Here is a 57671-nt window from a genome sequence, read left to right as displayed (position 1 = left end):
CATGCAAACCAGTAGTCAGAGGAGGTAAATCAGGTACAGTATTTAAAGTCCTAAATTTGCTAAAAACCTTCTCCCTTAAAGTCCAAAATACATCAAATCTGAATCTAAAACGCTCAAAGAAACTTATCTCAAAGCCACATCCCACTCTAGGCGACATAGTTGTTCCTTTGTCTGAGCTGTAAGCCAGCCTTTCAGAATCAACAAAACCATGAGGTGGCAGCACTCCTAAGCCAGTAAATTCAAATCTACCCGGCTCTCTAAAATGTGGGTTTACACCGCGCTCTTTAAGGGTATTGAATTCATATCCGGCCAGTACATAAGGTGTGAAATAGTTTCCTAACCTAACCCCAAGTCTATACGAAAAACCAAAAGAGCAATTTTCAAACAAATGATCCTTTTGCTTATTACCTTTGTGATCCAACATAGAACAATCGGCTTCTAAAGACATACGCAGTCTGAAAACTTTTATCTCTAGGCCGATAATCGCACCAAAGCCAACTCCGGAATTTTTAGTCAGCAGATCCTTGTCTGTATCATACAACACGTATCTGTTTGCATTATAAGCACCACCCGGCACGCCTACCACAGCCATCACGCCGCCACGACCTACGACCCATCCAGCATCAACTACGCCACCTACTCCCGCAGGATGGTCGGACACGAAATATAACGGTTCTAAAGTAGCTTTAGATCCAGCGTAATTACTTGTTACGCCCAGATATAAGTGTGGACGAAAAGAATCTTTGTCCCGACTTGAACAACCGGACAGTAGCAAGCTATTAAAAGTAATACCCTAAGCGCAATCAAGAATGCATCTCCCTAGATTTTTCGACTTTAACATCGACTTTTTTGTAAATATGATAAGTAATATAATATTTCTTGTCTTTATAATGGTAAATTCTAAGTTGCGTAGGCTAAATGACGGTGGCAAAAATAACACATTATTATACCTCACCTTAATAGCGAGTCAATTAATATGACGATGTTTTTTGCCATTTAATCATTGCTTAAAATTTTTGGTCGATCATGTATAAGGCTGTAAGGAATAAAATTAGATATGTTTGACAAAACAGTCAATTGGGCATCGCTGGCAATGTGCTTGGTAATCGTTACCAAACTCAATGCAACATTAAGATATTCTGCGGAAGACAGTTATCATGGAAGCAGCGTCATGCAACAGCGTACTTTTATCCCAGATATTGCCGAGCGGACTGCGGCGCCTAAGCAGCAAATTGCGGATCTTTCAAATTTCTCAAATATATTAAAGCCACAAAGCAGTTCAAAACTACAATATGATGGCGGTATATCAAGGCAATCTTCTCGCAGGCAGTATTCAAGCATAAAAGATACAAATTACTACAGCCCCATAGAAATCCCAGATCACCTTCCTAATATTATAAAAAACGATCTGTCCGACGAAATATCTTCAATAGATCAGCCCATCCCAGATGAGTTTTTACCAATCAGAAGGTATACATCAAGCTCAGAAATAATCATTTCTACGGCTAAAAAAGAGGAAAGCAATACTGCTAGTGATGATGATCAGCTGCTGGACGAGCAGGAAGGGAAGAAATCTAAGAAACGTAAGGCAGGCCAAAAATCGTCAAAAAAAGAGGACCGTGAGATTAAAAAAGTAGAAATTACAATAACAAAAACCAAATGGCCTGCTAAAGCGATAGGAAAGCCAGAACACGTGACCAAAACGTCAATACCTATGCAATAGTCTTCGGTGATGGTGCAGGTATTTATATTATGCTGTGAACTATGTGCTGACGCCCATTGAGGAAAGCGTTACCGGACATCTTTTTTCCTCCACTAGGGCAAAGGGCCTTTATAACTATCGCCCCATCTTTGCATTTAACGGTGAAGTCACAGTCAACAACCGTACCAGGAGGACAAGCATCTGGTGACGGAGGGCAATTGATCGCTTCGGCTTCGATAAGTTTAACATATACGTCGTCAACATAAATCCAAGCGCAAGGCCAAGGATTAAGGCCTCTGATCTTATTAATAAGCGCCTCAGCAGGCTTGTCCCAAGTAATTTGACCATCTAATTTTGTCAATTTCCTAGTGTAAATAGCCGAAAAATGATCTTGTGGCTTGGCCTTGCCAAGATATTCTTCAGGCGATTGCATAAATGCCTTAACCATATCTGCACCCAAGTTGGACAGCGCATCACTTAGCGTGCCAGCTGTCATACCCGGCGTTATGGTGGTACTTTTTTGCATTATTATATCCCCTGCATCTAGCTCTTCGGACATTTTCATGATGGTAACGCCAGTTGCCTTGTCGCCGGCCATAATCGCCTGTTGTATGGGCGAGGCCCCCCTCCATCGCGGCAATAAAGACGCATGTACGTTGATGCAGCCTAGCCTGGGAATGGATAAAACCTCGCGCGGAAGCATAAGGCCATAGGCCGCTACGACTATTATATCGGGATTAAGCCGTTTGAGGATATCCAATTGATCTGGCTGTTTAAGACTGAGCGGAGTAAATACGTCGATACCGAGGGAATCTGCGCACTGATGTACAGCAGATTTGGTCAATTTTTTTCCGCGACCAGCCAAAGCCGGCGGCTGAGAATATACTCCAACTACTTTACTAACGCCAAGCAAGGCTTGCAACGTCGTTACGGCAAACTGCGGAGTGCCCATAAATACAACAGATCTTTTTGACCCTGCTTCCACAAGCTTAAGAGTTTATTGCCAAATCAACGCCCCTAAGGAGCCGTAGGCTTGTTAGCTGTAGGATTATTATACTCAGCTAAAGCCTGTTTGCGCTCTGAATCTTCAAGTCGATCTATAAACAGCTTGCCGCCAAGATGATCTATTTCGTGCTGGAAACAAAAGGCCAAAAGCCCTGTAGCCTCCACGGTTTGCTTCTTGCCTTGCTCGTCTAAAAACTCAACTGAAACAGAAGTAAATCTTTTTACTTCGCGGTAAACTTTTGGTAAAGACAGGCATCCTTCTTTAGAGAGGGCCCAGTCATCAGAGCACTTTATAATTTTAGGGTTTACCATCTTGTAAAATGTCGGCCCAATTAGACAATCGCCAGCAATACCTTTTTCGCCACCTGAAGCTTCGATCACAGCTTCTTGGATTGCCTTGTTATGCACTACAATCAAGCGCTTAGAGATACCAACCTGAGGGGCTGCTATGCCTATACCATCTTCTTGAAGCATGATATCTTTCATTTGCTCAAGAATATCGCGAATATCTTCAGATACCTCAGTTACTGGCTGAGCCTCTTCGCTCAGAACAGGGGCAGGGTAAACACATACTTTCATACCAACCACTTCACCTTCGGCCAACAAACAACAAACCAGTACTTGCGCCCACTTCATCTTCCTCTCAATGGTCTCTTTGAGCCTAGATATACACTTTGTAGCTGGGTTATAGCAATCATTTTTGATAAAAGCCTAATCTGTCTATAATGATTTCAATTCAGAAAAAACTCGGTTCGTAGAGCTGGTAAACTGTAACTGTTCTTATTTGGATAAGACTTTGATTTTAGACCAAGCTATAATTTTACCTAGATAAAGTTCGGTTCGTAGAACTGACAATCGGGCCTGCTGCGTCACATCAGACTGGAAGTAGAGTTTGCTTGGGCATTTATAAAATCGCACCGACTCATCGTCTAGATAAGCTTTACAATTCTAGATCAAGTAATGATTTTTATTTGAGCAAAGCTCGATTCGCAGAATCGGCAATCGAGTAAGCCATTCAGGCTTCCGAGCCTTGCTTTAGCAAGCCCAAATAGACTAATCCAGAGGTACTTTTCGACCTGCCGGCAGCCTACAAATCCATAATGATGCCGAAGCGAGTGGAGAATTTCTTGTGATACCAGGTCATGATAGCATCGGCGCCATAGGATGGATCAAAACCCACCCCCACTGGTGCCACAGTATCTGTTCTGAACTTACCAGCAAATCTTCTCTTTAAAGTCCAAAACGCATCAAATCTAAATTTAAAACGCTCAAAAAAGCTTATCTCAAATCCACAGCCCAATCGTGGACTTTGAATCATCTTGCTGCTCTCTATATTGTAAAAAAGCCTATCAATACTACGATAGACTGTCCTGCCTGCACCGTTTGGATCAGTGGTATAATCTCCGCTATCCCTAAAGTGCGGATTTTCACCGCGTCCCTTGAAGGTACTGAACTCTACTCCAGCAAGCAAATATGGCGTGAAATAGTTACCTAGTTTTAAGCCAAGTCTGTACGACAACCCAAAAGAAAATTTCTCAAACAGATTGTCTTTTTGCTTATCCTTTCCGTAGTTTATATTGGAACAATCAGCCTCTAAGGACATTCGCAACTTAAAAACTTTCATCTCTAAGCCAACTATTGCGCCAGTACCGATTCCTGAGTTTTTTGTGGCTAAATTTCCATCTATACCGCCAAGCACAATACCGTTTTGGTTGAAAGGCCGAGCAGGAACAGCCCCTGCCGCATCAGGAACAGTAACAACCCCATTACGCCCTACTAAGAAACCACCACTTACGAAATCCCCTATAACCAAGCCAGGCACGAAGTACTTTGGCTCTAGGGTAGCATTTGAGTCTGAATAATTACTGGTCACACCTAGATACAAATGCGGGCGAAAGGAATCTTTATTTGGACTTGAGCATCCGGATAAAAATGTTATCGATGAGGCCATAAACAACATTGATGCAAATTTGTCAAATAGATCATAAAAATTTGAACGGCCAGCGATCTGTATTCTAGATAGGCCCAGTTTGGGCTTGCTAACGCAAGGCTCGGAAGCTTGAATAGCTTCCTCGATTGCCAGTTCTTCGAACTGAGCTCTTCTTAGATTAAAACCGTTACTAAATTTAAAGTTATGCACTCTATCCAAAGATAACTTAAAGCTAGTGCCGGCTTCTTCAAAAACATAATCATCCCAATATCTAGCACCTAGTTCAGGGCAAGATTGCCCCTCAGTACTAGTGCCAAAGAGAGGGTTAGGCCCCCCCCCCCATGTCTTTTCTATTTGCACCACCAGTCACCATCATAAATACCTCAACGCAAAATCAAATTATCATCTTTGTGTTCTGCAGTCGGCTGTTCATTGGATAAGTCGATGCCGAAGGATTCTGCAGACAACAAGGCCACAATACACAGGGCCAATGTTCTTAGACTTTTTTTCATAGATTTCTGTCCATAAGTCGTGTCGAAGGTATCATAAGCCTAATTAACAAAACCTAAATAATTCTGGCAAAATGTACCATTTTTTTAAATAAAACAAAATACTTTACTCAATAATTACCTGCTTCTAAGCCCTGATCATGCTAAATTGGATAACATTGATACAGCTTCTATGGCGTTTGGCGTGTATTATTGCTTTTCTATAGTTGCAATAAAGCAAGCTCTGGTGTAGGTAATTGGTTAGGCTTTTGACGCCTTCGACACGATTTGTGAACAGAAATCTATGAAAAAAAGTCTAAGAACATTGGTCATGTGTATTGTGGCCTTGTTGTCCGCAGAATCCTTCGGCATCGACTTATCCGATGAACAGCCGACTGCAGAGCATAAAGACGATAAATCGTCGCTAGATGCCGATGTTCAGGAGGTTACCCTGAAAGTAACTTGCGGGTGTAAGGGGCGTGAGCTAGAGCTCTATCAGCAAGCGGCAAAGGAATGGGAAGCTTTAACTGGGCATCGCGTTGAAATAATCACCCTGCCAAATGAAAGCAATGAGCGGCTGAACCTGTATTTACAGCTTTTACGGGCAGAATCCCAGGACCTTGATATCTTGATTATCGACGTTACTTGGCCAGGCATATTGGCGAGCTACCTCATTGATCTGAAAGAATACTTTAAAGGCGAAATTCCCGAATTTTTCCAAGTTTGTATAGCAAATAACACGATTGACGGTCAGCTGGTCGCCATTCCCTGGTACATAGACATGGGGATATTATACTGCCGCAAAGATCTGCTTGAGAAATATGGCCACAGTGTCCCAAAAACTTGGGATGATCTGGAAAAAATAGCAACCGACATTCAGGATAAAGAGCGCGCAAACGGCAATTCCAGAATGTGGGGGTATGTGTTTCAAGGGAAGTCCTATGAAGGGCTGACCGTTAACGTTGTCGAGTGGTTCTGTTCTGCTGGCGGTGGGATAATGGATAATAAAGGCAAGCTGGCAGTCGATACGCCGTCCAATCGGCGTATGCTAAATATGATATATAAATGGATTGGCGCCGTAGCGCCCTCCGGCGTACTTGGATACACAGAAGAAGAAGCCAGAGGCGTGTTTCAGTCTGGTAACGCCGTGTTTATGCGCAGTTGGCCATACGCTTTTGCACTATTAAGCTCGCCTGATTGCCCCTTAGCTGGCAAAGTCGATGTAGCTCCATTGCCGATAGGGCCAGGAGGTCGGCACGTTGGGATTTTGGGCGGTTGGTCGCTGGGTATATCGAAATTCTCAAAACATCCTAAAGAAGCCGTGGCGTTTTTGCGATACCTGACTTCTCACAAAGAGCAAAGACGTCGGGCAATTGAGGGCGGCATATCTCCGTCTAGACCAAATCTGTATAAGGATAAAGCCATGATTCAAGCTCAACCATTCTTCGCCAAACTCAGCGATATGTTGGATCACATGGTCGTAAGGCCGTCATCTCAGTTTGGCTCACTTTACAGCCAGGCCAGTACAGAAATTTTTAACTCAGTCCACAGTATGATAGCGGGGCACAAGCCAATAGACACCGGCCTTAAGCAACTACACAAACGTTTGTCTCAGCTTTTGGACAGAATCAACAGGTACGCTGGAGAGTAGCTTTTGTCTAGCAAAGTCAGGCGATATCTGTCGAAATATTCAGCCTTAAAGGCTTGGTTGTTCTTGTTTCCCTGCCTGGCGGTAATCGTTCTAGCGGGTGCTTGGCCGTTGTTCAGAACATTTTCCCTAAGCTTTACAGATGCGGCGCTTGATTCATTGTCGTCAGGGGCGTTTGTTGGCGTAGGCAATTTCTGTGACCTATTTGAAGATCCTGATTGGTGGGTAGCTGTAAAAAATACGCTGTTTTTTGCCGTGGTTTCTGTTTCCCTTGAGGCGATTTTGGGGTTTTGCGTTGCGTTCGTTTTACATCGCAGCCTTCGGTTTAAAACGGTTTTACGAGCGATTGTACTGATCCCATGGGCTATCCCCACCGTTGTATCAGCCAAAATCTGGGGTTGGATGTTCCATGACGTATACGGCGTCATAAACAGGGTTTTAGAGGTTATTGGTGTGCTTTCTAGCCCAGTATCGTGGGTAGCCTCTTCCGAACTTACGATGGTTGCCATAATCATAGTTGACGTATGGAAAACAACGCCGTTTATGGCCTTGTTGTTGCTAGCTGGCTTGCAGTCGATATCCAGCGAGTGTTTCGAGGCAGCAAAGATAGACGGTGTATCCACCTGGAGGTTGATCTGGCATATAGTGCTGCCAATGCTTAAGCCGACTTTCGTAGTTGCGTTAATATTCAGGACGCTTGATGCGCTTAGGATATTTGATTTGGTTTATATATTAGGCAGCGGGGACCTTAGTTGCGCGACGATGTCGGTTTATACGCGGCGGTATTTGATTGACTTTGGCGAAGTTGGTCGCGGGTCTTCAGCCGCAACTATGCTGTTCTTTACGGTTGCTATGGTCAGCGTCTTATACTTCACCGTGGGACAAAGAAATTTGAGGAAGGCAAGCTAAATGGCCCTAAGCTGGCAAACAAGAAGATTTTTAAGGCACTCTTTGCTTATGCTTTTTTGCACGCTGGTGGTTATGGGGTGCTTGTTCCCGTTTTACTGGGCGGTAGTATCCTCTTTTAAGGTTGGAAGCGAAATTTTCAGCACAGACCTTCTGCCCAACAGGTTGAATTTTTGCAATTATTTTAACGTATTACAGACGGCCGGGTTCGGTAAGAGCTTAGCAAATTCGGCCGTTGTTGCAATTGCGACCGTAGTTGTAGTTTCTTTGTTGGCGTTATTTGCCGCATATCCTATGTCAAGAATGAACTTTAAAGGCAAGAAGCGTCTGTTGTTTTTTATACTAAGCGCAACTATGTTTCCGCAGGTTGCGGTTTTATTTGGAATGTTTGAGCTTTTGCGCTTCTTTGACCTGTATAATTCCCGCGAGGGATTGGTATTGTCGTATATGATACTGACGCTGCCTTTTACGGTTTGGGTTCTTTCAAGCTTTATGCGTCAGATTCCCAAGGAAATCGAAGAGGCCGCGATAATGGATGGGGCAAGCAAGCTTACGATACTTTTTCGGATCTTTTTCCCCATCATGAGGCCGTCAATGGTTACCACAGGACTTATGGCCTTTATCACTTCATGGAACGAGTTTTTGTTTGCGTTGACTTTCTCTTTAACCGGAAAAGCGCGGACAGTGCCTGTAGCGATTGCTTTGCTCAGCGGGGCTGGGCAACACGAAATTCCATGGGGAAACATAATGGCGGCAAGCGTTATTGTCACAATTCCCCTGATTTTGCTGGTTGTGTTCTTTCAGCGCAGAATTATCTCTGGCTTGACGTATGGCGCAATAAAAGGCTAAGTTCGCCTAATTTCTAGGCAAAAATGATTAATTCGATAATACTTGGCGTTGGCAGCAAATTACCAAGCAAATGCTTAACTAATGACTGCGTTGCCAAAATGGTCGACACGTCCGACGAATGGATCGTGCAAAGGACGGGAATCCGGCAACGGTACGTACTAGAGCCCGGTGAGGTAATATCAACCTTGGCGGCAGAGGCAGCTAAAACAGCCATCAGTAACGCCGGGATTTCTGAGCGTGAGATTGACCTGATTATTGTGGCTACAGCCACCCCAGAGAAAACTTTTCCTTCCACTGCCGCACTTGTGCAAGAAAAGCTTAACACAGACAATTGTGCTGCTGCGTTTGATGTTAATGCTGTTTGCAGCGGATTTATTTATGCTCTGTCAGTTGCTGATTCATTTATAAAGACCGGTCAAAGCCAATATGCCCTTGTCATAGGATGCGACGCTATGTCAAAGATTGTCGATTGGAAAGACCGCTCAACTTGCGTCCTGTTTGGCGATGGCGCTGGGGCAATGGTGCTGGGGGCAAAGCGCTTCGATACCGCTGAATCAAAAAAAACCGGCATTATCGCCACTAAACTGTTCTGCGACGGCAAGCTGTCCAAAATACTTGGGACTTCTGGCGGAACATCAACTACGTGCAGTAGCGGCGTAATAGTCATGAACGGTCGCGAGGTGTTTAAGCACTCTATTGAGAAAATGTCCATGGCCGTCCAGACGGTTCTGTCTAAAGCCTGCCTGACAACAGATCAAGTCGATGTCCTGGTACCACACCAAGCCAACAGGCGTATATTAAATGCCGTAGCTGAAAGGCTGGGGTTTGATAAAAGCAAAATGATCGATACGGTCAGCGATTTTGCCAATACATCGGCGGCTACTATCCCAATTGCATGGGATTACGGCTTTAAAAAAGGAATTATCCGAAAAAATCAAAACATAGTATTGACCGCCATGGGCGGCGGTGTCACTTGGGGCGCAGCGGTTATAAGAACTTAATACCGCTTAATTGGCTATTTGCCTTTTTTGGCGGCTGCTGTTTTGGTAGGCATCCCAGCCTTAAACATTCGCATAAATTGCTGAAAATCTTGCATAAATGCGTCGCTTATCGCAGATTTATAGTAATCAATGTTATTCTTGAACTCAATCATCGGTTTAATCAAACGCTCATAGCATAATTTGCTGTCTATCAACGCATTAGAAAACCTGTCAAACATGGCATCCCTCATTGTTAAAACCCGTTAATAAAATTCTCCAATAAATAGGTTAACAAAACCTCTAAAGCGCAAAGGGCCCGCACTTCGATATGTGCCAAGCCCTTAGGTTACCTGTCACAGCGTCCTTTAATCCACCCGCATCAATTCATCTAAAGGAGTTTTAGGTATAGACAGAATACTGATCACTTCGTTAAACTGCGGCAAATGGACCTGCTCTTCAGCATGATATGTCCATCTACGTATAGTTTCTCTAGAAGTATCATCCATTCTGGATATGTCGGCTGGCAAAGTTGGTTGAAACCTAAAATACTTTATAGCCGGATCTGCATCTGCAAAAACAGACATCTGATAATCAACAGTCGCAGCAGATGAGTCTATGCTTATATCCGGAAAAGCAGTCGCCCAATTATATCCCCTCATACTTTGAGAATCGTCATATAAAAGCGGGGTATGAGAACGCCCTGTCCCTAACGATAGAATGAAAAATTCATCCGCCAGCGGATATCTTTTTTTTGCCTCTGCAAAAGCGCACATAGTCGGATCATTTGCCAACACGCCGCCGTCTATCAGCACGTGAATTCGCGTTTCGCCAAGCTGATTCGCTTGGCTTACAATCTTCGCAGGCTTAAAAAAAGAAGGAGCAGCCGATGTACCACGCGCTATATCGTAGGCGAAGAAATCGTAAAGAGGATTTGTAACCGCCCTATAACTCTTGAATATTTTCGGATATCCCCTTTCGGCGTCATAACAAGGTACTATCACATCGTTTAATGAGTCGGAAAACAGGGCGTTTCCGAATTTGCCCATTAATTTACTGTACAAATATCTACTTTTATACTTAGTCCTAAAAGCGCCGCCAAAGCTGAACCTCTTCTTGACAAAGAATCCTGACATTTCGTGCTGATACATCGTCAAAATATCATGCGCCGAATGTAATGGCCTGCCTGGGATTTCTGGATTCCTCATGGTAAGGGACAAGGCAATTATTCCGCCAGTCGACGTGCCCGACACCATATGGAACATATCCGAAACTGGATACCCGGTAGCCTCCTCCAGCCTTGTAAGCTCATATCCTGGAATTACCCCTCTGCCACCCCCGCCATCGATGGCTAAAATTCTAACCTGCTTTACAGGTATTATCGGTGCAAAAGCCGGCAAAATTGCATCAGGTAATAAAGGTGAAGGCGCAATATCCAATGATGCTGCACGCCCCTCATCACCAAGTCTCGGTAATAACCTAAGCGTATTTGGAGATGGTGCGCTAGGGCTTGCCGAAATTAGGCGCACAGGCGCCGTCAATGTGGCACGAGGTGTTGCTATATTTGAAGTATCACGGCTGTAAACCGGAGTTTGTACATCAAATAACTGTTGATCAACGGGGGGCGCAATAAGGCGAGGAAAAGCCATTTGCGTTTCTACTTCAAATGCATTTTGCCTAGATGGTAAAGTACAGTTTGATTCATTGCAATAACCTAAACATAACAAAATTAATATAGCTGTTTTTTTCATATTAAGCTCTAATTGACCTTTAATTAATTTTGACAATTATTTATTAATATTGAGTAAATTTTAGTCAAAAATTAATCCAAAATTGAATAAATTTTAGCTTTTGGTTAATGAAAGTTTTGAAGAAAATTATTGACTAAATCTTGGCGCTGTCTTAGATCGCTTGCTTTATAAGTGCTCAGACGATATCTCTATCAAGGTCTTAGGGTGCGATTTGTGAAACACACACTTAACGAGTCAATACTTCGTCTTTACGATATACGGGGCGAGTTTGGCAAAACTCTAAACAACAAGGACGCTTTCTTTATTGGGAAAGCGTTTGCTTCAATTGTAAGAAATGACGGCGGGTTACGCATAGCTGTCGCAAGGGATGGTCGACTGTCATCGCCTGAGCTGACTGACTCTTTGGTTCAAGGGCTTGTGTCTTGCGGCACAGATGTTTACTTAACAGGACTTGTGCCAACGCCTGCGCTTTATTTTGCTGTGCATGATCTTAATCTTGATGCTGGCGTTATGGTTACCGGATCACATAATCCAAAAGAGCACAATGGGTTCAAGCTGCTTCTGAGCGATAAGCCTTTCTATGGCGAAGATATTAAAAAGCTGGCCAAGATTGTCTACGATCAACGCTATTTAGATTCACCCAAAGTCGGTCAAATATTTGATGTTGATATATTAGACAATTACCTTAATGCCGTTTTTAGCAAAATTAATTTTGCTCATCCGATAAATATTGTTTGGGATTGTGGCAATGGCGCTGCGGGTGCAGTAATAAAAAGATTATCCGCAAGGGTTCCTGGTCATCACGCGCTTATCAACGAGCAGATTGACGGAAATTTTCCTGGTCGATCGCCCGACCCAACCGCAAAAGGCAGCATGGACCAAATACATCAATTAATCATGGAAGGTTCGTACGACCTTGGCATAGCCTTCGATGGAGATGCGGATCGGCTGGTGGTGTTAGACAATAAAGGTCGTATAATCTCAGGCGATCAACTGTTGTGCCTAATGGCCAGGGACGTTCTTGAAAAACATCCAGGGGCAAAAATAATCGCCGATATAAAAAGCAGTCTTGTTTTTTTTGATGAAGTTAAGCGACTTGGCGGGGTTCCGGTAATGTCTTCGACTGGGCATTCGTTAATAAAGGCCAAGATGCGCGAAACAGGGGCCTTGCTGGCCGGCGAGCTGAGTGGCCACTTATTTTTCAGCGATGATTGGTATGGATTTGATGACGCGTTGTACTCTTCGGTAAGGCTTGCTAGTTTTTTGACCAATCAGAATAAGTCATTAAGCGATTTGCTTGACGATTTACCTAAAACGTTCAGCTCCCCTGAAATACGGATTAGTTGCTCTAGGGATCGCGCTTTTGAAATTCTCGAAACCCTCTCGCGAGAACTGGCTTTAGAGCCGAGTTTAGAGATAAAAACCATCGATGGCCTTAGGGTAAAAAGCGAGTATGGATGGTGGCTATTGCGCGCTTCTAATACTCAAGACGTCATGGTTGCTCGCGCAGAGGCAAAAACACAAGAAAACTTTGTGAAGATTGAGCAACAGCTTTACTCAATTCTTAAAAGATTTGGATTGCAGTATAGGCGGGGCTGACACATCATCGCTCGCCGCTTCGTTATCAAATTTTCAAATCCAAAACTTGAGTTACAGTATAGGCAGGGCCGATACGTCACTGTTCGCTGCTGCTTCGATACGCTCCTTTGCTTTGGTTTTAGCAAAGGCTCGGTCAAGTTCAGTCACACGGTCATCGATCGCGTCATACTGAAAAGATACCTCTGGCACGAACCTTAGTTTCAGCTGCTGGGCCATATTAAAACGATATTTTTTAGATCTAAAGCTAAGATAATCGATCAGCATTTTTCGATCCACATCATTGCATTCCGTTACAAAGACCTTGGCGTATCTAAGGCAAGCAGATACATCAACGTTAGTAACAGTCAAGCACGGCTTGACCTTATCGGCAAAATCATAAAAGCTGTCTTGACCAAATATGCCAGAAAAAATTCTGCGCAGCTCCTCGGCCACTCTCTGCGGCCTGGCTTTAATAGCTTTCGGTTCAAATTTTGACTTAAAAAGCATAAAAATACCTAGAGGCAAATCTACCATTTCGTGGCGCAAAGGTAAACAGAACTTTACGTAGCGATTGTGTAAAACGTTTGTATAGCTAGCTTGCAAAACGGTTTGTGTAGCATAAAATATGCCCTAGCCAATCAAACAAACGAATGACTCCTTGATTTTGAGCAGTGTAACTCTCATCACCCACGGTTTACCCTGTATGAGATCTTTATGTTTTGCTCTTAAGCCGCCTCATTGAAATATGAAATAGTAAAACGTTACCCAGTTTGTCAATGAAGAGTAATGCAGCAGTAAATAATCTCAAGCTTAGTAATATAGACCGAGACGTGATAAAATATAAAGAAATTATCAGTCGTGGTATCTCTTCTCTTCCGGTAATATTTACCTCTAGAAGCGCCGACAGGTCGTTTATTTCTCCTAATGTACACTTCTCTGTGAGGCTAGTACACTACCCAGCAATCGCAAATGCAAGCCTTAACATCCAAGGCAACACCTACACATTAGATTTCGGCTGCCCGTCTCTCACCAAATACTATACGGGATAAGATTGCCAGTATATATCATTATTAAATTGCTTCATTGATGCAAAAAACGGCGTGATAAATACAAGAAACGTCAGGGCAGAGACCGCTTATTTCTTCCGAGACGCTTCTTTGTAATCAGGCATAACTGTCCAGCAGCGATACCTATTTATTATCTCGTACTTCTGAACATCTCTGCAATAGCGCTATCCATATCACGAACTTTATTTGCTTCTTCTATCGCATGACGGGCCATGTCCCATGCATACCTCTCAATCATACCATGTTGCGTAAGAACGTATACTATATACTTTTCACGATCTTCTTTACTAAGCTTATTATCAGGTCCCTCAGTAATACCTGTATAGCCAGGAATAGCCTTACGAATTTCTTCTAAAGGAATAGATCCATTGGTAGCTTCCACCAAGCTATATCTGATATTTGCAGGCAACGTTGGTGAAAAAGCATTGTATATTGGCGCCATGGAAGCTACACTCGAGACCTGATTATGAAGAGATGGAGTATTAATTTCCGGCGGAATTAAATAATGCTTTTGTAGTTCTGGATAAACCATCATTATATCATGCATGGAAATATCTTTCAGCAGCGGATTTTCTCTCCATCCTTGTAAGGCACTAAACATGAGGGCATGCCCTTTTTTCCCTTCTAGGGATAGTTGCTCATGTACTTCATTTATACGGTTTATATCACCACCGAAGCGCAAAGCATATTCATCTACAAGCTCTTGTGCGTTTGAAGGCAGTTTGCTCTCTTCCGTAATTTCAAAATCTGATACATGTCGTTCTAATTTTTGCCTTAGCTCAGAAATATAGCTATCCTCTGCTGTCGGAGCGGCCGGTCTTCTCATAGCCATCGCATAATTGTCTAACACTGACGATACTAAAGCCAATGCAGTCGCACTAAGTAACAATTTTTTATTCATTTCACTTTCCTCAAAAATAATTAAAACCCTTTGGCAAACAGTTTTGTATCAGACTCTAATTCTTCTAACTAGAGCAATATACATTCCCATTCCCCTCCACACTCAGGCCAGAAGTAACATCTTCTTCAAAAACAAAATCTGTACTTCCACTCCAGAGCGTATAATCAATATATAACAAGCAATCATTAATTGCAAGTTAATTTTTGAATAATAAGGAATTCATCTTTTGGTTGTTTTGGGCAATAAAATAAGGAAACAATGAAAAGTTCGTTAAACTAAACGGCGCTATTATAATATCCTAAATTCCCCGTCTTTTTGCCGCTGCGAGGCTTCCGAGCGAAATAATGGCGCAAATGGTCATGTAGGCGGCTACAAATTTAACAGAAGCCAATTCAATCAGCCAGGCGTTGAGTAATGGTGAAAGGCCTCCAAATAAAAGGCCTCCAATACCTTTGCCGATAGCTATACCACTGCACCTGCATTGGACGGGAAACAGTTGTTTGTAAACCGCCTTAGACGGGCCGCTTATACTGCCGCCAAGTATGGTGACGACCAACCCTCCAACCAAGGCAATAAATTTTGAAGAATTTGAAAGCATACAAAATGCCGGATAGGTAAAAAACACGCCTAATAGCGCGATTGACAGCATTACATTTTCTGGCCGAGTTTTAGCAAACAGCCGACCCATCGCTGGATAGGTAAAAACCGGCAGAACGATCATAAGAAACCTGATGGTTTCTTGTACCCAAACGGCGTCGCTGGCGGAGGTAAAATCCTTAATATTCACCACCACAGAATAGGATACAGCTTGGCTGAAAGCGCCGATGCCAATGACCATAAATACTGCGCCTAAATGCTGCTTGAACAGGTTCTCCAAAACAAACTTCTTGCAAGTTGAGTGACTAGCCACAAATTCATCGGATTCTTTAATATAGGCAAACCTGCGCCATAAGTAGACCAGGGACCCAACTCCGCCAAACAAAAACCAGAAACGCCAACTTTCCTCACACGGCCAGGCGATATAGCTGACCAGCAGAGCCAGGCTGGTACCAACGCTGTTGGCGGCCGTAAGGATGCAGCTGGTAAATGTCTGACTTACCCCCCTTTTTTCCAAAGCCAGCACAGACGCGGTTATATACTCACCGTTTATGCTTACGCCCTGGAGCAATCGGCACAAAAGCGCCATTACCTGAGACGCAATGCCTAAGCAGCCATAGCCAGGTAGCGCCCCTATCATGATTGTGGGAAGTGATAACATTACTACCGCGATGATAAGGGAAGTTTTACGGCCGCGAATGTCGCCTAAATAACCGAACAACAGCCCCCCCAGTGGTCTTGCAACAAAGCCAACGGCAAACAGCACATAGCCTATATAAGCCGGGTAGTTGGGGAAAAAGGCGGCACTTATTTCCTTGCTGAACATCACGAATAGCGAGAAGTTATAAAACTCAAACACATTGCCAACAAATAACAAGGCAAGCTGCTTGTTCCAAAGGACGGCTAGCGACAAATCACCACCTTAAGATTTCGTTGATTGCTGTTTTGGCGCGAGTTTGCTCATCAACATGCTTAACTATAAGCACACATGCGGTGCTTAACGGCGTTTTACCGCCACTTGCGGCGATGCTGCCTGGCACAACGACCGAGTATGGAGGCACAAAGCCGTAAGTTACTGCGCCTGTTTCGCGATCGACTATCTTAGTTGAGGCGCTTATAGATACGCCGGAGGCCAAAACGCTGCCTTGGCCAATTTTAACCCCTTCGGATACGCTGGACCTGGCGCCGATAAAACAATCATCTTCAATTATCACGGGGGACGCTTGGATTGGCTCAAGCACGCCGCCTATCGTTACGCCGTCGGATATGTGGCATTTGCTGCCGATTTGGGCGCAAGAACCAACAGTCGCCCAAGCGTCCACCATAGTGCTGCACCCAACATATGCGCCGATGTTGATGAAACTGGGCATAATGACTGTCGACGGTCCAATGAATGCCCCGTACCTTACGACAGCCCCGGCAACCATACGAAAACCACTTTTCTTAAAATCAGATTCAGACCAACCAGTGGTTTTTAATGGTATTTTATCCCAAAACACAGGGCCGGCTCGGTCTTTACCAAACTCTAAAACACAATTGTCTTGCAGCCGAAAATAAAGCAGAACAGCGCGCTTTAGAAAATCATTTACTGTCCATTCACCGTTTTTACACTCAGCGATTCGCAGCGTACCTTTATCAAGCCCGTCTATACAAAACTTAACGGCGAGCTTCAGGTCAGAATTATTCTGAAGACCGGCTGCATTAAGCGGCGTGCCATTTATGATGCTTTTAACTTCATCTAGATTTGGCTCAGACAAATATCCCTCCGGCTTTGATTTCGGTGAGGATAGGACATCTTAGTAACAGTGAACATCTTTTTTTGTACTGGCGAACATGCTAGCCTTCTTGTCGTTTTAAGGACACAGTTATGTCAGCCATTCCGGATAGCGATAAGGTTTTGCGTGATATAGACAGCTGTAAAGATTTAGCCGCGCTTGAGTCTTTGCGTGTGGCACTACTGGGCAAAAGTGGTTCGATAACCCAGGTCCTGCAGCAAGCGGGCACGCTTTCACCAGAAGAACGCAAGAAAGTCAGTCAAACGGCTAATAACCTTAAGAATATAGCATTAGGCGCAATCGCTAAACGCAGAATTGCTCTTGAGGACGAGGCGATTAGCGACCGGCTTATGTCAGAGGGCGTTGATGTAACGCTGCCTGAGCTAGAGCAAAAGTTTGGCCGACTGCATCCGCTGACCAAGGTGTTTCAGGAAGTAACCGACATATTTACCGCGCAGGGATTTGCCGTTGCTTCAGGCCAAGATTTAGAGCGCGAGTACTTCAACTTCACGGCCCTAAATATACCTGAATCGCATCCAGCCCGCCAGATGCATGATACATTTTATATTAAGGATGACAGGCGTGCAGCCGGCAGGTCCGATGAAAAGCTCGGCAAATACTTGCTGCGTACGCATACTTCGCCAGTACAGATACATTCTATGCTTAGGTGGGGGGCGCCGCTTAGAGTATTGGTGCCCGGCAGGACCTTTAGGTGCGACTATGACGCAACGCATTCCCCCATGTTTCACCAGGCAGAGGTGCTGGTTTTAGACAAAGGAGTCAACTTTGCGCATCTTAAGGGCTGCATTACCGACTTTTGCCGCAAATTTTTCGAAATATCAACTTTGCCCATGCGGATCCGTCCTGGATATTTCCCGTTTACAGAGCCATCGGCAGAGGTTGACATTCCGTACTATATAAAGGACAAGCGCATAGTAATTGGCCAAAGCAAGACGGAAGAAAATAAATGGCTAGAGATTGCTGGATGTGGAATGGTGCATCCAGAGGTGTTGAAGCACGGAAAAATAGACGCTGAGCAATACCAAGGATTTGCCATGGGATGGGGGTTAGACAGGCTTGCTATCCTGAAGTACGGCGTGCCGGACATCAGAGGTTTTTTCGAAGCTGACGCAGATTGGACAGAGCGTTACGGCTTTTCTGCATTTGCTTGACGAATAAGGAGTTGGCTTTTGAAATTTTCGTTAAACTGGCTAAAAGACCATTTGGATACTGAGGCTAATCTTGGGCTTATTACCTCAACCTTGACGAATATCGGCTTAGAGGTTGAATCAGTTTATAATCCTAAAGAGGCGTTCAAGGATATCGTAGTTGCTTATGTAGAGTCCGCCGAAAAGCATCCGCAAGCAGACAGGCTGAAGATATGTAAGGTTAACTATGGCGCGGAGATTCTTCAGATAGTTTGTGGAGCGCCAAACGCGCGAGCCGGTATCTATGTGGCTTTGGCGCTTCCTGGCGCGGTGATTCCCAACGGCAACCTAACGATTAGCAAAACGAAAATCCGTGGAGCAGAAAGTATGGGCATGATGTGCTCTGCCCGTGAGCTTATGCTTGGGCAGGATCGTGAAGGTATTATAGAGATAGACAAAATCGACGCAGCATCTTTGGGCCAGCCAATCGCAGATGTTTTGGATATCGAGGCAGTTATAGAAGTTTCGCTGACCCCTAACCGGGCAGACTGCTTTGCCGTGCGTGGAATTGCCAGAGACCTTGCCGCCGCAGGAATAGGCAATCTTAAGCCGCTTCAAGCTTCAGGAGCAGCGGAAGGCGAGTTCGATTTCCCCGTGAAAGTCTCATTCGATGGCGACCTTATGGACGAAAGCGTACCGCTTTTAGCCCTGCAAGTTATTAAGGGCGTCAAAAATGTTGAAAGCCCCGATTGGCTTAAGAAAAAGCTTAGAAGCGCCGGGCTAGAGCCCATATCCGCATTGGTAGACATCACTAACTACTTTTGTCTGGATATGGCGCGCCCTCTGCATGCCTATGATGTTGATTGTATCGAAGGTGATACTGTATCGATAAGGCTATCTAAGCCGGGCGAGGAATTTAAAGACCTTAAAGGACACGCCACAAAGTTGCCAAAAGGTATCCCTGTAATTAGTGATTCAGCCGGTATCTTGGGTGTTCTTGGGGTTATGGGCGGAGAAAGGTCGAAAGTCAGCGATAAAACCTCAACGATTATGCTTGAATCGGCTGTTTTTGACCCAATAGGCGTTGCTCAAGCAGGTCGGCAGCTGAATATCGTCAGTGAAGCCCGCACGCGGTTTGAGCGTGGTATCGATCCAGAGTATACCTTGGCTGGCCTCTCGGACGCCGCCAATATGGTGATTAGTATTTGCGGTGGACAGTTGAGCAATATGTACGTACGTGACGTAAGGAAGAAAATCGCCACAGAGCCAGTAAAGTTGCGTCTTGCTCGCTTGGAACAGGTATCAGCTATGAAAATTACTGCCGATAAGGTTAGGGAAAAACTGACTGCATTGGGCCTGAATCTGGTTTCTGACAGCGACAATGAGCTTGCGTTCTCAGTTCCATCTTGGCGACATGATATCTCAATAGAAGAAGATCTTATAGAAGAGGTGCTGCGGCTTGTTGGCTATGAGAGCGCGCCCACAGTCCATCTGCCCTACGCGTTATCTGAAGACCTGGGCGGTACAATCGCCAAAGAAAAGAAGGTTATCAGCGTTAAAAGAACTTTGTGTGCGTGTGGCCTTGATGAGGTTGTAACCTATGCCTTCACATCGCGTGAGCAAAACGACCTGTTTTGCACAGAATCAGACCATATCGTAGAACTGGCCAATCCAATCAGCGCCGATTTATCGGTGATGCGTTGCTCTATGCTGGCGAACCTTATATCTGCCTGCCTGAAAAATAAAAATACCGGCAAAGACAACATAGCCTTGTTTGAGGTTGGGGCTGTATACAAATCTTTGGAAAGCCAGGTATTAATGGCAGGCGGATGTATGCTTGATTGCGCGCCAATTCCTCATTGGTCAGGCAATCTGGAACACGATGTGTTTACGCTTAAGTCCTGCATCGCCGCTGTAATCAAGTCTGTATGCGGAATTCGCGAAAACATTTGTGTTTCTTCTGACGCGGCCTCTTGGTACCACCCTGGGCGCAGTGGGAAAATCAACGTTAGTAAAGCCGATGTTGCCTGGTTTGGTGAAATTCATCCGCAGACGCTTAAGAAAATGGGCGTAAATGGATGCAAAGTCCTTGGATTTGAGATAGATCTAGACGCTCTGTTCGCGCTGAAAATCGACAGCCTCGGCGCTTTATCAAATAAACGCCTTCAATCAGCCGTAAGGGATTTCGCCTTTGTCTTAGATAAAACCGTCCCGGCGGGTGATATCCTAAGCGCGATAAAAGCCACCAGCCCCAATGTAATTAAGAAAATTGGCGTTTTCGATGTATATGAAGGCGATAAAGTTGGCGAAGGTAAGAAATCTTTGGCCATACGCGTCAGCCTAGAGCCAACCGACGCTACGTTCACTGACGAACAGCTTCAGGATATGTCGGCCAGGATTATCTCTGAAGTCAATAAGCACTTTGGCGGAGTCATAAGGCAGTAGGTGGATACTCGCTTTATCAGGAATTTTGCGATCATTGCCCATATAGATCACGGTAAGTCTACGCTGGCCGATCGACTGATCCAGTACTGCGGCGGGATTTCTGAACGAGAGTTTCATGATCAATTGCTCGACTCGATGGATATAGAGCGAGAGCGCGGCATCACCATTAAGGCCCAAACCGTCAGGCTTATCTACAAAGCTGATGACGGTAATGAATATCAGCTCAATCTGATGGATACGCCTGGGCATGTGGATTTTGCTTATGAGGTAAGCCGGTCGCTGGCCGCTTGCGAGGGGTCGCTGTTGGTTGTCGACTCAACCCAGGGGGTCGAAGCGCAGACTCTGGCCAATGCCTACCACGCCATTGGCAACGATCATGAGGTAATTACCGTCCTGAACAAGATTGATCTTCCAGCTTCGGACTGCGAACGAGTAGCCGAGCAAATAGAAGAAGTGATCGGGATCGAAGCGCATGATGCCATAAGGGTCTCAGCCAAAACAGGGGAAGGCATAAAAGGCGTCCTAGAGGCGCTGATAAGAAAGCTACCTGCGCCGAAGGGTGAGGCAACCGCGCCATTGAAGGCGCTTTTGGTCGACAGTTGGTACGATCAGTATATAGGCGTTGTTACCCTCGTTCGCGTAATGGACGGAACATTACAAGCCGGAATGAAAATCAAAATGATGTCTAACGGCAGCGTATATACAATAGAAGAGGTCGGTGTCTTCACCCCAAAGCCCAATAAACTTAGCTTATTAGGACCGGGGGAAATAGGGTATATCTCGTCCGGTATAAGGCACGTATCCGACTGTAATGTCGGCGATACAATAACGACCGAATTAAAACCGGCAGAAACGCCATTGCCAGGATTTAAACCCGTTACTCCAGTGGTCTTTTGTAGCATGTTCCCGACGGAAGCCTCTGATTTTCCACGCCTGCGAGAAAGCCTGGAAAAGCTTCACCTTAACGACGCCAGTTTTTCGTTTGAAACAGAGTCTTCTGCCGCACTTGGTTTTGGGTTCAGATGCGGCTTTCTGGGCCTGTTGCATCTAGAGGTAATAAAAGAGCGTCTGGAAAGAGAATACGACCTTGACATCGTGACCACCGCGCCAAGCGTTATTTACAGAATTGTTCTTACTAATGGCAAAGAAGTAACCTTGCACAATCCGGCCGATATGCCAGACCTTGTTAAGGTGCAACAGATTGAAGAGCCTTGGATTAAGGCCACAATTATCGTACCTGACGAGTATTTAGGCGCAGTGCTAAGCCTATGTGAAGAGCGCCGAGGAGTTCAGCGAGACCTTACTTATGTTGGCGCTCGGGCTATGGCCGTGTATGAACTGCCACTAAATGAGACAGTCTTTGACTTCTATGATCGGCTTAAGTCTATCAGCCGTGGATATGCCAGCTTTGATTACGAAATCTATGATTACAGGCCAGGCGATTTGGTACGCCTGAACATACTTATAAATGGCGAGTTAGTCGACGCTTTGGCCTCAATTGTGCATAAAACAAAAGCCGAGCTGCGAGGGCGCGCGCTGTGTGAACGGCTGAGAGAGCTTATTCCCAGGCATTTGTTCAAAATCCCGATTCAAGCGGCAATAGGCGCTAAGGTAATCGCACGGGAAACTATTTCCGCTTTACGTAAGGACGTCACAGCTAAATGCTATGGTGGAGATATCACCAGAAAGCGCAAACTGCTGGAAAAGCAGAAAGAAGGCAAGAAAAGGATGCGTGAGATTGGGCGAGTTACTATACCGCAAAGCGCCTTTATGGCCGTGCTGAAAATAGATAATTAAGGCGGTTTTGGCTTTGGCGCAATCTGACCATTGGCTGGATTTTATGATACACTGGCCGCATTCTGGTCATAGAATTGAGCACAAAAATGTCGATTGATTTTGATAAAACCAAGGCAGACAGCGCTTGCATCCCTATGCGCACAGTGGGGCCAATCAAAATTATAGACTCAACCGCCTCTACATTTGAATCGTATGTGCCAATGGCAACGTTTGAAGCGCCGCTTTGGTATTCGTCACAACGAGGGAGCAAGGCCTGTAACCTGGCGGGAGGTATCCGCACCGTTTTGATCAGCGATTTTATGACCAGGTCAGTAGTCGTTGAAGTCGACCAAATATCAGATCTGCTTAAACTAAAAGATTCGCTTTTAGGCCAATATTCTTTGCTTGAGCAGCTTGTTGCCGCAACTGGGCGGTTTGTGTCCCTTAAAGGGATAGATTTTCGTTTTATAGGTCGACTGGCTTATATTCGGATATCCATGACAACAGCAGGCGCCTCTGGTCATAACATGACCACTATAGCGGCTGAGGCTGTTTTAGATTGGGTGATAAAAAACCACAAATACGCCAAGTATGTATCTATATCTGGCAACTACTGCACTGACAAAAAGGCATCGGCCGTAAACAGCATACTTGGCAGAGGTAAATATGTAGTGGCCGAAGCATGTATTTCTGCCAGTATCTGCCGAGATGTGCTTAAAACCTCACCTCAAGCGATAGTTGACTTGAATAACAAGAAAAACCTTATCGGAAGCATAGCTGCCGGCAGTCTGGCAAGCGCGAATGCGCACTATGCCAACATGCTTCTTGCGATATATCTTGCAACGGGTCAAGACGCTGCCAACATAGTCGAAGGATCGCAGGGGATTACTTGCGCATCCTTGGACACAGCTGGTGACGGCTTAGTATTCTCGGTTACTTTGCCAAATTTGATAGTGGGCGTTGTCGGTAACGGCAAGCACATTCCCTTTGTAGAAAAGAACCTCGATATTATGGGATGCCTTCATAAGGAAGGGGATGAGCTTGGCGCTAAATCACGACGTTTGGCTGAGATAATCGCGGCGGCGGTCCTGTGCGGAGAGCTGTCATTAATGGCTGCGCAAACCAATCCTGGTGAGCTAACCAAAAGCCATATAAGAATAGAAAGAAACGCCAAACTCTATGGAAACTGCGGATATGAAAATAGGGATTGATTCAATTGGCTTTCAGACAGCTGAATATGTTTTTCAGCTTAGCGAATTGGCCAAGCGGCATAAAATCGACCCAGCCAAGTACGAACATGGCCTGATGCAAAAGCAGATTTCGGTTGCCCCGCCGGACGAGGACGTTGTCACCCTTGGCTATGGTGCAGCCAAACAGGCACTATGTAGCCGTGATGATATTGAAAGCATAAGGCTGTTAATTTTCGCAACTGAGACAGGCGTGGATCAGTCAAAGTCTGCCGGTATATACTTGCATCGGTTTTTGAAACTCAACCCTGATTGCCGAGTGTTTGAACTTAAACAAGCGTGCTATGCAAGTTCAGCGGCTTTGCAGCTTAGCGTATCGATGATTGGATCAGATCCAAAGCTGAAAGCACTAGTCATAGCTTCCGACATTGCCAAGTACGGCTCTGGTACTCCGGGTGAGCCTACCCAAGGCTGCGGCAGCGTAGCTATGATTGTATCTGCCAATCCCAGAATAATGGAAATCGAGCCATATTCCGGCGTTTGGAGCGCAGATGAAGATGATTTTTGGCGACCATGCTATTCAGAGGTAGCGTTTGTTGACGGAAAGCGTTCAATACAGCTGTACCTTAGCCACCTGGGCAATGCTTGGAATAATTATAAAAGGCAATCAGGGTTGAGCTTTACCGATATAGATCATGTTTGTTACCACACGCCGTTTTCTAAGATGGCGATTAAGGCTCATAATGAGCTGGCCAGATTAAACGAAGTTGACTGCAATGAAAAAGTTAACAGCACCCTGCGCTATACCCCATATATAGGCAATTGTTACACCGCGGCGCTTTACGTTTGTTTGCTGTCAATGTTGGGTAGCCCTGACAGAGACGCTTCTGGCAAACGAGTGGGCATGTTTGCTTATGGATCTGGCAGTGTAGGTGAATTTTTCTCAGGAATCGTGCAAAATGGGTATAAGCAATATATAGAACCGCTATCAAAATCGATTCAGAAAGCACTGGCCTCTAGGACGGTAATAAATTTCGATAAGTTCCGTGAGTTTTATGATTTTTGGAACGATTACCGTGGCGCGGATATTCTAACGCCGGCTTACAGCAAAGGTGGATTGAGGTTAAAAGGCATAACTGAGCACAGGCGTATCTATGAGTTTAAGGACAGTTAACCATTTATTGGTTGAAAGTTGGTATAGATTTGCTTTAAAAATGTCAAAGTAAGCTGGTGGGATTGGTTGTATGAATAGTGCTGGCAAGCTCAGAAGTTATATCGTCTGTGGAGTATGCCTTTTGGGGATACTGCTGGCGGCCCCGAATATACTGCCCGTTTCTTTCCTAAACAAACTTCCTTCCTGGTTCCCTAAAGACATTATTTATTTAGGCCTAGACCTCAGCGGAGGATCGCATTTGCTTATGGAGGTTGACATCGACTATGCGGATCAAGAGCGACTGTCCCAAGTAGCGCAAGAAATTCGCCAGACGCTCAGGAAAAGTGGCGTAGGGTTTTCTGACCTGCCTCATACTGTAAAGCTGGGGGATAAAGTCTTAAAGTTCCGACTTAATGACCCGACTCAGGCTGCGCAGGCTCACAGCGTATTGTCGAGTGTGGATCATGACTCCTCTGTATCAATTAATGGGGAAAATGTGGAAATAACCCATACAGATGCGTCTAAGCAAGTCATGTACCGTGAGATTGTTGATAAATCTATCGAGATTATAAGGCGGCGTATTGATGCTTCTGGCACGCGAGAGCCAGTTATAACCAGGCAAGGCGCTGATCGCATTTTGGTTCAAATTCCCGGCGTTCAGGATCCTGCAAGGGTAAAGGCTTTAATCGGTCGTACTGCTAAACTTACCTTCAGGTTGGTTGAGGCTTCGGCGCCAGAGCTGTCATCTCGTCCAACTACCTCAGCGATTGGCACGGGGTATCAGTATCTGCCTCATGCAGATGGCAGTGGATATATCGCCATTAAAAATCAAGCCATGGTTGGCGGAGATATGCTTACTGATGCTCGCCAGGAATATGACGAATTCAACAGATCGCAAGTTAGCTTTAAGTTCAACAACATAGGGGCCAAACGCTTTGCCAAAGTCACAAGGGAAAACGTTGGTAAGCGCTTTGCCATTGTGCTGGACGGCAAGGTCATAAGCGCCCCAGTGATACAAGAGGCCATTACCGGAGGGTCTGGGCGCATCACCAGCAGCCACTTTAGCGCGCAAGAAGCAAGCGATTTGGCGTTGTTACTACGTGCTGGCGCGTTACCAGCTCCGCTAAAGGCGGTGGAAGAACGCACTGTCGGGCCAGGGTTGGGGGCGGACTCGATAAAAGCGGGGACTGTGGCCACTATTATTGCAATCGTGTTCGTAGCTCTGTTTATGATACTGGTGTACGGCTGGTTTGGCGTTATCGCAAGCATAGCGGTTGTATTCAATATAGTGCTGCTTATTGCGGCCTTGTCTTGCTTGCAAGCAACGCTTACTTTACCGGGTATAGCTGGCATAGCGCTGACGGTCGGTATGGCTGTTGACGCTAATGTTTTAATAAACGAGCGAATACGCGAAGAACTTAGGAGTGGCGCCAAGCCTCGCCAGGCGGTAGACGCTGGCTATCAGCGAGCATTTTCATCTATCCTAGACTCTAACTTAACAACACTGTTCGGAACCGCTTGCCTTTACGTATTCGGATCTGGTTCTATACGAGGGTTTGCGGTTACACTGTCGCTTGGTATTCTGGCGTCGATGTTTACGGCAATTACGCTAACAAGGCTTATTGTTGATCATTGGTATTTGAAGGGCAGCAGACAGCAAAATATAGCCTTTTAACTAGGCCTTTGCGCACAAGGGAGACAAAGAATTGAACTTAATTTTAATACCGCATGACACTAAGATTGGTTTTATTAAAAGCAGGTTTATAACCTTTGCCATTTTCGGACTGTTAGCGTTGGTGTCCGTTTTGTCGCTTACTATACGCGGCGTCAATTATGGCATCGACTTTAAGGGCGGGTATTTGCTTGAAGTAAGATCACACGAAAAGCCGGACATCGGGGCGATGCGAGAAAATCTTTCTAAGTTAGATTTTGGCAGCGTAACCCTGCAAGGACTAGGATCCGGCAATGATGTGCTTATACGCATAAGCGATACTGGGCTGTCGTCACCTAAAGACCGGGAAGCTATGCTTGGAAAGATAAAATCTGCCCTTGGTGACATAGAGTACCGCCGGGTAGAGTCAGTTGGCCCTCAGATAGGCCAAGAGCTGGTTACTGATGGTATCTACGCGGGCATAGTCTCTTTGCTTCTTATATTGATTTACATCTGGTTTAGGTTTGAGTGGCAGTTTGCAGTTTGTGGCATTTTAAGCTTGCTAAACGACGGTCTGGCTACACTTGGGTTTTATGGTATATTTCACTCGTTTGAGTTTAATACAAACGCGCTGATAGCCATACTTACCGTCATGGGATACTCGATAAACGACGCTGTCGTCATATTCGACCGTATACGTGAGAACATGCGCAAGCTGAATAATAAAAATCTTACCGAAATAATCGACAAAAGCATTAACGAGACGCTATCTCGTACTATCCTGACGTCTGCCACTACTGTGCTGGCTTTACTTATCTTGTATTTATTCGGCGGAGAAGTAATTGCCTCATTCAGTATGCCGATTTTGTTTGGCATCGTTGTTGGAACATTTTCCTCCATATGCTTGGCTGCCCCGATGCTTATATATACCGGGGCTGAGAAAGTCATAAAATCCGGCGAGACCGCGGGCACATTTAATTAGCCCGAATGCCTAAGCTCAGCAATATAAAGCGCATCAACAAACCTGTACGTCTGTGCGATTTGGCTTACAGCATTTGCCAGCCAATAATGAAAAAGAAAGGGCTGATGTTTTCTGATCTTTATATCTATTGGAAAGAGATCGTTGGCGAGTGCTTAAGCGAGTTTACCTGGCCAGAAAAACTAGCTAACGAGAACGGGTTGGTTTTGTATATTAAAGCCAAAAGCACTAAGCTGATCGAAGCGCAATACAGTTCATCAATCCTACTAGACAAAATCAACTCATTCCTTGGCGACAGCAGAATATCACAAATCAAAATATGCAGAAGCAATGATCTTTAGGGGGGGGGATAAAGCTTTAGCTATCAATTATGCGATATCGATCTTTTAAATTGGGTTAATGTGGAAATTGAAAGTTTGTAATTCTATATCCATAAGCATTCAAGCGAATTAAGTAAGAAGTTTAGCAACGCGTCATTGAAGTACGTCCCCCCCCCAAGACCAAGATAGCGTAGAGGGGGCGGTTTTGTTCGGCTTTACTTCAATTACTAATATGTGATTGTTACATCAGTTGGCTGGTTGATTATTTCAACCAATTCCTGACGACTTGCGTGAAGCTTGCATGTTGAAGTACCAGTGCACCCAGTTAAAATAAGCGTCGTCAGGTTAGTAAGCTTTGTCATATCCAAAGTGCCGGATAATGCAGAGCCGCTGAGGTTAACTGTAGTGATACCAGTGTTGGTTAAATTAATCCCATTCCAAGTGCCTGCACTGACGGTGCAATTCTCTAACGTGATTCCCGCCAAACTCGTGCAGCCAGAGAAATTTATGGTTCCGCCTATTGTTTGAAGAGCAGAGAAAACAGCTATCCCATTCAGTCCTGTACAGCCCTGGAAGTTTATAGTTCCGTTTAAGTTCGTAAGCGCTGAGAATGAAGGCGCGCCGGTTAACCCTGTAAGTCCGCTGAAGTCGATAGAAAAGCCCCAATTACCATTCATGGTGGTTAGTTTAGGAAAAACTGGTGCTTGCCCAACCATTTTAGTACAACCAGTGAAGTCTATATAGTTATTACTATAACCCCCAGTTGCATTCTGCAATTCTGGGAAAGTCGGCGCTTCAGTTAACCCTGTACAGCCCCGGAAGTCTATGACTCCGCTTATTAAATTTGCAAAAACAGGGAAAGTTGGAGTGCCGGTCAACCCAGTACAGCCTTGAAAAGTGATGATCCTGCAACTCGTAAGAGCAGTGAATTCCGGAGCAGGGCCATTGAGACCTGTGCAATCTTGGAAGTTGACGGTTCCGCCAGTTTTAAGTCTTGTAAAATTCGGCACTGATGCACTGGTACTTCAACATGTAAGCTTCACACAAGTCGTCAGGAATTGGTTAACATAATCGGTAAGCCAGCCGATGTAACAATTACTTATTAGTAGGTAAAATCGAACAAGGCTGCTCTCTGTAATATCCTAATATCAGAGAGCGTCAGCGCCTAATTTCTTAAACAAGGCATACGTGTGTGCTTTAGATATACAACGGCAGTGTGTATAACTAATTCAATCGAATTAATAAGTTGGAAGATACGTGACTTTAGCTGGGCTTTCGAACTTAAAACGCTTTATTGAGCAAGCACCAAGATGTCCAGGTGTTTATAAGATGATCTCGCAAGAAAATGAGATCATTTATATAGGCAAGGCTAAAAACATTAGAAACCGCATCAAGAGCTATTACCAATTTGATGCTTTGCCAAAGCGGCTTCAATTAATGGTCTCGATGATAGAAAAAGTCAAGTTCGAGACAACCGCAAATGAACTTGAAGCGCTGTTCTTAGAAGCAAGCCTTATAACCAAGCACGTCCCCAGATTCAACGTTCTGCTGAAAACCCCCAAAAACTATAACTACATCGCGGTTACCAAGCATAAATATCCGCGTATTGCTAAATTCAGAGAAAGCGAGAGCGGGCAAGATTCTCGGAGATTTGGGCCGTACTATTCCGGCAGAGAAGCCGCCATGGTACTGGATTTCTTGACTTCGGCGTTTAAGGTCAGAACATGTACCGACAGGGCGTTTTCTTTAAGAACCAGGCCTTGCCTGAAATACCATATCAAGCGTTGCTCAGCGCCTTGTTGCAGCCGGATATCAGAGGCTGAATACGCCGAAAACGTCCGCAGCATCGTTAAATTCCTAGGCGGCCAGAGTTTTAGCCTGAGATCAGAGCTGAGCGCCAAGATGCTTATGGCAAGCAATAATTTCAGGTTTGAAGAAGCCGCGGTTTACAGAGACCAAATAAGACTTTTAACCAAAATTCAGACCGTCCAGAACATCTGCATAAACATAAATGTGTCGTTAGATGTGCTGGGGTTGGCGCTTTCTGCGGTTGGTTGCTGCGTTCAGGTTAACGCCTATCGCCACGGGGAGCTTAGCCACAACGAAGCATACTTTATAAATATCTCGGAAAACGATCTAACCAAGCAGTACTCGCCCGCATTCATATTGGCCGAGTTTATTAAGCAATACTATCAATCGTGCGAAGCGCCAGATTTAATCCTGACCTCGCATGAGCCGCAAGATCTGCTTTTGCTAAAGCAATTCGTTGGCCAAAGGGCCGGGCGTTTAGTTAAAATACAAACCCCAAAACTTGGCAGTAAGCGCAGTATTGTCATGGCCGCGGTTATCAAAGCTCAGGACAGTCTGTCCAACAAAAAGCCAGATCTTAAAGACGACGCGGCGATTGCCGATCTGTTGAGTCAAATGTTGGGTATATCGGACCTTAACCGCATAGAAATATACGACAACAGTCATATCCAAGGGACTTTTGCCTATGGGGCTATGGTCATTTATGAGATTGGTAAAGGATTCAATAAAAGCTCATACAGATTATTCAAAATGCAGGAAAAGCGCGGGGATGACTGCGCCATGATGGGCGATATGTTGATGCGCAGGTTTTCAGGCTCGTTGAAAGAAGAAATGCCGAGTTTGATTATCTTAGACGGGGGGAAAGGCCAGCTTAGCGCTGTGCAAACAAGGCTTAAAGAAAGCTGTAGTGACGTTAAGATGATATCGATCGCCAAAGGTATAAAGCGTAATGCTGGGGACGAGACGATATATTACGAAGGCCGCGCGCTTGAGGTCAGCAAAAACTCACCGCTTATGTACTTCTTACAGCGGCTGCGAGACGAGGCGCATAGGTTCGCAATCTCCTCACACAGAAAAGCTCGAGGGCGTAATGCCCATAAATCTGTGCTGGACGACGTCCCCGGCATAGGCAGTAAGCGTCATCGCGACTTACTTGCCTATTTTGGTTCGGTCGAGAATATACTGGCGGCCAGCGCCGCTGATCTGTCAAAAGTTGGCGGTATAGGTAAGGAGCTGGCGGAAAATATCTTTAAATACCTTCGCAAAGCTGATAAAGATTAGCTGCGGTTACAAACATATAATTTTGATCCCCAACGCTTTAACATTATTTCGCATTCTGTCGATACCGGCTATAGTCGTTTGCCTTTATGTACGCGGCAGTTTTGCAAGCTGGTGCGCCGCGATCCTGTTTATGCTGTCTTGCTTGACAGATTTCTTGGACGGCTTTATCGCCAGGCGTTGGGGGCAAGTGTCAAGGCTCGGTAAGCTTTTGGACCCGATTGCCGATAAGTTGCTAGTCGTCTCAACCATTCTTATGCTAGTAGAGATCGGCAAAATACACGGCCTTGAGCTGATCCCCGCGATAATAGTAGTTATGCGAGAGATATTGATCTCTGGCGTAAGAGAATACTTAGCTACGGTCGATAAAGAGCTTCCTGTAAGCAAGCTGTCCAAATGCAAAACACTTGTGCAAATGGTCTCTATGACTCTGCTTATATTGGCGGACGTTCCACTGGGCAGCTGTGTTCATGAGATACATCAGCTTGGAATCATAAGCCTGTGGTGTGCTGCGCTTATAACGGCAGTAAGCGGAGTTGGTCATTTAACGGCTGGCTTATCTTGTATCTTTTCAGAAAAATCTAAATAACAATAGGGCGCTGTCATGAAAAACATTAAATCCTGGGTTACATGGAGTATTGCTAACGTATTCTATCTATACGAGGTAGTGCTGCGCGTTTCGCCTAGCGTCATGACCGACGACCTGATGTATCACTATGGCATTACAACCAGCATCCTTGGCATGATGGTGTCTTGCTTTTACTATTCGTACGTTACTCTGCAAGTTCCATGTGGCCTTATACTTGACAAACTTGGGCCAAAGAATCTGATAGGGTCGTCAATAATTTTGTCCGTTTTGGGGTCGGTTATGTTTGTTTGGACTGACAGTGTGTTTACCGCTCAGTGTGGTCGTTTTTTGGTAGGCGCCGGGGCGTCTTGCGCGTTTATATCCAGCATGCAAATCGCGTCTACTGTCTTTCCGATTAAGCATTTCCCCATATTTGCGGGAATAACAAACATGATGGGCACGTTTGGGGCTCTGTGCAGCGGTTTTCCAACTGCTAAGCTGGTGAACGCCATTGGATGGAGAGAGGCAATATTGTTTCTTTCGATTATAGGGGCGATCTTGGCCGTGTTGGCATTCGCACTGCTACCTAAGGCGATAAGGATACCAGAGAATACTGGCATACAGAAATCTTTCGGGTCTATCTTTAAAAAGATCATAAAGAATAAGCAGATCATTCTATCAGGCATGGTCGGAGGGTTCATGTATCTTCCGGTCTCGGTATTTTCCGAGCTTTGGGCCGTACCGTTTTTTATAGCCAAGCACCAAGTTAACAATGAGCTGGCTTCTTTTGCGACTTCGGCACTTTTTATAGGGTTTGCCATCGGCAGCATTCCGGTAGCCATTATTGCCAGGAAGTTTGGCGGTTATATGAAAACCATCCGTTTTTCAGCCATTTGCACCGCGGTTCTGTTCATCGCATTAATGTACTCGCAAAATTTATATACCTCCTTTGCAATAGTATTCTTAATAGGTGTATTTACAGCTGCGGAGGTTCTGGTTTTCACGTGTGCGAAGAACAATGCGTCTGTGCGGCATTCTGGGACTGCAATTGCGCTGGCCAATGCGCTGGTAATGCTGGCTGGATCGATTTTTCAGCCGGTGTTCGGCGTGCTGTTAGATTTGTTCTGGACAGGCGGCCTGTCCACATCGGGCGTAAGGCTGTATGACATATCCTGTTACCACAAAGCTATTTTAACGCTGCCGATTTGTTTGGTCATATCATTCGTCATGTCGGTCTTTATTAAAGAAACCATAAATCAAGAGCACATAAGCTGAGTATGTTGTTATATCGGCATTAATAAAGCGCCTTAGCGATCTTGTGAAAGATGCTTGCATGATTAATTTGTATATAATAGAATCAGCTTCGTAGGATCGGCCTGGCGGCAACAGCGGGAAGCCCAACGCTCCATCCCATTCCGAACTGGAAAGCGAAAGTTCCCAGCGGCGATGATACTGTGCCTTAAGGTACGGGAAAGTAGTTCACTGCCAGGCCTTAATCCTCGTGTCTTTTGTCTACTTTCGGCGGTTTTTTCCATAATAACGAGCTGGTGTTAACCTTTATAGCCGTCAATCTAAGTGCTTAATGTTTAGTACAAAAGCCTTGCGAAACCTTTTGTCATTCTTTTTCAAAAAAAACTTGACAAATTACATTACTGTTATCATATTATGTAATAGTGCTTTTAATTATGGGGGAAAAAATGAGCAAAAAATTATTAATAAACGCTGCGGCCATAGCCTTCAGCTGCTTTAGCGACTCAACAGTAGATGCAATGTTCCGGCGTCCTGAAGGACGTGTGGCAACGAAGGCGGCAGATGATCCGCGTACTCAGGATCAATCTGATGGGGAAACAGAAGCTGAAGCGCTTCCACAAGTTCGTATTGATGCAGACCCAAAAGATACGAGAGTCGTCATTCGTATAAATGGTTTTTTTAACAGCGAAATTAAGCGATTGGCAAGCGATCCAAATCGGTTGCATCAAGTCCAACAAAGGCAAGCAGAATGGCAGCAATCTAAACAAAGCGTATTACAACCATTTCCCATTTTTCCGAGCTTTGAGCTTATTGATTATTTGAGCAAAAATTGTCCGTTTTTTGGAGATAATCCATCGGATACGATAATCCTGATTCAATAGCAATAGCTTTTGCATCATTTACCGGTCATTTCCCTCCTGAAAGCTATATGGATTCGCCATGGAATCCTGGTGAATATGGGGCGGAACTTTATGCTAAATTGGTGCAAGAGCCGACTCTTCTTATACAGGCTTTTTATCTTTTAAACCCAGAACATCGAAAAAACTTTGTTGATATCTTTCGGTCGCTCGTTGAAGGAAAGTGTCCGATAATGTTATCTGGCGTAACGCCAATAGGTGATGCTATTTGCGAAATAATTAAAAGCAAACGTAGTGATTTTTTGCATTATGCATATGAAAGACTGTTGGAAAGCATATTCGAGTATCGCGGTGATGATCCACAATCTATAAAATATGCAGCTTATATAGCTCCTAGATGTGGGCACCTTCCTGTTATAAGGATGATACAAAGCGCAGAGACTAGAGAGGCTTTAAAGTCGAAGGGAGGGAATGGTGGTATTAGTTTGTTTGAAATAAATGCCTCTTTAGGGTCGGGGGGTGCCTCGCTAAATCATTGGCGGACCTTTTTAAAAGGTATAGCTACTGGGCATCCTTCCCTGATAGATGCTGATGTAATAACATTTTTACAAGATCGCCCTCTGATGAAAAAAAATTTCACAAGAGTAGACTTAAGCTTAAAAGACGCCTTAGAAGAATTGTTCTTTGATTTGTATGTTGACGGGGTTCGTTCAGTTAATGCATATCAGCTTGCTGGTATTGGCGAAGACCTAAATTGTTTGGAGACAGTGCTTGCTGCCGACGCTAATTTGCAGATATCATGGGGTTTTGAATTTACACCATTTCGTGCAGGCCCAGAAGTAGAGGCGCTTAAAAAAACAAGCGACGTGCTATTTGCTGATCCTATAATAATCCCAAATTAGCAGATAGCTGATAATTCGATAATTACAAGTATCAGTCTTTTGAAAAATAACAAAATCTGACCCGGCGCAGTTAAGCGGCGCTTTTTCACATCAAATACCAAAAATCAAGAGGCGTTGTCTTGTAAGACACGCCTCTTTCTTTAATTCATTCCCCGCCCCATACAATTCCAATGTTTGATTTTCAGTACAAAAATTCTATGAAACCTTTTGTCATTCTTTTTCAAAAAAAACTTGACAAATTACATTATTGTTACCATATTATGTAATAGCGCTTTTAATTATGGAGAAATAAGATGAATAAGAAATTGTTGTTAATAAACGCTGCGGCTGTAGCCTTTGGCTGCTTTAGCAGCTCAACAGTAGATGCAATGCGTCCGCGTCCTGGGGAACAAGCGGCGCCAGGTACATTAGTGCGTATCAACGAAAATCGAGAATATGCACGTATTGTTCTTTGTTTAGATGGGTATTTTGCTACCGTGAAGAAAAAGAGGAGTATTAGATTAAAAAACGAATGGCAGCAGTTTAAGCAAAGTGTATTACATCCGTTTGCGCCTCTTCCAAGTGTTGAGCTTATTGATTATTTGAGCAAAAATTGTCCATTATTTAAAGGTAAGCAAAAGAGAGATTGTGTAGATTTCTTTGTGGACTTACTTGAGCCTTCTGTACGAGCCGGCTTCGAGGCATTCGGATATGATAATCCAGACTCCACAGCAATAACTTTCGCGTTATTAACCGGCCATTTCCCTCCCAAAAGTTACATGGATTCGCCGTTGGATGACAGCTCAACCCCAATGCTTTATGCATTGATGCGTGAACCAACTCTTCTTATTAAGGCTTTTTATCTTCTAGAATCAAGATATCAACAAGAGCTTACTGGTATATTTAAGGGATTTATTAAAGGAGAGTGCGTGCCAGTTTATATCTCGCTGGAAGCCACTGTTTGCGCGGCAGTTGGAATTAAGGATCGTCTATTTTTGACCAGCGTGTGTGAGAAAATTTTAGAAAGTGTATTAAAGGATCGTGGTGATAGCCTACAATCTATAGAATATACAATGACTATATCTCATATATGTCGTCGGGTTCCTGTCGTTAAGCTAATACATAGTACAAAAGCTTTAACGTCACGTGAATTATGCGCTATAAATGTCAATTTAGGACAAAATGATGAAGACTTACTTAAGCAATATCATATATTTTTAGAACAGATAGCTTTTGCGCGCCCTATTTCACCATGCGATCCCCTAATAGCATACGTGGATGAGCACAAGCTGATCAAAGATCGTTCAGCAGAAGAGGCCTTTTATGCTTCGTATATTGATGGGGTTCGTTCAGTCCATGCGCGTCGATCTGGTGATATCAGCCAACAATTAAGTGATTTTGAGATTGTACTTATGGCTGACGCAGATACGCCCAGAATATCATGGGATTTTCAATTTGTGCCATTTCGTGCAGGTCCTGCAGAGGAATTTAAAAAAAAAATAGCACAGTCTGACCCGGCGCAGTTGAATGGCGCTTTTTCACATCAAATACCAAAAACCAAAAGGCGTTGGCTTGCAAGCCGCGCCCTTCCTTTAATTCTTTCCCCATTCCATACAATTCCAATGTTTGATTTTCAGTACAAAAGCCTTGCGAAACCTTTTGTCATTCTTTTTCAAAAAAGACTTGACAAATTATATTACTATTACTATAGTGTGTGACAGTGTTTTTAATTATAAGGAAATAAAATGAATAAGAAATTGTTATTAATAAACGCCGCAACTGTTGCCTTTAGTTGCTTTAGCGGCTTAACAGCAGATGCGACGCACCCGAATCCTGAGGGAGATTTAGCAAAAGGAGCACCATCTTTACAACACTCAAATGATGCATTAGCTGTCTTTAAAGTAACTCAATTTTTCGACAGCGCGCTTAAAGACTCTAAGCAGGGCCAGGGATGCGTTAGAAAATATCAAGCGGAATGGCAGCAAGTTTTAAGCGATATATCAAATCGAGCCATTTTTTCTATAGATCCTGAATTTGTTGAATATTTAAGCCAGCATTGTCCGTTTCTTGCGGGGGAAGGGACAAAAAGAGCAAACGACGATATTGAAAAGGCAAACAGCGGCCTTGCGGCAATTGAAAGGGATCCTGTGTCGGTTTCCTATACGAAAAGAGATGCGCAGAGCAAACTGAAAAAAGCCAAACAAGCTTTGCCTTTGGAGCAGAAAAGAGACTGTTTAGCCTTTTTTGTGCGATTGAATATGCCTTTGGTTTTAGACAGATTTGGGACAATTGGGCATCATGCTTCGAATCCAGGAGAACTTACCTTTGCAGTGCTAACCGGGCATTTACCTTTAATGGATTGTTCAAAGCTTTCAACTTTTCCTGAGTTGTCAAGCAAGCCTACTCTTCTTATTGAAGCCTATTATCTGCTAGATCCTAATATGCAACAAGAGTTCAGCGCTCACCTGCTTTCAATAATGGGCATTGGTCACCCTAGAATTTCAATTCATGACCTAAGTAGGGCTCTAGACGCAGTAGCTTATCCTGCTGCTGTTCCTTTTGATTTTTTATCTTCACTAAAAAAAGAGCTAGCAACAGCGTTATTCCATCATCGCGGTGATGATCCGAAGTCGATAGATTATGAGCTTCATTTGTTTGATACAACTGGGTGTATATCTGCTGTTGAAATATTGCTAGGTCAAGGACTTTTGACAGTAAAGGATCTCTGCCGCTTGGGAACTTCGCTAAGCTCTTCAGCACACAAGAAAGAGTGGTATGCGATTCTGGAGGGTTTGGTGACAGGACATCCAATTATGGCCAGTGATGATTTGATAGCATACTTAGCAAAAAATAAAGTGCAGTTTGATGATTCAGGGCTTGATGTAGAGACGGCTCTATTTGATTTATTTCTAAGCGGCTTTCGCTCAGCTCTTGCATATGCGCGCGGCGGCAGAGCAGGTGTTACGGAGTTAAGTGCTGTGGACCTTTCGGCGTTATTTACTACTCACGGCTTAATCGATGATGTGCCGCCTGTAGATCAACTTCTAGCGCGATATTTTCAACCGCTACAATTAGAGTCAGAAGAGCCAGATTTTACACCACAGCGAAAGAAACAAGCGCTATTTACTGATTCTACGGTAATTGACTTACCAACTGTTGATGGTTCGGCGACTGGCTCTAAAAAATAACACAATCTGACTCGGCGCAGTTGAATGGCGCTTCTTCAGATCAAGTACTAAAAACCAAAAGGCGTTGGCCTGCAAGCCACGCCTTTTTTTACTAAAACATCTTGAGGTTTGTGTTTGGGTAAAGTTTAGTTAAAATGCCATAAACAATTTCATTGATTATGCTGTTTTTTTTCTTGCTTTGCGCCATAGGGATACTTGTCTGCAGCATATTCCATGACGCCTCTGTGGCGTTTTCAACGATTGAATGTGCATTAATTATACCAATGATTCTGATAGCGATTAGTTGGCGTAAAAATGCGTTAAAAAGATCACGTGGCAATGCCTCTATACCGATTAATCAAGGAGGCTTATCAGGCAATATTTTCGACGATGCGCCATTAGGCGTTATTGTGATTAATGACCTAAAGGTTACCGCATATAACAAAGCCAGCAAAAAGATTGCGGGGAGCGCTTTGGCTGTGGGGAAAAGCATACTGGCGATAATCGCCAAGGATAAACAAGAAGACTTTAAAACCGCCATTTACAGCGCAGCTGCAAATACTGTGGAGGCAGCCACTTTGGAATTGCCGCTATCCAGTAAGGAAAACGGCTTTGTTGTCGTGTATTTCCATAAGTTTCAAGCAAGCGGCGCTACAAGCGTTATTCTTTATGTTATAGACAGCACAGAGCGCAGGCAGCTGGAGCAAAAGGTTTCTCAATCGCAAAAGATGCAAGCTGTCGGCACGCTCGCTGGTGGTATTGCTCATGATTTTAACAATCTGCTGACGGCAATAATTGGCTATTGCGATTTGCTTTTGGCAAGGTTTTTGCCAAGCGATCAGTCTTTTAATGACATCATGCAGATAAAGCAAAACTCAAGCAGGGCTGCCAATCTTATCAAGCAGTTGTTGGCATTTTCACGCCAGCAAACGCTTCAGCCAACTACCATCGATGTCATAACTCAATTATCTGAATTAAGCATGCTTTTGAAGCGCCTTATCGGACCAAAGATTTCCTTGGCGCTGAACAGCGAAGCTAATTTCAACGGAGGCATTCAGATTGATAAAACCCAGTTCGAGCAGGTGGTAATAAATCTTGCGGTCAACGCTAGGGATGCTATGTCGGATGGGGGAACTTTGACTATTACGGTTAGAAATGCTGTTTTGGATAGTGCTGTTGACGGTACAGTTGAAGTGATCCCCGCCGGTCAGTACGTCCTGATAGAAGTAAAAGATACGGGCTTAGGTATACCTCGCGAGCATATTTCCCATATGTTTGAGCCGTTTTTTTCCACTAAAGCCAAAGGAGCTGGCACTGGCCTGGGTCTTTCAACGGTATATGGCATAGTAAAGCAAGCGGACGGCTTTATTTCCGTTAAAAGTCAGGTTAAGGAAGGCTCTGCTTTTTACCTATACTTCCCGTATCATCAGCTGTCGCAGGAGGCGGATTCAAGCCAAGCCGCATCTAATAAGAGCGTGTTTGACCTTACTGGTTTAGGTAAGATTCTGCTGATAGAGGATGAAGACGCGGTCAGGTTGTTTACATCAAGAGCCTTGCGAGATAAAGGGTATCAGGTGCTTGAAGCCTCAGATGGGGTCAAAGGCCTTGAGTTGCTTAAAGGTAATCCGTATGTGAGGTTAGTTATCAGCGATGTGATTATGCCAGTTATAGACGGCTTAGAATTCCTGAATCAGGTTAGGGGCGTTATGAAACTAAGCGTAGATATTCTGTTCATCTCAGGCTATGTAGAAGAGGCCTTTAGGACAAGATTAACGCACGAAAGCAAGGCCCATTTCTTGCAAAAACCCTTTGGTATTCAGGAATTAGCCGCCAAAGTGAAAAGCGTGTTGAGCTCACCCTCCAAATAAGCATAGAGTCATTGACAGGCCTGCAGATATATCTAAACTGAGCTGAGCTCGCTTAGTTCGATTAGGGTTTATGGGCTCAATGAAAAATCATTTCTACATCACGACGCCGATATACTATGTCAACGACGTGCCGCACATAGGGCATGCCTATACCTCGCTTGCCGCGGACGTAATTGCCAGGTTTAAAAGAATGGACGGCTTTCAGGTTAAGCTCCTGACCGGCACTGATGAGCATGGCCAAAAAATAGCCAGAGCCGCCGAGAAGCAAAAAATGCTTCCTCAAGCGTTTTGCGACAAAGTGTCACAGAACTTTCGCAATCTTACCAAAGCCCTCAATCTGAGTAACGATGACTTTATAAGAACAACTGAGCCAAGGCACATAACCTCGGCCCAAGCTATGTGGCAAAAGCTTGAGGAAAGCGGCAACATTTACAAAGGAACATACTCCGGCTGGTACAGCACGCGAGACGAAGCCTTTGTCAGCAACGACGAAGTGAAGGATGGTCTTGCCCCCTCTGGTGCCCCAGTGGAATGGATGGAGGAAGTTAGCTATTTTTTCAAGCTGTCCGCCTGGCAGGATAAACTTTTAGAGTTTTACAAAGCTAACCCAAACTTCATTGCACCAAAGTCGCGCCGAAATGAAATTATCAGTTTCGTGGAGTCTGAGCTGAAAGATCTGTCGATTTCTCGATGTTCAATCTCATGGGGAATTCCGATTCCTGGCGACAGTAAGCATGTGATGTATGTATGGATTGATGCGCTGGCCAACTATATTTCGGCGCTGGGATACCCTCAAATCAATGAAGAGTTTAGTGCATTTTGGTCGCAGTCGTTGCATTTGGTTGGAAAGGACATAATCAGGTTCCATGCAGTCTATTGGCCGGCTTTTCTTATGGCCGCAGGGCTTGATCCGCCTAAAAGGATATTTGCGCATGGGTGGTGGACCAATGATGGGCAGAAGATTTCCAAATCTCTTGGCAATGCGATCGATCCTTATGATCTAGTAAACAAATATGGCTTGGATCAGGTGCGATATTTCTTGATGCGGAACATGCCATTTGGCGAAGACGGCAATTTTTCCGACGCCTTGATCACAGGGCGCATTAATCACGATTTAGCCAATGACCTTGGTAATACGGTTCAGCGAGTACTTACCCTTGTAAGTAAGTTTTGCTCTGGCGGCACGTCCTATAACGAAGCTAATTTGACCCCTGACGACGAGGCCCTGGTACACGCGGGATATAAGCGTATCGACGAGATTCGTAATATAATGGATGAAATGGCGTTTGAGCAAGCGCTTAGGGCAATCTGGGGCTTCATATATGATACGAATAAATATATAGACATTCAGGCCCCTTGGGCATTGGCCAAAACTGATACTAAGCGACTGGAAACAGTTCTTGCGGTACTAACAGAGTCTGTATTTTTAACGGCGCTTTATATAAAGCCTTTTATGCCAGATACCGCCGATAAAATCTGTAATGCCCTTAACGTAGGCTCTGATTTGCGCTTATACAAAAGCATTAGCGTTATTAAAAGCTTCAGCGGGCCATTCGCTAAACCAGAAGCGCTGTTTCCCAGAGTACAAGACGTTACATCATAGAAACCATGACTAACCTTTACGAAAGAATAAGCTTGAAATTTCGTGCTTAAGGTTGTATAATAAGGGAACTTCTATAAACAATAATGGTGGATTTTGGTACAAGACTTTTACGAAAAAGAGCTGCTCTCTAAAGTTATTGCTATGCCGGCCAATACTAACCCAAGCGGGAACATATTTGGCGGCTGGATAATGTCGCTTATGGACATTGCGGCAGGAAGCCTGGCTGGACGTATAGCCAAAGGAACCGTAGTTACCAAGGCGGTCAAAGACCTAACCTTTGATCACCCAATATTAGTGGGGGACGAAGTATCGGTCTATGGCTCGGTTACGCGTATAGGAAAGACGTCAATTACGCTTGATGTAGAGGTCAGTATCCGTCACGCCTCAGATGAAGAGGTTCATCGGGCAGTCTATGGATCTTTTATCATGGTGGCAGTAGATGAAAAACGCAGGCCCAGGCAGATAACCGACAGCAAACTGAGGGGGCCTTATTGCTCTGTAGTAAACGGGTTTTCCCAACTCGTATACTCGTAAGACGTTAATCCAAAGATACGTTATGGCCGGCCGCATCGATCGCTCTTAGCGGTTTTTCATACACCCCTAAGCTGCCAGATTCTCGAAGAAGCTGTGTAGTTATTTTGCGTTCAGCTAGAACGTTAGGGTGAGGCCTTAGATCGATCAGCAGCTCTACCTTAGGCAGCATACTGGACAGCGTATCGTCTGATATATCTGAATCATGCGGAATAAGCAGCAGCTTGCCAGCATTCAGCAAAAAATAATCTCGGATTTGTTTTTCAATTTTGTTGCACCCAACGCTAAGCGCCCAGTGTTTTATTGTATTCCTGGCACGCATTTTGGTATTAACGACTATGGTATCGCCAGAGCGTATGGCAAAAGCCCGGCCGTCGCTGTTTATAAATAAGCATAGCTTAGGCGACATAGCATACAGTCCAAGCGATAAGATAATACCCAGTAAACCAACAATTCGCCATTTTCGTTGCCATATAATAAGCCATAGGAACGAAAGGGTAAAAATTGACAGAGTAGCTTTTGTTGGCGTTGGGCAAATGATTTGTGATCCGGGCAGATCTGATACAAAATTAGCGATGTTCGCTAACTGCGCAAGTGACCAATTAACAACGTAGAAGCCAACATTGGCTGCCGCTGGCCACCAACAAAATGCAAGCACAAACGTCAGGCCAGGAATAATGACAAACCCAACCAATGGAATGGCCAAAACATTCGAAGGTATGCTGTTCAACGTAAGCATGTTGAAGGAATTAACCGTAAACGGAATAACACTTAGGGATGCGGCTGTTGTCGAACAGACCGTCGACAGAATATAAATGCCCAATTTGGACGTTTGTTTTTCACGGGTGCGGTTAAAGAAGTTCTTGATAAACTTGGCCTCGTACGTTGCTATCAGCGTTGCGGTTGCTGCAAATGACATCTGAAAACCAGGCAGAAAAATTGATTCAGGCGCAAAAAGTACGATAAGGGCGGCAGCAATGGCCAGCGACCTCATTGACAGAGGTTTACGGTCTGCCAGTACACCAAAAATCACGATTAAATACGCGACCAGCGCCCTTGTGGCAGGGATTTTATTACCAGATATAAACAAATACGCCGTCGCTGCAATAAGCGAAATTACTGCAGCAATCTTTTTGGTATTATATCTAAGCGCGACGACCGGAATCATGGCAAAAATCCACCTGAAAACTGTAAATATCACGCCGCCAAAAATGCACATGTGAAGGCCAGATATCGCCAAAATGTGCACCATTCCAGCATTAGCAAAGCTGTTTCTTATGTTCTGGTTCACCAGCGGATCCCCAGTAATCAAAGCGCAGGCGATTGTGTACTGATCATGATCTAGGTGACGTTTGAAATAGGCGTTGATAGCCGATCTTATTTTGTAAATCAGCGCCGTCGGCCTGCTGGCTGAGTAAGATATTACTTTAGGCGGTAAGAATAGTACGCCGTTTGCGCTGATACCCCTGAGGACGGCAATCTGTCGGCTGTCAAAATCACCGTAATACTGCGGTTGCCGAAGGGGAAACAGCATAGCGTTAACCTTTGCCAGACTTTGTGGCAACAGCCTGTCGTCCTTAACCATCAGGTCACGAATACGTCCCTTAGCTGTTATCTTGATTTTGGAATGCAGCAGAGCAGCTGGCGCATCTTCATCGTCTGGTAATTCCTCTATCACGGCGGTTATTGCCGTACTGTTAGAGGAATGATCTATGCTGTTTATCCTGACTTTACATGACAGTGAAAGGGAATCATTAACCTCAAAAGCAAGGTGGTTACGCATTTCTGCTGCTAAAAAGCCAGCGATGGTTGCCGCTAAGATTACAAATGACTCAAGGTAAAGCCTTTTAATGATAAACAGGCATGTGACAGAAATTATTGCCGCCAAGCAATAAGGCGCTTTTTCCTGGCAAACGGCAATAATTACGCCGACTCCAACAAAAAGCGGCAGCCAGCAAAACCAGCGTCGCTTCTCTTCTATCAGATTGTTCCACAAGGCGTGATAAAGTGATAAGCTGCGCAACGTTGGGCTCGTATTAAAAAGTATCAAAGCGCTCAATGATATTGTCTGAGGGATTGTGTGTCCATCATTACCAGATTTGCGCCGTCTCCAACTGGTTTCTTGCACATCGGCGGTGCGCGCACAGCCCTGTTTAATTGGCTGTTTGCCAGGCATATGGGCGGTAAGTTCCTCTTGCGTATAGAGGATACCGACCGTGAGCGCTTTACCCAAGAGGCGGTTGACGCTATTTTTTCGGGGCTTGAGTGGCTTGGCCTGAACTGGGACGGCGAGGCAGTATTCCAGTTTGTGCGAGCGCCCAGGCACCGCGAAGTAGTTGATGAGATGTTAAAAAGCGGAAACGCTTATTATTGCTATTGCTCACAGGAAGAACTGGCCGCGATGAAAGATCAAGCCAAAGCTGCCGGCCTGGCGCCAAGATACAATGGATACTGGCGCGACCGTGACCCTAAACTGGCCCCGGCTGGCGTAAAGCCGGTTGTAAGGCTTAAAGCCCCAATTGCCGGAAAGACTGTTCTGAACGACTTGGTGCAGGGAACGGTTGTTACTGATAATGCCCAGCTTGACGACATGATACTACTGCGTAGCGACGGAACCCCAACCTATATGCTTTCTGTCGTTGTGGATGACCACGATATGGACGTTACGCATGTGATTCGGGGCGATGACCACCTGACCAACACATTCCGCCAGATCCAAATATACCAGGCTATGTCATGGCAGGCGCCGGAATTCGGCCATATACCGCTTATACACGGGCCGGATGGAGCAAAAATGTCCAAAAGGCATGGAGCTTTAGGAGTCGATGCCTATAAGGCTGTGGGCATGTTGCCGCAGGCTATGTGCAATTACCTGCTTCGCTTAGGCTGGGCGCATGGCGATGATGAAATTATCCCAGTCGAGCGAGCCGTTAAATGGTTCAATATCGAAGGGATAGGTAAATCCCCGGCTAGGTTCGATATAAATAAATTGCTAAGCCTGAATGCGCATTACCTAAGGCAAACCGCCAATGACCAACTAGCTGATAAAATTGCCGAATTCCTGCCTCAAGATGTATCCGGAAAATTGCAAGAGACTGATTATCGGCGGAGGATAACCTCAGGAATGGACGGCCTTAAGCAAAGGGCAAAGACGCTGATTGAGTTGGCGGAGGGGGCAAAATTCTATCTGCTTGATGCGCCTTTGCCGATGGATAGTGAGCTGAAATCACTGCTTAATAAAGCTGAAAATCAGGAAATCCTACAAAAGCTGGTTGAGCTGCTTGAGCCATTTGGCGAGTGGAATGAAAGTAGCCTTCATAACATGGTTAAAGAGTTTTCTGAAGGTCTGGGAATCGGGCTGGGGCATGTGGCTAAGCTAGTACGCGCAGCTTTGACCGGAAGCAACATATCGCCCAGTATATTTGAGATAATGCAAGCTTTTGGCAAACAGGAAACCCTAAATCGCCTTAAAACGAAGTATTAGTTAGCAAGGAAAGATTGCTATATTTTTTGATTTGTAACACTTTTAAGGAGTGTAAATGGAAACCACATTTTTTTTGGAGTGGAAATTCGCAGGCGATCAAGTTGCCAAAGGAATTTAGATTAAAGGGAACCGTTGCCGATATACGCCGGGAAGGACATAAAATAATAATTCAAGAAAAAGAAACGCTTACCTGGGATGAATTTTTTCTAAACATGCGTCATGTCCTGATTTTGAATTGAAGCGCTCGGATAATTGTGCTCCGCAAGAACGAGATTGGCTCAAATGAATTACATCCTCGATATTGATATTTGCCCATACATCATAAATGGGGAATAAAAAATATAGAAATTTTTGTAAAATCTTAGATTAGCGTTTCTGCGAAAGCGTATTTATGAGTCAGCTTGTTATTTTATTTCTGTCGACAATCATCCATGAAATCAGTCACGGATTTGTTGCATATCTTTTTGGCGACAAAACCGCTAAACTCGCAGGCAGGCTCAGCTTAAATCCCCTAAAGCACGTAGATCCCATCGGCAGCATCATTTTGCCGGCACTACTTAAGCTAAGCGGCGCAAGCTTCATCTTTGGTTACGCCAAACCTGTTCCAATCAATCCTGATCGCTTTTCTTCGTATAAAGTGGGGATGATTTGTGTTGCGCTTGCGGGACCGCTTAGCAACCTTGTTTTGGCAGGCATTTTTGCCGCCATGATTGGTGTGTCTTTTGATGGAACGAGCAACTCGTACATACACGTGCTTACAGGTGGGTTGGCGGTTAATTGCGCTTTGTTTCTGTTTAATATGCTGCCAATTCTGCCGCTTGATGGTGGAAGGATTGTTACAGCCCTTATGCCAGCCAAACTCGCCGAGGCCTTATCCAAGACCGAGCCATTCGGAATTCTGGTAGTTATGGGGATATGTATACTGACCCCGTATTTAGAGGGAGCGCTCGGGATTCCTTTGGATTTTATGAAAAGAGCATTTTCCCCTATGCTAGAGGCGCTGTACATGTTTTTTATTAAATTAGCGGTTCCTATCTGATACAAAATGGTCCTATGCACGATATAAGATTCATCCGCAGTTTTCCTGAGCAGTTTGATAAACACCTTACGCGTAGAAGGGTTTCTGGCATCACCACTGCCGAAATTTTGGCCTTAGACAAACGCCACCGAGATTTTATTCAGCAAACTCAAAATGCTCAGCAAGAAAGAAATGAAATCGCACAGCAAATTGGGAAAATAAAAGCGGAAGGAGGCAGTGACAGTGAAACTGCAACACTGACGTCTCGCGCTTCTGAGGTTCGTAAGCAAATCGAAAGCTTAAGTAACTCTTGCGCTGAGCTGCAAGCTGAGCTGGACGGCATACTTTCATCGATTCCAAACATACTGGATGAAAGTGTTCCTGACGGGGCGGACGAGTCGGAAAATCGGGTCGAGCGGCAATGGGGTGAGATTGGACAACTGGGTTTTGAGCCAAAGCCTCATTACGATATAGGTGAAAAGCTTGGATTGATGGACTTTGACGCCGCCGCCAAGATTGCCGGAAGCCGTTTTGTTATACTTAAAGGCGATCTGGCCAGGCTAGAGCGCGCTTTGGCCGCTTATATGCTGGATAATCACGTATCCAAGTTTGGCTATACTGAGATCAGCCCCCCGCTCTTAGTAAACTCCGACGCGGTGTACGGCGTTGGTCAACTGCCCAAGTTTGCCGAAGATATGTTTAAAACCCTTGATGGGCGATGGCTAATTTCAACGGCAGAAGTATCTTTGACCAATCTGGTTCGTGACAGCATTATTGACGCGGATCTTCTGCCCCTAAGGTACACAGCCTACACCCCTTGTTTTCGTTCAGAAGCTGGTTCGGCGGGTAAGGATACTCGGGGGATGATTCGTATGCATCAGTTCGGCAAGGTTGAGATGGTGTCAATCGTCAGGCCAGAGGAAAGCACGCATGAGCATGAACGTATGACCTCAATTGCCGAAGGGTTGCTGCAGGAACTAAATCTGCCTTACCGTGTGGTATGCCTGTGTAGTGGTGATATTGGATTTTCTTCGCAAAAAACCTTTGACATTGAGGTCTGGTTGCCAAGCTGTAGGCGATATCGTGAAATATCCAGCTGCTCAAACTGCGGCAGTTTTCAGGCACGCCGCATGAATGCCAGGTTTAAATACCTAGAGGGCGATCAAAAAAAGATCGAGTATGTTCATACCTTAAACGGCTCTGGTCTGCCAATAGGGCGCACTATGGTCGCTATCCTAGAAAATTATCAGCAAGCCGATTGTACGGTTGTAATTCCTGAAGTTTTGCGCAAATATATGGGCGGCGCTAAGGAGATTTCTTTACATGGCGGCAAGTAAAACTAAGCCCTCTGTCTCGGGCCTTAGAATACTCGTTTGTAACGACGATGGGATTCAGTCGCAAGGGCTGAAAGCGCTGGAGCGCGTTGCCAAAACCCTTTCACCTGACGTGTGGGTTGTCGCCCCTGAGTATGAACAAAGCGGTCGCAGTAACGCCTTAACTTTAATGGAGTCGCTAAGAATTCGGGAAATCTCACCTAGGCGTTTTTCCACTAGTGGAACACCAGCAGATTGTGTAATTTTGGCTGTCAACCGCATACTATCAGATAAAAAGCCTGACTTGATACTAAGCGGCATTAATCATGGATCAAACATAAGCGATTCTGCCGTTATGTCCGGCACAGTTGGCGGTGCCAATATGGGGGCTCACCACTTCATCAAAAGCATGGCGATAAGCCAGGAATGTGGAAGGGGCGGTGTACCTAAGCTAGCCACGCCAGAGTACTTTCTTCCGGGTATCATTAAAAAGCTTATTTCGTTCGACTGGCCCGAGCGGGTTTTTATGAACGTAAACTTTCCTGACGCGCTTCCAGGGGCGGTAAAAAAGACAATAGTATTACCCCAAGGCTTTGTTGGTATGGACTGGAACGTTGCTGAGCGATTAGATCCGAACAATAGCCCGTACTACTGGATCAGCAGTCATTGGCACAAGCCTAACCAAAAGACTAATACGGACTCGGACATCATAACAGACAGCTCTATTATAAGCATAACGCCGATGATATCGACGTTTACGGCAGATTCATTCATGGATACTTTGAAAAAACACTTCTCAAATGCACATTGCGGGTAAAGGAAGTTGGGGCTGCGTCCTGTTGCTGTTGCTAATTGCTTTAGCCGTGTCCGGATGCGCCAGACGCGATGCGCCGGCCCCCATTGAGTATGGGATTAAAAACGACGGTTTTTCTGGTGATAATTATCAAACACAGCGTCATAAAGTTATTCACGGCGATACAATTGTCAGCATTGCCAGGCAATACATGGTTTCTGTTGCCCTGTTATTAGAGTACAACAGGCTTACAAGCGCTAACCTCAGGATCGGTCAGGTCCTTATAATTCCGCAAAGGACAGCGACAGGGGTGATGCCAGAAAAAGTCCAAGTTGTTTCGTCTGCGCCCATCATAAAAGTGCAGCAAGAAGGCGAAGGGATTAGGTCCGGTCCAAACGGCTTGTCACCAGATAAATATGCTGAGCAATTGGTGAAAAGTAAACCAGCCAAAGCGTCTGAGAAAGTTTCGCCCCAGGAATTAGAGCGCAAGCTTGATGCACAACTGGCCAGCATAAAGGGCCAAAAGGCGTCACCTGCAACAGAACCACAAAAGAAAAGCGTCCTGCCTAAAAAAGTAGAATCAGCTCAAGTGACGCTTAATCCGCCATTGCAGGGTAAGATTTTATCTAAATACAAAGCGCTGCTTGGCGATGGTTATAACGATGGGATAAATATCGGGGCTAAGCTTGGCGCGCCGGTGAAGGCAGCTGGCTCTGGCACTGTTTTGTTTGCAAGCGATCAGCTTAAGGCTTATGGGAATCTTGTTCTTATTAAGCACAATGACAGCCTAATGACGGTATATGGTCATCTGTCTAAAATAGCCGTAAAAAAAGGGACTAAGGTACGCGGCGGTACAGTAATCGGTTGGGTCGGCAAAAGCGGCAATGTATCCACCCCTCAATTGCATTTTGAGGTGAGGCTTAATAAAGCCCCTGTAGATCCAAATAAGTTTATCAAGCAGTGGTGATACGCGTCATATTAACTGAAACACATGCAGCATGAATTCTCAGTTGTTTTATCTACAGTCCCATCTAAACAACATGCTGAGCTTCTTTGCCGCAAGCTGCTAGAGCAAAACTTGGCCGCTTGCATCCAAATTCACAGAACGAAAAGTTTATACCTGTGGCAAGGCGAGATAAAACAAGCTTACGAGTATTGCTTGGTGATCAAGACTAAAAAGGATTTGTTTGAAAAGCTGTTCGCCTTAATAAAGCATTATCACCCCTATGATATTCCTGAGATAATTCAACTGCCGATCAGCGATGGATCGAAAGATTATCTCGATTGGATTCGGGATGCAAAATATGGCTTTTAAAGTCCTGAAGTGTTGCGTATAATTTATTCGAGTTTTTATTAGGTGATATATGAATTACAGATATTCCCGGTCTTCTGATGCGGCTGCGGTACAGGGCGATTATGGCCTACGCAGCTATATGGCGAGGGTTTACAACTATATGGCCGCTGGTCTTGGCATTACCGGCGCAGTGTCTTATTTTGTCTATAATGTGCCAAGCCTGCTGTACACGGTACACACGTCTCCGCTTAGGTATCTGTTTATGTTAGCGCCTTTGGCATTGGTGCTTGTGTTCGGTTTTAGAATTCATAAGATGTCTTTATCTGCCGCTCAAGGCTGTTTTTGGGCCTATGCCTCGCTGATGGGGGTAAGCTTATCTTATTTGTTTGTATTATACTCAGGCGAGAGTATTACCAGAGTCTTCTTTATTACTGCGATCATGTTCCTTAGCATGAGCATTTGGGGGCATACGACTAAACGCGATTTGACAGAGTTCGGAGCGTTCCTCTTTATGGGACTGGTTGGCTTAGTTATAGCCTCGCTTGTTAATTTGTTCATGCACAGCTCTATGCTTCATTTTGTCACGTCTGTAGTTGGGGTTTTGGTGTTCACTGGACTTACGGCATATGATACCCAAAAGATCAAGAGCAGCTACTATTACGGCAGTGGAAGTAACGCTGAAGCGCTGGGCAAGCAGGCGGTTTACGGCGCGCTGATGCTTTATCTTGATTTTATCAATATATTCATAAGCCTTTTGCATATTATGGGCGAACGCAAGTGATGCGATTGGCGTTGCCATTATGTTTCTGTGGAAAAAGAAGTTTAAGGTCAGCTGCAATCCGGAAGAGTACTTAGATTTCTGGCAAGATAAAATTGTAGAGTTGGCCCCAGAAGTTGCCCTTGGCGGGGCCTGCGTACTGGATTTTGGCGTCTTCCCTAAAGAAATAGAATCTAAACTTAGACACAGCATACGCAAAAGCTGTATCGATGCCGAGGTGCTTGATGAATGGATATACTTTGTCCGAGAGCGTTTGTCATCTAAAGCCGAATCCGATTCAGCTTTATTTAAATAATATATTTTGTTCTTGGCACGCAGCCTTAAAAAGTATTAAAGATCCCGTTTTTGCAAGTGAAATTGGTTGCATATTTCCCGATGGGCGCGCTCCTGGTAATCTAAAACAAGAAGTGGATGACCTTATTTCAGACAGGTGGAATAAGTTCGTTCTAAGCATCACAAAATACGCCGAATATCCCAGAAATTATGTGCACTTTTGCTCTGAAGGGCGAAGGCATAACATATGGGAAGATAAAACTGCCAAAGCCTATTGCCTTAGGGACTTTCTGCCATTTTTGCCCAAAGGGGTTATGCTTTTCATAAGCTCACCTATGAATACCCCTTCTTTATTTCATCTGCCTGCCATGACCTTAGCAAATGAAATGCAAAATACATCAATGATCTCTGTATTTTTAGATTGGGGCGAAGAAGGGTATAAGAATGATTATGATTTCTCAGAGTATATAGAAAACATCCTGATGCCAGCTTATGCGGCTGTGTCTAATCGGTTCGGCTTACCTGTTTACTTAATGGGGCATCATCTGGGGTCAATTGCGGCTTGTTCACTTAGCGTACTGCTGACGAATGAGGACAGGCCAGCTGGTACCGTTTTGATGTCAATGCCATGGGATTTCAGGGATTACACCCACACAGAACAAAATGCTTTAGACCAAATCTTAATAGCCTACATCTTGCAAAAGCTAGAAGGAGAAGAACAATTCTCTTTTTTGCTGCAGATACTGTTGAATTGCTTTTATCCAGGAAGGATGCTTAAAAAAATTTGCGACTTCGCCAGTGAGCCGGATCAGGATAAAAAAGAGCTGTTTGTGCAGATTTTCGATTGGTTGTGTGACACTCGTCGCTTGCCGAAAAAGCTTGTCATGCAATTTGTGCTCGATTGGTTTAGACAAAACAGCATTCTAAAGAAAGAATTTTATGTCTGTGGGCAGTTGCTTGATCCTAGGCGTATCATGAATTCCGTTCTTTTGATCAACCCGCTTCGGGATAGGGTCGTTCCGTACGCCTCATCAAAAAAGTTTGTTAGGCAGTTGCGAGATTGCTCACTTTTGTCCCCCGACACTGGTTTTTTTGGAATCTTTACTGACGAGAAGGCGAATGAGATGTTTGCCAATGGTTTTAAAAGCTGGATTATGAAGACGGGGATTTAAGTTGTCTAAAATTGCATTAGTAACTGGCGGCGTGCGTGGCATTGGCGCTGAGATTGCCATTGTTCTTAAAGCGGCAGGCTATTGCGTCTTGTCCACCTATAACAAAAACGACGAGGCGGCAGAAAAGTTTAAGTCTGAGCACAACATTCCTGTTTTTAAATGGGATGTAGCTGATTTTACCGCTTGCAGCGACGGTATAAAAGCTGTTGAAGCCGCCTTTGGTCCTGTAGACATCCTAGTGAACAACGCTGGTATTACTCGCGATTGTATGATGCACAGAATGGATGTTCAAAAGTGGACGGACGTTATCACCACTAACTTAAACTCTGTTTTTAATATGTGTCGTGCGGTTATACCAGGTATGCGAGAGCGAAATTTCGGCCGCATAGTCAGCATCAGCTCAATTAATGGCCTTAAGGGACAAATAGGCCAAACCAATTACGCGGCGGCAAAAGCCGGCATTATCGGATTTTCTAAGGCCCTGGCGCTTGAGTCTGCGCGCAGTAACATAACCGTTAATTGCATCGCCCCAGGCTATATAGACACCGATATGATAAAATCAATTCCAAGCGACATAATCAGCGCAATAAAAACTCAAATCCCTTGCGGACGATTGGGTAGCCCGCGTGAAATTGCAGACGTCGTAAAATTTTTAGTAAGCGACAGTGCCAGTTACATCACAGGCGCCACAATAAGCGTAAACGGCGGTCAATATCTTTGCTAAGCCTATTCAAAATCCGCTCATTCACATAAAATCTGCCTACTAGTCTTTTTTATGTTGTTGTCTCTTCTTAGTTGTGTTAGTTTGTAAGGGCTCTTTGTTTTGGATTCGCGTCACTGGACTCTTTCTTCTATCAAACGGGCAGGTTTTGTTTTTAAGGATATGCATTAATGAATAAGATTTATATTGGCAATATATCGTATAGTACCACGGAAAATGATCTCGCCAGCTTGTTTGGACAGTGTGGCAAAGTAGTAAGCGCTACGGTTATAAAAGATCGTTACACTGGCCGGTCGAAGGGTTTTGGTTTCGTCGAGTTTGACAGCAATGACTCAGCTAATGCAGCAGTTGAGAAATTCAACAGCTATGACCTTGGCGGACGTCAATTGCGAGTTAACATCGCTACCGGCAAGCCCGAGGGCGGCAACTTCCGTAGAGATAACAGAAACTCTTAAGTTTCAGTACTCAATAAACGTATAAAAAACTGCAGTTGCTGTGGCAACTGTGGTTTTTGCTTGCGTACAGCAGATATTGCAATAATCCTACCCTAGGTTATACGGCCCTAATTTGTTGGCGCTAGTAGTTTTTTAAGCGCTTGCATAGTACAATCCTTGTCGTCAAGCGCTGAGGTAATTGTATGTTTTTGTTAGATTCCATAAGGAAAATCATTGGCTCTCGGAACGAGCGCATTATCAAACAATACAGTAAAACTGTGCAGGCAATAAACGCGCTAGAGCCGGAAATATCAAAACTCAGCGACGACGATTTAAAGAACAAAACTGCAGAATTCAAAAAGCGCCTCGGTGAAGAAGAAAAGCTTGAGGATATATTGCCAGAAGCCTTTGCGGTTGTACGAGAAGCGTCGGTTAGAGCGCTGGGGATGCGACACTTCGACGTTCAGCTGATTGGCGGAATGGTCCTGCATGAAGGCAAAATCGCCGAAATGAAGACGGGTGAAGGTAAGACCCTCGTCGCTACACTGCCGGTATACCTTAATGCGCTGACAGGCAATGGCGTGCATGTAGTTACCGTAAATGATTACCTAGCCAGAAGGGACGCCCAATGGATGGGGAAGATTTATGAATTTTTGGGATTAAGCGTTGGGATTATTGTTAACAGCCTTAACGATTCTCAGCGGCGCGACGCCTATAACTGCGACATAACATATGCCACTAACAACGAGCTGGGGTTCGATTATCTGCGCGATAATATGAAGTTTTCCAAAAACGACTTCGCACAAAGGCCGTTTAGTTATGCCATAGTGGACGAAGTCGACAGCATCCTGATAGACGAAGCCCGAACCCCGCTTATCATCTCTGGTCAGGCGGAAGATTCTACTGAGCTGTACAGGCAGGTCAACAAGCTGATTCCTTCTCTGTCAAAGGATGATTATGAGATAGATCTTAAGCAAAGGCAGGTCACGCTTACCGAGGCCGGTAATGCTCATATGGAGGATATACTTAAGCACAGCGGCTTGCTGAAGTCGGAAAACCTCTACGACTTTAGTAACATGGCCATAGTACATCACTTGAATCAGGCACTTAAGGCGCATTTCCTATTCCGTAAAGATGTGGACTATATAGTCAAAGACGGAAAAATCATCATAATAGATGAATTTACCGGACGCATGATGGAAGGCCGCCGGTATTCGGAAGGGCTGCATCAAGCTCTAGAGGCCAAAGAAGAAGTCAGGGTAGAGATGGAAAATCAAACCCTAGCGTCGATTACGTTCCAGAATTTTTTCCGTATATACCCAAAGCTCGCCGGTATGACTGGTACAGCGGAAACAGAGGCCGCCGAGCTTATGGACATATATAAGCTTGATACAATTGTCATTCCGACCAATGTGCTTGTCCAGCGTAAGGATCTGGACGACGAGATATATCGCACCGAGGGCGAAAAGTTTAAAGCTATTGTAAGTCTGGTTAAAGATTGTCAATCCCGCAAACAACCAGCGCTTATCGGAACAATAAGCATTGAAAAATCCGAGCAATTATCCCAGCACCTTAAAAAAGAGGGGATAAAGCATAATGTACTAAACGCTCGTTATCATGAAATGGAAGCCCAAATAATCGCCGAAGCAGGTCGACCTGGGGCTGTAACCATTGCTACCAACATGGCGGGACGAGGGACTGACATAAAGCTGGGCGGAAACCTTGAGGCACGTATTAGTACTGAACTAGCTGGTATAGAAGACCCGGATATTATTAAGGAAAAAATGCAGCAGTTTGCCGATGAGCTTAAGTGTGACTTTGAAATCGTCAAGCAAGCCGGTGGGCTTTATATAATTGGTACAGAGCGCCACGAAAGCCGAAGGATTGACAATCAGCTACGCGGCCGTTCCGGTCGGCAAGGCGACCCTGGGGTTTCAAAGTTCTTTCTGTCGCTTCAGGACGACCTGATGAAGATATTCGGCTCAAATAAGCTAGACAAAGTGTTGCAGCGCCTTGGGCTAGAGGAAGACGAAGCCATTACCCACCCCTGGGTCAATAAGGCGATTGAAAAGGCTCAAGGGCGGGTGGAGGCAAGAAACTACGACCTGCGTAAGCATCTCCTCAAATATGACGATGTAATGAACGATCAAAGGAAGGTCATTTATTCGCAACGTAAAGACCTGATACTAGATGCTGATCCAGAAGTATTAAAAGAAGAAATTTTTGACATGCGTACAGAGGTGATTGATAACCTTGCAGAGCAATACATGCCGGCTTCGCTGCCATCAGATCAGTGGAACTTGGACGGGCTTGCCGAAGAGTTTAACAACATTTTTGGCATCTCGATGGAGCCATCCATATGGAAAGAAGGCTCTGAAGTCTCACGTGACGTCATATATAAACAGCTGACTGACGCTGCCGAAGTTGCATATCAAGAAAAAGAAAGCCGTTATACGCCGGAGGTTATGCGTCAGATCGAGAAATCAGTCATGCTGCAAATTATTGATCAGCATTGGAAGGAGCATTTGCTCAGTCTAGATTGGCTGCGCCAAGGGATTAATCTACGCGCTTATGGGCAGCGTGATCCGCTTAACGAGTATAAAACGGAGGCGTTTAATCTGTTTGAGCTAATGTCAAATGCCATACGCTCAGATGCGGTACGTATCATTAGTAAGATAGAGTTGTCTAATACTCAGGCTTTGAATGAACCTCCTCAAAATCCCGAAGATACTGCCGGTACATCACAAGCCAATTCAGCACAAAATCTGTCAAGAAATTCTCCCTGCCCATGCGGAAGCGGCAGAAAGTATAAACACTGTCACGGAAAAATTTAGATCTATATCATTGTTCTAGCCTTAAGTTATGGCAAATCAACAGCCATAATTTCTGAGCGTTTAAAAAGTGTGTGATATTGGCGTGAATTACATATTTTTCCGAGATGTAGCATCATCCATACTGGAGATTATCTTAAATCCAAAAGCCCCCATTAGCAGTCCTACAGGTACTGCCGCTATGCCGTAGCAAAATGCTGAATCCATACCGAATTCACTGAAAATATTAATGACACTTCCGATTATACCGTGAAAGATATAACCAAAAATCATGATAATCATATTGACCACAGCTGTTGTAAGGTTTGCCGTGTTTTTGCTCACATACGTAGATGCCTTGTATATTGCTAAAATCTGGTATGCCGAGCATATTCCGACAATAACAAAACAGACCGTTAGACTTACAGTATTGAAAACTTTGGCAAGCAGCATCACAAATATAATAAACATCGTAACTGCAGAAAGTATTATGGATCTAATATATCCAACTCTTTCCGCAATGAAGTTAAGAACCGGCGCCCCAAAGCACATACCAACAAAAATCATGGATGTCAGATAGCTCGCGTTGCTGCCCTCAATGCCGTAACACTGGTGCAAAAACTTCGGCCCCCAGATATCTGCAAACCCTTCAAGAGGACTGACCATCAGTCCAGAGGAAAAGCAAGCTATAATGACTTTCCGATTGGTTAGAACATCACGTAAACCGAAGAACATAGACTGTCGGGAGTCTGAATCACCGCCCTCATCCTCTTTTACACCAGGAATAACAAAGCAAGCAATGACAGCCAGTAACACTCCTACTGCGGCAAGAATGCCAATGGCGCCCCTGTAGCCGAAAGCTTCGCACATAGAGCGCACCGGAGCCCCTCCGTAAATGGCTCCTGAGAGACCGATGGTAACACAAAAACTCAACATCCTTGTAAAGCGCTGCTCGTCAAATGCCATGCGAATGATCTTAAATGAACCGAGAATTGCTGCAGATGACCCGATTCCAGTAACTACTCTGCCCATGGTCGGAAATATCCATTCTTTCCCGAAAATAAGCGGCAGTGTTCCTGCTGCCGAAAGCAAAATACAGATTGGAATAATTTTTCTCGGGCCATACTTGTCCAACATAATCCCGAGCGGAATGTGCATTAATGAATAACTGATGTAGTAAACCCCAGAAAATTGGCCAAAAATTGTGGCATTCATACTGAACTGCTGCATTATATCATCCAGCAAAACGCTTGGCATTACCCTGAGAATATATTGATAAGCATACCGAAGCCGTTAACCACATAATCCATGCGGCACTGCGAGAACTTGACATAGCTCCTCTCCCGATCCTAAGTGGCGCGCCTAAAAAGCGTTCGCCCAAAGACGAGGGCGTTAACCCGACTCCACCTAATTACATAAAAAACATTGTGGGTTTTAAAAGATAATCTAACAAGCAGGCTCATGTCTGATCACAAGAAAAAATCAAGCCAATCGGGCTATTAGTACTGGTTAGCTAAACGCATTACTGCGCGTACACACCCAGCCTATCAACGTGGTGGTCTACCACGGCCCTGATGGCGAGAACTAGTTTCGAGGCAAGTTTCCCGCTTAGATGCTTTCAGCGGTTATCTTTCCCATGCATAGCTACCCAGCGCTGCAGCTGGCGCTACAACTGGCACACCATTGGCATGTCCACTCCGGTCCTCTCGTACTAAGAGCAGCACCTCTCAATTCTCGTACACCCACGGCAGATAGAAACCGAACTGTCTAACGACGTTCTGAACCCAGCTCACGTACCGCTTTAATTGGCGAACAGCCAAACCCTTGGGACCTACTACAGCCCCAGGATGGGATGAGCCGACATCGAGGTGCCAAACTTTCTCGTCGATATGGACTCTTGGAGAAAATAAGCCTGTTATCCCCGGGGTAGCTTTT

General features: G+C 44.8%; 50 protein-coding genes and 2 rRNA genes (1 of these 52 running past the window's edge). 38 read left to right on the top strand and 14 right to left on the bottom strand.

What is annotated here, in order from left to right; genetic code table 11:
• On the bottom strand, positions 1 to 661 hold the 5' portion of the coding sequence (locus LBL30_02330) for an outer membrane beta-barrel protein (GenBank protein MDR1031940.1). Its footprint begins 77 nt before the window's first position; only the first 661 of its 738 coding nucleotides appear in the window; it begins with the start codon at positions 659 to 661; the stop codon falls past the left edge of the window.
• 396 nt (positions 662 to 1057) lie between these two features.
• Here LBL30_02330 and LBL30_02325 point away from each other — a divergent pair, with 396 nt between their 5' ends.
• Positions 1058 to 1723 (top strand): hypothetical protein, encoded by a 666-nt coding sequence (locus LBL30_02325; GenBank protein ID MDR1031939.1) that lies wholly within the window; start codon positions 1058 to 1060, stop codon positions 1721 to 1723.
• A gap of 22 nt (positions 1724 to 1745) precedes the next feature.
• On the opposite strand, the gene fmt is transcribed toward LBL30_02325, so the two are convergent.
• From fmt to LBL30_02310, 3 genes are all read right to left on the bottom strand, one after another.
• Positions 1746 to 2687, bottom strand: coding sequence for a methionyl-tRNA formyltransferase (gene fmt, locus LBL30_02320; GenBank protein MDR1031938.1), 942 nt, complete (start codon positions 2685 to 2687; stop codon positions 1746 to 1748).
• 32 nt (positions 2688 to 2719) lie between these two features.
• Positions 2720 to 3343 (bottom strand): peptide deformylase, encoded by a 624-nt coding sequence (def, locus tag LBL30_02315; GenBank protein ID MDR1031937.1) that lies wholly within the window; start codon positions 3341 to 3343, stop codon positions 2720 to 2722.
• A 451-nt stretch (positions 3344 to 3794) separates the two neighbouring features.
• A complete protein-coding gene (locus LBL30_02310) occupies positions 3795 to 4997 on the bottom strand; it encodes a hypothetical protein (protein ID MDR1031936.1) in 1203 nt (400 codons plus the stop codon).
• A 432-nt stretch (positions 4998 to 5429) separates the two neighbouring features.
• Between LBL30_02310 and LBL30_02305 the strand changes: the two genes are divergently transcribed.
• The 4 genes from LBL30_02305 to LBL30_02290 are packed head-to-tail and all read left to right on the top strand — an operon-like array spanning position 5430 to position 9529.
• Positions 5430 to 6776: an ABC transporter substrate-binding protein gene (locus LBL30_02305; protein ID MDR1031935.1), complete on the top strand. Its 1347-nt coding sequence runs from the start codon at positions 5430 to 5432 to the stop codon at positions 6774 to 6776.
• A gap of 3 nt (positions 6777 to 6779) precedes the next feature.
• Complete coding sequence (locus tag LBL30_02300) at positions 6780 to 7682, top strand: sugar ABC transporter permease (protein MDR1031934.1); 903 nt, start codon at positions 6780 to 6782, stop codon at positions 7680 to 7682.
• Positions 7683 to 8528, top strand: coding sequence for a carbohydrate ABC transporter permease (locus LBL30_02295; GenBank protein MDR1031933.1), 846 nt, complete (start codon positions 7683 to 7685; stop codon positions 8526 to 8528). It abuts the gene before it with no gap.
• Positions 8529 to 8551: 23 nt separating this feature from the next.
• The gene (locus tag LBL30_02290; GenBank protein MDR1031932.1) at positions 8552 to 9529 is read left to right on the top strand and encodes a ketoacyl-ACP synthase III; all 978 of its coding nucleotides are present in this window, start codon (positions 8552 to 8554) and stop codon (positions 9527 to 9529) included.
• Positions 9530 to 9543: 14 nt separating this feature from the next.
• Here the strand turns inward: LBL30_02290 and LBL30_02285 are convergent, their stop codons facing one another.
• Positions 9544 to 9747, bottom strand: a complete 204-nt coding sequence (locus tag LBL30_02285; GenBank protein ID MDR1031931.1) for a hypothetical protein — start codon at positions 9745 to 9747, stop codon at positions 9544 to 9546.
• A gap of 126 nt (positions 9748 to 9873) precedes the next feature.
• A complete protein-coding gene (locus LBL30_02280) occupies positions 9874 to 11154 on the bottom strand; it encodes a patatin-like phospholipase family protein (protein ID MDR1031930.1) in 1281 nt (426 codons plus the stop codon).
• A gap of 315 nt (positions 11155 to 11469) precedes the next feature.
• Here LBL30_02280 and LBL30_02275 point away from each other — a divergent pair, with 315 nt between their 5' ends.
• On the top strand, positions 11470 to 12855 hold the full coding sequence (locus tag LBL30_02275; GenBank protein ID MDR1031929.1) for a phosphomannomutase/phosphoglucomutase: 1386 nt from the start codon (positions 11470 to 11472) through the stop codon (positions 12853 to 12855).
• A gap of 51 nt (positions 12856 to 12906) precedes the next feature.
• On the opposite strand, the gene LBL30_02270 is transcribed toward LBL30_02275, so the two are convergent.
• From LBL30_02270 to LBL30_02255, 4 genes are all read right to left on the bottom strand, one after another.
• Entirely contained in the window at positions 12907 to 13341 is a 435-nt protein-coding gene (locus LBL30_02270; protein ID MDR1031928.1) for a ribosome-binding factor A, read from the bottom strand.
• A gap of 690 nt (positions 13342 to 14031) precedes the next feature.
• The gene (locus tag LBL30_02265) at positions 14032 to 14802 is read right to left on the bottom strand and encodes a hypothetical protein (protein MDR1031927.1); all 771 of its coding nucleotides are present in this window, start codon (positions 14800 to 14802) and stop codon (positions 14032 to 14034) included.
• Between the two features lie 298 nt (positions 14803 to 15100).
• A complete protein-coding gene (locus LBL30_02260) occupies positions 15101 to 16312 on the bottom strand; it encodes a hypothetical protein (protein MDR1031926.1) in 1212 nt (403 codons plus the stop codon).
• A gap of 1 nt (position 16313) precedes the next feature.
• Positions 16314 to 17156, bottom strand: a complete 843-nt coding sequence (locus LBL30_02255; protein ID MDR1031925.1) for a 2,3,4,5-tetrahydropyridine-2,6-dicarboxylate N-succinyltransferase — start codon at positions 17154 to 17156, stop codon at positions 16314 to 16316.
• Between the two features lie 110 nt (positions 17157 to 17266).
• Here LBL30_02255 and pheS point away from each other — a divergent pair, with 110 nt between their 5' ends.
• The 8 genes from pheS (at position 17267) to LBL30_02215 (ending at position 27854) form a co-directional block, all read left to right on the top strand.
• Positions 17267 to 18346 carry a phenylalanine--tRNA ligase subunit alpha gene (pheS, locus tag LBL30_02250; GenBank protein MDR1031924.1) on the top strand — a complete coding sequence of 360 codons (1080 nt, stop codon included), beginning with the start codon at positions 17267 to 17269 and terminating at the stop codon, positions 18344 to 18346.
• A gap of 18 nt (positions 18347 to 18364) precedes the next feature.
• The gene (pheT, locus tag LBL30_02245) at positions 18365 to 20767 is read left to right on the top strand and encodes a phenylalanine--tRNA ligase subunit beta (protein ID MDR1031923.1); all 2403 of its coding nucleotides are present in this window, start codon (positions 18365 to 18367) and stop codon (positions 20765 to 20767) included.
• Positions 20768 to 22564 carry a translation elongation factor 4 gene (gene lepA / locus LBL30_02240; protein MDR1031922.1) on the top strand — a complete coding sequence of 599 codons (1797 nt, stop codon included), beginning with the start codon at positions 20768 to 20770 and terminating at the stop codon, positions 22562 to 22564.
• 86 nt (positions 22565 to 22650) lie between these two features.
• Positions 22651 to 23754, top strand: coding sequence for a hypothetical protein (locus tag LBL30_02235; protein MDR1031921.1), 1104 nt, complete (start codon positions 22651 to 22653; stop codon positions 23752 to 23754).
• Positions 23738 to 24904 carry a hydroxymethylglutaryl-CoA synthase gene (locus tag LBL30_02230; protein ID MDR1031920.1) on the top strand — a complete coding sequence of 389 codons (1167 nt, stop codon included), beginning with the start codon at positions 23738 to 23740 and terminating at the stop codon, positions 24902 to 24904. Before LBL30_02235 ends, LBL30_02230 begins: the two co-directional genes overlap by 17 nt.
• 70 nt (positions 24905 to 24974) lie before the next feature.
• Positions 24975 to 26558, top strand: coding sequence for a protein translocase subunit SecD (gene secD, locus LBL30_02225; GenBank protein ID MDR1031919.1), 1584 nt, complete (start codon positions 24975 to 24977; stop codon positions 26556 to 26558).
• 31 nt (positions 26559 to 26589) lie between these two features.
• Positions 26590 to 27516 carry a protein translocase subunit SecF gene (gene secF / locus LBL30_02220; protein MDR1031918.1) on the top strand — a complete coding sequence of 309 codons (927 nt, stop codon included), beginning with the start codon at positions 26590 to 26592 and terminating at the stop codon, positions 27514 to 27516.
• A 5-nt stretch (positions 27517 to 27521) separates the two neighbouring features.
• A complete protein-coding gene (locus tag LBL30_02215; GenBank protein MDR1031917.1) occupies positions 27522 to 27854 on the top strand; it encodes a DUF721 domain-containing protein in 333 nt (110 codons plus the stop codon).
• Positions 27855 to 28060: 206 nt separating this feature from the next.
• Here LBL30_02215 and LBL30_02210 read toward each other — a convergent pair whose 3' ends face one another.
• A complete protein-coding gene (locus LBL30_02210) occupies positions 28061 to 28843 on the bottom strand; it encodes a hypothetical protein (GenBank protein ID MDR1031916.1) in 783 nt (260 codons plus the stop codon).
• A 247-nt stretch (positions 28844 to 29090) separates the two neighbouring features.
• Here LBL30_02210 and uvrC point away from each other — a divergent pair, with 247 nt between their 5' ends.
• The 11 genes from uvrC to LBL30_02155 all read left to right on the top strand — a co-directional run bounded on the left by uvrC (position 29091) and on the right by LBL30_02155 (position 41649).
• Complete coding sequence (gene uvrC / locus LBL30_02205) at positions 29091 to 30923, top strand: excinuclease ABC subunit UvrC (protein ID MDR1031915.1); 1833 nt, start codon at positions 29091 to 29093, stop codon at positions 30921 to 30923.
• A 22-nt stretch (positions 30924 to 30945) separates the two neighbouring features.
• On the top strand, positions 30946 to 31509 hold the full coding sequence (gene pgsA / locus LBL30_02200) for a CDP-diacylglycerol--glycerol-3-phosphate 3-phosphatidyltransferase (GenBank protein MDR1031914.1): 564 nt from the start codon (positions 30946 to 30948) through the stop codon (positions 31507 to 31509).
• A 15-nt stretch (positions 31510 to 31524) separates the two neighbouring features.
• Positions 31525 to 32763 (top strand): MFS transporter, encoded by a 1239-nt coding sequence (locus LBL30_02195; protein ID MDR1031913.1) that lies wholly within the window; start codon positions 31525 to 31527, stop codon positions 32761 to 32763.
• A gap of 100 nt (positions 32764 to 32863) precedes the next feature.
• Positions 32864 to 32979: ribosomal RNA gene (gene rrf, locus LBL30_02190) — 5S ribosomal RNA — on the top strand.
• A 206-nt stretch (positions 32980 to 33185) separates the two neighbouring features.
• Entirely contained in the window at positions 33186 to 33620 is a 435-nt protein-coding gene (locus tag LBL30_02185; GenBank protein ID MDR1031912.1) for a hypothetical protein, read from the top strand.
• 47 nt (positions 33621 to 33667) lie between these two features.
• Positions 33668 to 34498, top strand: coding sequence for a hypothetical protein (locus LBL30_02180; protein ID MDR1031911.1), 831 nt, complete (start codon positions 33668 to 33670; stop codon positions 34496 to 34498).
• 293 nt (positions 34499 to 34791) lie between these two features.
• Positions 34792 to 36195: a hypothetical protein gene (locus tag LBL30_02175; GenBank protein ID MDR1031910.1), complete on the top strand. Its 1404-nt coding sequence runs from the start codon at positions 34792 to 34794 to the stop codon at positions 36193 to 36195.
• Between the two features lie 27 nt (positions 36196 to 36222).
• A complete protein-coding gene (locus LBL30_02170; protein ID MDR1031909.1) occupies positions 36223 to 37665 on the top strand; it encodes a hypothetical protein in 1443 nt (480 codons plus the stop codon).
• 158 nt (positions 37666 to 37823) lie between these two features.
• The gene (locus tag LBL30_02165; protein ID MDR1031908.1) at positions 37824 to 39512 is read left to right on the top strand and encodes a response regulator; all 1689 of its coding nucleotides are present in this window, start codon (positions 37824 to 37826) and stop codon (positions 39510 to 39512) included.
• Positions 39513 to 39591: 79 nt separating this feature from the next.
• Complete coding sequence (metG, locus tag LBL30_02160) at positions 39592 to 41115, top strand: methionine--tRNA ligase (GenBank protein MDR1031907.1); 1524 nt, start codon at positions 39592 to 39594, stop codon at positions 41113 to 41115.
• Positions 41116 to 41208: 93 nt separating this feature from the next.
• Complete coding sequence (locus LBL30_02155; protein MDR1031906.1) at positions 41209 to 41649, top strand: acyl-CoA thioesterase; 441 nt, start codon at positions 41209 to 41211, stop codon at positions 41647 to 41649.
• A gap of 4 nt (positions 41650 to 41653) precedes the next feature.
• On the opposite strand, the gene LBL30_02150 is transcribed toward LBL30_02155, so the two are convergent.
• Complete coding sequence (locus tag LBL30_02150) at positions 41654 to 43669, bottom strand: ComEC/Rec2 family competence protein (GenBank protein MDR1031905.1); 2016 nt, start codon at positions 43667 to 43669, stop codon at positions 41654 to 41656.
• Between the two features lie 57 nt (positions 43670 to 43726).
• Here LBL30_02150 and gltX point away from each other — a divergent pair, with 57 nt between their 5' ends.
• From gltX to secA, 13 genes are all read left to right on the top strand, one after another.
• Positions 43727 to 45130: a glutamate--tRNA ligase gene (gene gltX / locus LBL30_02145; protein ID MDR1031904.1), complete on the top strand. Its 1404-nt coding sequence runs from the start codon at positions 43727 to 43729 to the stop codon at positions 45128 to 45130.
• Positions 45131 to 45156: 26 nt separating this feature from the next.
• Entirely contained in the window at positions 45157 to 45369 is a 213-nt protein-coding gene (locus LBL30_02140; GenBank protein MDR1031903.1) for an AbrB/MazE/SpoVT family DNA-binding domain-containing protein, read from the top strand.
• 152 nt (positions 45370 to 45521) lie between these two features.
• Positions 45522 to 46169, top strand: a complete 648-nt coding sequence (locus LBL30_02135; GenBank protein MDR1031902.1) for a site-2 protease family protein — start codon at positions 45522 to 45524, stop codon at positions 46167 to 46169.
• Positions 46170 to 46183: 14 nt separating this feature from the next.
• Positions 46184 to 47485, top strand: a complete 1302-nt coding sequence (serS, locus tag LBL30_02130; GenBank protein ID MDR1031901.1) for a serine--tRNA ligase — start codon at positions 46184 to 46186, stop codon at positions 47483 to 47485.
• Entirely contained in the window at positions 47472 to 48278 is an 807-nt protein-coding gene (gene surE, locus LBL30_02125) for a 5'/3'-nucleotidase SurE (protein MDR1031900.1), read from the top strand. Before serS ends, surE begins: the two co-directional genes overlap by 14 nt.
• A gap of 22 nt (positions 48279 to 48300) precedes the next feature.
• A complete protein-coding gene (locus tag LBL30_02120) occupies positions 48301 to 49221 on the top strand; it encodes a M23 family metallopeptidase (protein ID MDR1031899.1) in 921 nt (306 codons plus the stop codon).
• Between the two features lie 24 nt (positions 49222 to 49245).
• Positions 49246 to 49569, top strand: coding sequence for a divalent-cation tolerance protein CutA (locus LBL30_02115; GenBank protein MDR1031898.1), 324 nt, complete (start codon positions 49246 to 49248; stop codon positions 49567 to 49569).
• Between the two features lie 49 nt (positions 49570 to 49618).
• Positions 49619 to 50329 carry a Bax inhibitor-1/YccA family protein gene (locus LBL30_02110; protein ID MDR1031897.1) on the top strand — a complete coding sequence of 237 codons (711 nt, stop codon included), beginning with the start codon at positions 49619 to 49621 and terminating at the stop codon, positions 50327 to 50329.
• 19 nt (positions 50330 to 50348) lie between these two features.
• Positions 50349 to 50621: a hypothetical protein gene (locus tag LBL30_02105; protein ID MDR1031896.1), complete on the top strand. Its 273-nt coding sequence runs from the start codon at positions 50349 to 50351 to the stop codon at positions 50619 to 50621.
• Between the two features lie 112 nt (positions 50622 to 50733).
• Positions 50734 to 51771: a hypothetical protein gene (locus tag LBL30_02100; GenBank protein ID MDR1031895.1), complete on the top strand. Its 1038-nt coding sequence runs from the start codon at positions 50734 to 50736 to the stop codon at positions 51769 to 51771.
• A 1-nt stretch (position 51772) separates the two neighbouring features.
• The gene (phbB, locus tag LBL30_02095) at positions 51773 to 52495 is read left to right on the top strand and encodes an acetoacetyl-CoA reductase (GenBank protein MDR1031894.1); all 723 of its coding nucleotides are present in this window, start codon (positions 51773 to 51775) and stop codon (positions 52493 to 52495) included.
• Positions 52496 to 52662: 167 nt separating this feature from the next.
• Positions 52663 to 52947 (top strand): RNA-binding protein, encoded by a 285-nt coding sequence (locus LBL30_02090; GenBank protein MDR1031893.1) that lies wholly within the window; start codon positions 52663 to 52665, stop codon positions 52945 to 52947.
• A gap of 182 nt (positions 52948 to 53129) precedes the next feature.
• Positions 53130 to 55760, top strand: a complete 2631-nt coding sequence (secA, locus tag LBL30_02085; GenBank protein ID MDR1031892.1) for a preprotein translocase subunit SecA — start codon at positions 53130 to 53132, stop codon at positions 55758 to 55760.
• Positions 55761 to 55847: 87 nt separating this feature from the next.
• Here secA and LBL30_02080 read toward each other — a convergent pair whose 3' ends face one another.
• Together LBL30_02080 and LBL30_02075 are read right to left on the bottom strand one after the other, a co-directional pair.
• Entirely contained in the window at positions 55848 to 56993 is a 1146-nt protein-coding gene (locus LBL30_02080) for an MFS transporter (GenBank protein MDR1031891.1), read from the bottom strand.
• A gap of 221 nt (positions 56994 to 57214) precedes the next feature.
• Positions 57215 to 57671 (bottom strand): 23S ribosomal RNA (locus LBL30_02075); the annotation flags it as partial.

The sequence above is a fragment of the Holosporales bacterium genome (assembly GCA_031263535.1).
In the GTDB taxonomy this organism is placed as follows: Bacteria; Pseudomonadota; Alphaproteobacteria; order UBA3830; family JAIRWN01; genus JAIRWN01.
Note: the sequence above shows the minus strand (reverse complement) of the source record. Positions and strands in the feature narration are given on the sequence as shown.

What these genes read in the sequence shown, in the direction of transcription:
- LBL30_02325 (MDR1031939.1), top strand. Translation starts at nt 1,058, where the DNA reads ATGTTTGACAAAACAGTCAATTGGGCATCGCTGGCAATGTGCTTGGTA.
- def (MDR1031937.1), bottom strand. Translation starts at nt 3,343, where the DNA reads ATGAAGTGGGCGCAAGTACTGGTTTGTTGTTTGTTGGCCGAAGGTGAA.
- LBL30_02305 (MDR1031935.1), top strand. Translation starts at nt 5,430, where the DNA reads ATGAAAAAAAGTCTAAGAACATTGGTCATGTGTATTGTGGCCTTGTTG.
- LBL30_02295 (MDR1031933.1), top strand. Translation starts at nt 7,683, where the DNA reads ATGGCCCTAAGCTGGCAAACAAGAAGATTTTTAAGGCACTCTTTGCTT.
- LBL30_02290 (MDR1031932.1), top strand. Translation starts at nt 8,552, where the DNA reads ATGATTAATTCGATAATACTTGGCGTTGGCAGCAAATTACCAAGCAAA.
- LBL30_02285 (MDR1031931.1), bottom strand. Translation starts at nt 9,747, where the DNA reads ATGTTTGACAGGTTTTCTAATGCGTTGATAGACAGCAAATTATGCTAT.
- LBL30_02280 (MDR1031930.1), bottom strand. Translation starts at nt 11,154, where the DNA reads ATGGCTTTTCCTCGCCTTATTGCGCCCCCCGTTGATCAACAGTTATTT.
- LBL30_02270 (MDR1031928.1), bottom strand. Translation starts at nt 13,341, where the DNA reads ATGCTTTTTAAGTCAAAATTTGAACCGAAAGCTATTAAAGCCAGGCCG.
- LBL30_02265 (MDR1031927.1), bottom strand. Translation starts at nt 14,802, where the DNA reads ATGAATAAAAAATTGTTACTTAGTGCGACTGCATTGGCTTTAGTATCG.
- pheS (MDR1031924.1), top strand. Translation starts at nt 17,267, where the DNA reads ATGTCAGCCATTCCGGATAGCGATAAGGTTTTGCGTGATATAGACAGC.
- LBL30_02235 (MDR1031921.1), top strand. Translation starts at nt 22,651, where the DNA reads ATGTCGATTGATTTTGATAAAACCAAGGCAGACAGCGCTTGCATCCCT.
- LBL30_02230 (MDR1031920.1), top strand. Translation starts at nt 23,738, where the DNA reads ATGAAAATAGGGATTGATTCAATTGGCTTTCAGACAGCTGAATATGTT.
- secD (MDR1031919.1), top strand. Translation starts at nt 24,975, where the DNA reads ATGAATAGTGCTGGCAAGCTCAGAAGTTATATCGTCTGTGGAGTATGC.
- LBL30_02215 (MDR1031917.1), top strand. Translation starts at nt 27,522, where the DNA reads ATGCCTAAGCTCAGCAATATAAAGCGCATCAACAAACCTGTACGTCTG.
- LBL30_02195 (MDR1031913.1), top strand. Translation starts at nt 31,525, where the DNA reads ATGAAAAACATTAAATCCTGGGTTACATGGAGTATTGCTAACGTATTC.
- LBL30_02185 (MDR1031912.1), top strand. Translation starts at nt 33,186, where the DNA reads ATGAGCAAAAAATTATTAATAAACGCTGCGGCCATAGCCTTCAGCTGC.
- LBL30_02180 (MDR1031911.1), top strand. Translation starts at nt 33,668, where the DNA reads ATGGATTCGCCATGGAATCCTGGTGAATATGGGGCGGAACTTTATGCT.
- LBL30_02175 (MDR1031910.1), top strand. Translation starts at nt 34,792, where the DNA reads ATGAATAAGAAATTGTTGTTAATAAACGCTGCGGCTGTAGCCTTTGGC.
- LBL30_02170 (MDR1031909.1), top strand. Translation starts at nt 36,223, where the DNA reads ATGAATAAGAAATTGTTATTAATAAACGCCGCAACTGTTGCCTTTAGT.
- LBL30_02165 (MDR1031908.1), top strand. Translation starts at nt 37,824, where the DNA reads ATGCTGTTTTTTTTCTTGCTTTGCGCCATAGGGATACTTGTCTGCAGC.
- metG (MDR1031907.1), top strand. Translation starts at nt 39,592, where the DNA reads ATGAAAAATCATTTCTACATCACGACGCCGATATACTATGTCAACGAC.
- LBL30_02135 (MDR1031902.1), top strand. Translation starts at nt 45,522, where the DNA reads ATGAGTCAGCTTGTTATTTTATTTCTGTCGACAATCATCCATGAAATC.
- serS (MDR1031901.1), top strand. Translation starts at nt 46,184, where the DNA reads ATGCACGATATAAGATTCATCCGCAGTTTTCCTGAGCAGTTTGATAAA.
- surE (MDR1031900.1), top strand. Translation starts at nt 47,472, where the DNA reads ATGGCGGCAAGTAAAACTAAGCCCTCTGTCTCGGGCCTTAGAATACTC.
- LBL30_02115 (MDR1031898.1), top strand. Translation starts at nt 49,246, where the DNA reads ATGCAGCATGAATTCTCAGTTGTTTTATCTACAGTCCCATCTAAACAA.
- LBL30_02110 (MDR1031897.1), top strand. Translation starts at nt 49,619, where the DNA reads ATGAATTACAGATATTCCCGGTCTTCTGATGCGGCTGCGGTACAGGGC.
- LBL30_02105 (MDR1031896.1), top strand. Translation starts at nt 50,349, where the DNA reads ATGTTTCTGTGGAAAAAGAAGTTTAAGGTCAGCTGCAATCCGGAAGAG.
- LBL30_02090 (MDR1031893.1), top strand. Translation starts at nt 52,663, where the DNA reads ATGAATAAGATTTATATTGGCAATATATCGTATAGTACCACGGAAAAT.
- secA (MDR1031892.1), top strand. Translation starts at nt 53,130, where the DNA reads ATGTTTTTGTTAGATTCCATAAGGAAAATCATTGGCTCTCGGAACGAG.
- LBL30_02080 (MDR1031891.1), bottom strand. Translation starts at nt 56,993, where the DNA reads ATGCCAAGCGTTTTGCTGGATGATATAATGCAGCAGTTCAGTATGAAT.